51 protein-coding genes and 1 riboswitch (2 of these 52 only partly in view) are annotated in these 56,690 nt (G+C 62.0%); of the genes, 21 read left to right on the forward strand and 30 right to left on the reverse strand.

Annotated elements, in window-relative coordinates; translation table 11 throughout:
* From BLX89_RS10725 to BLX89_RS10750, 6 genes are all read left to right on the forward strand, one after another.
* Positions 1–749, forward strand: the 3' portion of a protein-coding gene (locus tag BLX89_RS10725; RefSeq protein ID WP_075290889.1) for a type II and III secretion system protein family protein. The gene continues 808 nt to the left of window position 1, outside the view; the window shows 749 of its 1,557 coding nt (coding positions 809–1,557); its start codon lies beyond the left edge, outside the window; it ends in the stop codon at positions 747–749.
* A gap of 12 nt (positions 750–761) precedes the next feature.
* Positions 762–1,517 (forward strand): CpaD family pilus assembly protein, encoded by a 756-nt coding sequence (locus BLX89_RS10730; protein WP_083637419.1) that lies wholly within the window; start codon positions 762–764, stop codon positions 1,515–1,517.
* A 29-nt stretch (positions 1,518–1,546) separates the two neighbouring features.
* The gene (locus tag BLX89_RS10735) at positions 1,547–2,836 is read left to right on the forward strand and encodes a CpaE/TadZ family protein (RefSeq protein WP_075290890.1); all 1,290 of its coding nucleotides are present in this window, start codon (positions 1,547–1,549) and stop codon (positions 2,834–2,836) included.
* A gap of 86 nt (positions 2,837–2,922) precedes the next feature.
* The gene (locus BLX89_RS10740) at positions 2,923–4,386 is read left to right on the forward strand and encodes a TadA family conjugal transfer-associated ATPase (RefSeq protein WP_075290891.1); all 1,464 of its coding nucleotides are present in this window, start codon (positions 2,923–2,925) and stop codon (positions 4,384–4,386) included.
* Between the two features lie 8 nt (positions 4,387–4,394).
* Positions 4,395–5,405, forward strand: coding sequence for a type II secretion system F family protein (locus BLX89_RS10745; RefSeq protein WP_075291100.1), 1,011 nt, complete (start codon positions 4,395–4,397; stop codon positions 5,403–5,405).
* Between the two features lie 18 nt (positions 5,406–5,423).
* Complete coding sequence (locus BLX89_RS10750) at positions 5,424–6,407, forward strand: type II secretion system F family protein (RefSeq protein ID WP_075290892.1); 984 nt, start codon at positions 5,424–5,426, stop codon at positions 6,405–6,407.
* Between the two features lie 82 nt (positions 6,408–6,489).
* On the opposite strand, the gene BLX89_RS10755 is transcribed toward BLX89_RS10750, so the two are convergent.
* Complete coding sequence (locus BLX89_RS10755; RefSeq protein ID WP_075290893.1) at positions 6,490–7,308, reverse strand: tetratricopeptide repeat protein; 819 nt, start codon at positions 7,306–7,308, stop codon at positions 6,490–6,492.
* 142 nt (positions 7,309–7,450) lie between these two features.
* On the opposite strand from BLX89_RS10755, the gene BLX89_RS10760 reads away from it, so the two are divergent.
* Complete coding sequence (locus BLX89_RS10760) at positions 7,451–8,842, forward strand: leucyl aminopeptidase family protein (RefSeq protein ID WP_075290894.1); 1,392 nt, start codon at positions 7,451–7,453, stop codon at positions 8,840–8,842.
* Between the two features lie 56 nt (positions 8,843–8,898).
* Here BLX89_RS10760 and dnaA read toward each other — a convergent pair whose 3' ends face one another.
* From dnaA to mutM, 3 genes are all read right to left on the reverse strand, one after another.
* Entirely contained in the window at positions 8,899–10,476 is a 1,578-nt protein-coding gene (gene dnaA, locus BLX89_RS10765; RefSeq protein ID WP_245292814.1) for a chromosomal replication initiator protein DnaA, read from the reverse strand.
* 950 nt (positions 10,477–11,426) lie between these two features.
* Positions 11,427–11,693, reverse strand: coding sequence for a 30S ribosomal protein S20 (gene rpsT / locus BLX89_RS10770; protein WP_075290895.1), 267 nt, complete (start codon positions 11,691–11,693; stop codon positions 11,427–11,429).
* Between the two features lie 180 nt (positions 11,694–11,873).
* On the reverse strand, positions 11,874–12,764 hold the full coding sequence (mutM, locus tag BLX89_RS10775; protein WP_075290896.1) for a bifunctional DNA-formamidopyrimidine glycosylase/DNA-(apurinic or apyrimidinic site) lyase: 891 nt from the start codon (positions 12,762–12,764) through the stop codon (positions 11,874–11,876).
* Between the two features lie 165 nt (positions 12,765–12,929).
* Between mutM and ubiE the strand changes: the two genes are divergently transcribed.
* The 5 genes from ubiE (at position 12,930) to BLX89_RS10800 (ending at position 20,423) form a co-directional block, all read left to right on the forward strand.
* On the forward strand, positions 12,930–13,706 hold the full coding sequence (gene ubiE, locus BLX89_RS10780) for a bifunctional demethylmenaquinone methyltransferase/2-methoxy-6-polyprenyl-1,4-benzoquinol methylase UbiE (RefSeq protein WP_075290897.1): 777 nt from the start codon (positions 12,930–12,932) through the stop codon (positions 13,704–13,706).
* A 51-nt stretch (positions 13,707–13,757) separates the two neighbouring features.
* Positions 13,758–15,332, forward strand: a complete 1,575-nt coding sequence (ubiB, locus tag BLX89_RS10785) for a 2-polyprenylphenol 6-hydroxylase (RefSeq protein ID WP_075290898.1) — start codon at positions 13,758–13,760, stop codon at positions 15,330–15,332.
* Between the two features lie 188 nt (positions 15,333–15,520).
* Positions 15,521–16,759, forward strand: coding sequence for an efflux RND transporter periplasmic adaptor subunit (locus tag BLX89_RS10790; RefSeq protein WP_075290899.1), 1,239 nt, complete (start codon positions 15,521–15,523; stop codon positions 16,757–16,759).
* A gap of 8 nt (positions 16,760–16,767) precedes the next feature.
* A complete protein-coding gene (locus tag BLX89_RS10795; protein WP_075290900.1) occupies positions 16,768–18,714 on the forward strand; it encodes a MacB family efflux pump subunit in 1,947 nt (648 codons plus the stop codon).
* 170 nt (positions 18,715–18,884) lie between these two features.
* A complete protein-coding gene (locus BLX89_RS10800) occupies positions 18,885–20,423 on the forward strand; it encodes a YifB family Mg chelatase-like AAA ATPase (RefSeq protein ID WP_075291102.1) in 1,539 nt (512 codons plus the stop codon).
* Between the two features lie 184 nt (positions 20,424–20,607).
* On the opposite strand, the gene cysK is transcribed toward BLX89_RS10800, so the two are convergent.
* Both cysK and BLX89_RS10810 read right to left on the reverse strand, forming a co-directional pair.
* Positions 20,608–21,576 carry a cysteine synthase A gene (gene cysK / locus BLX89_RS10805; protein ID WP_075290901.1) on the reverse strand — a complete coding sequence of 323 codons (969 nt, stop codon included), beginning with the start codon at positions 21,574–21,576 and terminating at the stop codon, positions 20,608–20,610.
* Between the two features lie 130 nt (positions 21,577–21,706).
* On the reverse strand, positions 21,707–22,324 hold the full coding sequence (locus BLX89_RS10810; protein ID WP_075290902.1) for a LysE family translocator: 618 nt from the start codon (positions 22,322–22,324) through the stop codon (positions 21,707–21,709).
* A 278-nt stretch (positions 22,325–22,602) separates the two neighbouring features.
* Between BLX89_RS10810 and BLX89_RS10815 the strand changes: the two genes are divergently transcribed.
* Positions 22,603–23,115, forward strand: a complete 513-nt coding sequence (locus BLX89_RS10815; RefSeq protein WP_075290903.1) for a Dps family protein — start codon at positions 22,603–22,605, stop codon at positions 23,113–23,115.
* A gap of 3 nt (positions 23,116–23,118) precedes the next feature.
* Here the strand turns inward: BLX89_RS10815 and BLX89_RS10820 are convergent, their stop codons facing one another.
* The gene (locus BLX89_RS10820) at positions 23,119–24,015 is read right to left on the reverse strand and encodes a DMT family transporter (RefSeq protein ID WP_075290904.1); all 897 of its coding nucleotides are present in this window, start codon (positions 24,013–24,015) and stop codon (positions 23,119–23,121) included.
* Between the two features lie 132 nt (positions 24,016–24,147).
* Here BLX89_RS10820 and BLX89_RS10825 point away from each other — a divergent pair, with 132 nt between their 5' ends.
* Entirely contained in the window at positions 24,148–24,588 is a 441-nt protein-coding gene (locus BLX89_RS10825) for an Lrp/AsnC family transcriptional regulator (RefSeq protein WP_075290905.1), read from the forward strand.
* A 44-nt stretch (positions 24,589–24,632) separates the two neighbouring features.
* Here the strand turns inward: BLX89_RS10825 and BLX89_RS10830 are convergent, their stop codons facing one another.
* Positions 24,633–25,508, reverse strand: coding sequence for a GNAT family N-acetyltransferase (locus tag BLX89_RS10830; protein WP_075290906.1), 876 nt, complete (start codon positions 25,506–25,508; stop codon positions 24,633–24,635).
* Positions 25,508–25,978 carry a dUTP diphosphatase gene (gene dut / locus BLX89_RS10835; RefSeq protein ID WP_075290907.1) on the reverse strand — a complete coding sequence of 157 codons (471 nt, stop codon included), beginning with the start codon at positions 25,976–25,978 and terminating at the stop codon, positions 25,508–25,510. The genes BLX89_RS10830 and dut overlap by 1 nt, the downstream gene beginning before the upstream one ends.
* 90 nt (positions 25,979–26,068) lie before the next feature.
* Between dut and BLX89_RS10840 the strand changes: the two genes are divergently transcribed.
* The 4 genes from BLX89_RS10840 (at position 26,069) to thiD (ending at position 30,155) form a co-directional block, all read left to right on the forward strand.
* Positions 26,069–27,652: a peptide chain release factor 3 gene (locus BLX89_RS10840; RefSeq protein WP_075290908.1), complete on the forward strand. Its 1,584-nt coding sequence runs from the start codon at positions 26,069–26,071 to the stop codon at positions 27,650–27,652.
* A gap of 127 nt (positions 27,653–27,779) precedes the next feature.
* Positions 27,780–27,876, forward strand: a riboswitch (TPP riboswitch).
* 49 nt (positions 27,877–27,925) lie between these two features.
* Complete coding sequence (thiM, locus tag BLX89_RS10845) at positions 27,926–28,723, forward strand: hydroxyethylthiazole kinase (protein ID WP_075290909.1); 798 nt, start codon at positions 27,926–27,928, stop codon at positions 28,721–28,723.
* Positions 28,720–29,355, forward strand: coding sequence for a thiamine phosphate synthase (gene thiE, locus BLX89_RS10850; protein WP_075290910.1), 636 nt, complete (start codon positions 28,720–28,722; stop codon positions 29,353–29,355). The genes thiM and thiE overlap by 4 nt, the downstream gene beginning before the upstream one ends.
* The gene (gene thiD, locus BLX89_RS10855; protein ID WP_075290911.1) at positions 29,352–30,155 is read left to right on the forward strand and encodes a bifunctional hydroxymethylpyrimidine kinase/phosphomethylpyrimidine kinase; all 804 of its coding nucleotides are present in this window, start codon (positions 29,352–29,354) and stop codon (positions 30,153–30,155) included. Before thiE ends, thiD begins: the two co-directional genes overlap by 4 nt.
* A gap of 62 nt (positions 30,156–30,217) precedes the next feature.
* On the opposite strand, the gene BLX89_RS10860 is transcribed toward thiD, so the two are convergent.
* From BLX89_RS10860 to BLX89_RS24235, 10 genes are all read right to left on the reverse strand, one after another.
* A complete protein-coding gene (locus BLX89_RS10860; protein WP_075290912.1) occupies positions 30,218–30,892 on the reverse strand; it encodes an HAD family hydrolase in 675 nt (224 codons plus the stop codon).
* Positions 30,893–31,018: 126 nt separating this feature from the next.
* Positions 31,019–31,630 (reverse strand): LysE family translocator, encoded by a 612-nt coding sequence (locus BLX89_RS10865; RefSeq protein WP_075290913.1) that lies wholly within the window; start codon positions 31,628–31,630, stop codon positions 31,019–31,021.
* Between the two features lie 76 nt (positions 31,631–31,706).
* Positions 31,707–32,522: an AraC family transcriptional regulator gene (locus BLX89_RS10870; RefSeq protein WP_075290914.1), complete on the reverse strand. Its 816-nt coding sequence runs from the start codon at positions 32,520–32,522 to the stop codon at positions 31,707–31,709.
* Positions 32,519–32,923 carry a GFA family protein gene (locus tag BLX89_RS10875; protein WP_075290915.1) on the reverse strand — a complete coding sequence of 135 codons (405 nt, stop codon included), beginning with the start codon at positions 32,921–32,923 and terminating at the stop codon, positions 32,519–32,521. The genes BLX89_RS10870 and BLX89_RS10875 overlap by 4 nt, the downstream gene beginning before the upstream one ends.
* Positions 32,924–32,955: 32 nt before the next feature.
* Positions 32,956–33,756, reverse strand: a complete 801-nt coding sequence (gene iolB / locus BLX89_RS10880) for a 5-deoxy-glucuronate isomerase (protein WP_075290916.1) — start codon at positions 33,754–33,756, stop codon at positions 32,956–32,958.
* A 242-nt stretch (positions 33,757–33,998) separates the two neighbouring features.
* On the reverse strand, positions 33,999–34,916 hold the full coding sequence (gene iolE, locus BLX89_RS10885; protein WP_075290917.1) for a myo-inosose-2 dehydratase: 918 nt from the start codon (positions 34,914–34,916) through the stop codon (positions 33,999–34,001).
* A gap of 25 nt (positions 34,917–34,941) precedes the next feature.
* Positions 34,942–36,795 (reverse strand): 3D-(3,5/4)-trihydroxycyclohexane-1,2-dione acylhydrolase (decyclizing), encoded by a 1,854-nt coding sequence (iolD, locus tag BLX89_RS10890; RefSeq protein WP_075290918.1) that lies wholly within the window; start codon positions 36,793–36,795, stop codon positions 34,942–34,944.
* Between the two features lie 162 nt (positions 36,796–36,957).
* Positions 36,958–38,889 carry a bifunctional 5-dehydro-2-deoxygluconokinase/5-dehydro-2-deoxyphosphogluconate aldolase gene (locus BLX89_RS10895; protein WP_075290919.1) on the reverse strand — a complete coding sequence of 644 codons (1,932 nt, stop codon included), beginning with the start codon at positions 38,887–38,889 and terminating at the stop codon, positions 36,958–36,960.
* A gap of 93 nt (positions 38,890–38,982) precedes the next feature.
* The gene (locus tag BLX89_RS10900) at positions 38,983–39,822 is read right to left on the reverse strand and encodes a MurR/RpiR family transcriptional regulator (protein WP_075290920.1); all 840 of its coding nucleotides are present in this window, start codon (positions 39,820–39,822) and stop codon (positions 38,983–38,985) included.
* Between the two features lie 61 nt (positions 39,823–39,883).
* Positions 39,884–40,078, reverse strand: coding sequence for a hypothetical protein (locus BLX89_RS24235; RefSeq protein WP_143523580.1), 195 nt, complete (start codon positions 40,076–40,078; stop codon positions 39,884–39,886).
* Between the two features lie 12 nt (positions 40,079–40,090).
* Between BLX89_RS24235 and BLX89_RS10905 the strand changes: the two genes are divergently transcribed.
* Positions 40,091–40,933: a class II glutamine amidotransferase gene (locus BLX89_RS10905; RefSeq protein ID WP_075290921.1), complete on the forward strand. Its 843-nt coding sequence runs from the start codon at positions 40,091–40,093 to the stop codon at positions 40,931–40,933.
* Here BLX89_RS10905 and coaBC read toward each other — a convergent pair.
* From coaBC to BLX89_RS10935, 6 genes are all read right to left on the reverse strand, one after another.
* Positions 40,919–42,124 carry a bifunctional phosphopantothenoylcysteine decarboxylase/phosphopantothenate--cysteine ligase CoaBC gene (coaBC, locus tag BLX89_RS10910; protein ID WP_075290922.1) on the reverse strand — a complete coding sequence of 402 codons (1,206 nt, stop codon included), beginning with the start codon at positions 42,122–42,124 and terminating at the stop codon, positions 40,919–40,921. The genes BLX89_RS10905 and coaBC overlap by 15 nt on opposite strands.
* Before the next feature lie 73 nt (positions 42,125–42,197).
* Entirely contained in the window at positions 42,198–43,850 is a 1,653-nt protein-coding gene (locus BLX89_RS10915; protein WP_075290923.1) for an alpha/beta hydrolase, read from the reverse strand.
* A 239-nt stretch (positions 43,851–44,089) separates the two neighbouring features.
* On the reverse strand, positions 44,090–45,037 hold the full coding sequence (gshB, locus tag BLX89_RS10920; protein ID WP_075290924.1) for a glutathione synthase: 948 nt from the start codon (positions 45,035–45,037) through the stop codon (positions 44,090–44,092).
* 589 nt (positions 45,038–45,626) lie between these two features.
* Positions 45,627–46,922, reverse strand: coding sequence for an MFS transporter (locus BLX89_RS10925; protein ID WP_075290925.1), 1,296 nt, complete (start codon positions 46,920–46,922; stop codon positions 45,627–45,629).
* Positions 46,923–47,010: 88 nt separating this feature from the next.
* On the reverse strand, positions 47,011–47,412 hold the full coding sequence (locus BLX89_RS10930) for a MarR family winged helix-turn-helix transcriptional regulator (RefSeq protein WP_075290926.1): 402 nt from the start codon (positions 47,410–47,412) through the stop codon (positions 47,011–47,013).
* A 218-nt stretch (positions 47,413–47,630) separates the two neighbouring features.
* On the reverse strand, positions 47,631–48,224 hold the full coding sequence (locus BLX89_RS10935) for a class I SAM-dependent methyltransferase (protein ID WP_075290927.1): 594 nt from the start codon (positions 48,222–48,224) through the stop codon (positions 47,631–47,633).
* A gap of 232 nt (positions 48,225–48,456) precedes the next feature.
* Here BLX89_RS10935 and BLX89_RS10940 point away from each other — a divergent pair, with 232 nt between their 5' ends.
* Both BLX89_RS10940 and BLX89_RS10945 read left to right on the forward strand, forming a co-directional pair.
* Positions 48,457–49,317, forward strand: a complete 861-nt coding sequence (locus BLX89_RS10940; protein ID WP_075290928.1) for an alpha/beta hydrolase — start codon at positions 48,457–48,459, stop codon at positions 49,315–49,317.
* A 240-nt stretch (positions 49,318–49,557) separates the two neighbouring features.
* A complete protein-coding gene (locus BLX89_RS10945; RefSeq protein WP_245292805.1) occupies positions 49,558–51,618 on the forward strand; it encodes a TonB-dependent siderophore receptor in 2,061 nt (686 codons plus the stop codon).
* A 274-nt stretch (positions 51,619–51,892) separates the two neighbouring features.
* Here BLX89_RS10945 and BLX89_RS10950 read toward each other — a convergent pair whose 3' ends face one another.
* The 5 genes from BLX89_RS10950 to BLX89_RS10970 all read right to left on the reverse strand — a co-directional run.
* A complete protein-coding gene (locus BLX89_RS10950) occupies positions 51,893–53,008 on the reverse strand; it encodes a sn-glycerol-3-phosphate import ATP-binding protein UgpC (protein WP_075290930.1) in 1,116 nt (371 codons plus the stop codon).
* 10 nt (positions 53,009–53,018) lie between these two features.
* Positions 53,019–53,861: a sn-glycerol-3-phosphate ABC transporter permease UgpE gene (gene ugpE, locus BLX89_RS10955; RefSeq protein WP_075290931.1), complete on the reverse strand. Its 843-nt coding sequence runs from the start codon at positions 53,859–53,861 to the stop codon at positions 53,019–53,021.
* Between the two features lie 10 nt (positions 53,862–53,871).
* Positions 53,872–54,696, reverse strand: a complete 825-nt coding sequence (locus BLX89_RS10960) for an ABC transporter permease subunit (RefSeq protein ID WP_075291103.1) — start codon at positions 54,694–54,696, stop codon at positions 53,872–53,874.
* A gap of 431 nt (positions 54,697–55,127) precedes the next feature.
* Entirely contained in the window at positions 55,128–56,426 is a 1,299-nt protein-coding gene (locus tag BLX89_RS10965) for an extracellular solute-binding protein (protein WP_075290932.1), read from the reverse strand.
* 106 nt (positions 56,427–56,532) lie between these two features.
* Positions 56,533–56,690, reverse strand: the final stretch of a protein-coding gene (locus BLX89_RS10970; RefSeq protein WP_075290933.1) for a YraN family protein. It continues 211 nt past the right edge of the window; only the last 158 of its 369 coding nucleotides appear in the window; its start codon lies beyond the right edge, outside the window; it ends in the stop codon at positions 56,533–56,535.

A 56,690-nucleotide genomic window follows, 5' to 3' on the forward strand; every position in this document is an offset into this window, starting at 1 on the left:
TGATCGGCGGCTCCATTGGCACCGGGTCCATGGATTTCAAAAGCTACATCAATGCGATGGAGCAGGCGGGCGTTATGAGAACGCTTGCGGAACCCAGTCTCACAGCCATTTCCGGAAAAGAGGCAAAGTTCTTTGTCGGCGGCGAATACCGCCTGCCAAGTGGGCAGGAGGTGAGCGAAGATGAAGAAAACGGACGGACACTCACGCGCGAGACGAGCGATGTCGAATACGGCGTCGAGCTGAATTTCAAACCGGTCGTGCTGGGGCCTGGGCGCATTGCCCTTGATATAGAAACGAACGTATCGGAACCGACCTTCGAAGGATCCAGCGTCAGCGGCAATACTTACACCGATATCCCCGGCCAGACCTATATGTCGATCCGCAAGCGCGAAGCTTCGACCAGCGTCGAGCTTCCCTCCGGCGGCTCGATCGTCATCGGCGGTCTGATCCAAGACAATATCCGTCAGGCAATGTCCGGCCTGCCCGGCGTATCGAAAATCCCGATCTTCGGGACGCTCTTCCGCAGCAAGGATTTTATCCGCAACGAGACCGAACTGGTGATCATCGCGACGCCGTATCTCGTCAAGCCGGTTGGCCGCAACGCGCTCCAGCGTCCGGATGACAATTTCAACCCGACGGGTGACCTCTCCGGTTATTTCCTCGGCACGGTCAATCGCATCTACGGCAGTGCCCAGGCGCAGGCTCCAGCCGGCCAGTATCACGGCAATGTCGGCTTCATCTACAAATAGGCGGGACCGGACATGATCGACACGCTCTCCACGCACCGTCCCTTGAAAAGGCTTTCCGCCATGCGGTCCACCGATTTCTTCGATACCAGCCGGTCCCTGCGCCTTCTTGCACTGGGCGTGCTGCTCGCTGCCGGAACAAGTCTTGCCGGCTGCGCAAGGGACAACACCACAACCGGTTCGCTGCCCGACGACTACCGCACCCGTCATCCCATCGTGATTGCCGAATCCGAGCACGCCATCGACGTGCCGATCGCGTCCGGCGACCGGCACCTGACAATCAGCGCCCGCGAAGTCATTCGCGGCTTCGCTCAAAGCTACAAGGGCACGTCGACCGGCGTGGTCGAGATCATGCTGCCGTCCGGCTCGGCCAACGCTGCCGCCGCCGATTCGATGCGCCGTGAAATCCGCGCGGCTCTGGTCCAGGCCGGCGTACCGGCAAAGCGGCTCTTGGAAACCCACTATCAGGCTGGCGGTCCCAACGATGCGGCTCCTGTCCGGCTGCGCTACACCGCGATCACCGCGCAAACAGGCCCATGCGGGCAGTGGCCGAGTGACCTTGCCGTCAACACGATCCAGAACAAGAACTACGAGAATTTCGGCTGCGCCAGCCAGGCCAATCTGGCGGCTCAGATCGCCAATCCGATGGACCTGCTCGGACCGCGTGAAATGTCGCCGATCGACGCCGTGCAGCGCGGCGAGGTCCTTAATGACTATCGCGGCATCGACACGACGGTCGACACCGGTGGCACGACGATCAACTTCAACTGACGAACCGCACGGCTTGACGGGATAAGACCATGAGCGCGATTGACTACAAGATCGAGACGGGAGCGGAGGAGGCGAATATCGCCGCCGATCAGTTCCGTGCGGGTGATATCGAGCATCTGCGGCCGCTGCCCCGCATCTCGGTGCATGCCTTCTGCGAAACGCCGGCGCTGCAGAAGGTGATGGAACGTTGCGGTCAGGATCGCCGCATGGCGAAGGTCAATCTGCGCATCAACAGCGGCTCGATCACGGCTGCCGCCAACATGTTCTCCACCATGGCGACGCCGAACCTGATCATTCTGGAGACCGCCACCGAGCCGCGCCACCTGATGGAAGAGCTGGCACCGCTGGCCGCGGTTTGCGATCCGTCGACCAAGGTCGTCCTTATCGGTCGCTATAACGACATTCCGCTCTACCGCGACCTGATCCGCAACGGCATCTCCGAATATATGGTTGCGCCTGTCTCCATGCCGGACGTGCTGGCGACGATCGCCGGCATCTTTGTCGATCCCGAAGCCGAGCCGCTTGGTCGCACCATCGCCTTCATCGGCGCCAAGGGTGGCGTCGGCTCTTCGACGCTGGCGCATAACTGCGCCTGGGGCATCTCCAACCTGTTTTCGACCGAAGTCGTGCTCGCCGACCTCGATCTGCCCTATGGAACGGCCAATATCAACTTCGATCAGGACCCGCCGAGCGGCATCGCCGAGGCCGTCTTTGCCCCGGAACGCCTGGACGAAGTCTTCCTCGACCGCCTGCTGACCAAGTGCTCGGAGCGCCTCTCGCTTCTGGCCGCACCATCGATGCTCGATCGCGCCTATGACTTCGATCCGATGGCGTTCCAGCCGTTGACGGAACTGCTTCAGCGCAATGCCCCGGTGTCGGTGCTCGATGTGCCCCACCAGTGGTCGGAATGGACGCGCAATGTGCTTGCCGAGGCCGACGAGGTTGTGGTGACTGCGGTGCCGGATCTCGCCAACCTGCGCAATGCCAAGAACCTGTTCGATTGCCTGAAGAAGCTGCGGCCCAACGACAAGATGCCGCATCTGGTTCTCAATCAGGTCGGCATGCCGAAGCGCCCCGAAATCACGCCCGGCGACTTCTGCGAATCGCTCGAAATCGAACCGGTCGCGATCATTCAGTTCGACGCCGTCCTGTTCGGCAATGCCGCCAACAGCGGCCGCATGATCGCCGAAATCGACAAGAAGGCACCGGTTGCCGAAACCTTGTCGCAGCTTGCGCATCTCGTGACGGGCCGCGCCGAAGTGAAGAAACCGAAGAAGGGCGGTCTCGGCAAGATGCTGGGCCTGCTCGGTCGCAAGTAGCCGACGACGGATGATCCGGCAGCAGGGGAATGCCTCGCGAACAATGATAAGCGCGGGAAATTTGGAACGTAAAGCGGGTTGAAAGCATGTTTGGGAAACGCGGAAACGAAGGCTTTGGCAAGAGTGGCTCGAACGCCGCTCCGCCGCCGGTTGCTGTGTCTGCATCGGTCGCCGTGGCCGAAAAGCCAACGGCGGCGCCCGTGCTTGCCGAGCCTTCTGCCGTAGCTCGCCCGCAGCCGGCACCGGCTCCGGCCCGCCGCCGTCCGGCCCGCACGGAGGATTACTACGACACCAAGAGCCAGGTCTTCTCCGCGCTCATCGACACGATCGACCTTTCCCAGCTCGCCAAGCTCGACAATGAGAGCGCGCGCGAGGAAATCCGCGATATCGTCAACGACATCATCACCATCAAGAACTTCGCGATGTCGATCTCCGAGCAGGAAGAACTGCTTGAGGATATCTGCAACGACGTTCTGGGTTATGGTCCGCTGGAACCGCTGCTCGCCCGCGACGACATCGCCGACATCATGGTCAACGGCGCCGGCCAGACCTTCATCGAAGTCGGCGGCAAGACCATCGAATCGGAAGTCCGCTTCCGCGACAATGCGCAGCTGCTCTCGATTTGCCAGCGCATTGTCAGCCAGGTGGGCCGCCGCGTCGATGAATCCTCGCCCATCTGCGACGCCCGCCTTCCCGATGGCTCGCGTGTCAACGTCATTGCCCCGCCGCTTGCCATCGATGGCACCGCGCTCACCATTCGTAAGTTCAAGAAGGACAAGCTGAAGCTCGACCAGCTCGTCAAGTTCGGCGCCATCACGCCGGAAGGCGCGGTCCTTCTCCAGATCATCGGCCGCGTGCGCTGCAACGTCGTCATCTCCGGCGGTACCGGCTCCGGTAAAACCACGCTTCTCAACTGCCTCACCGGTTTCATCGATGCCGACGAGCGCGTCATCACCTGCGAGGACACGGCCGAACTACAACTGCAGCAGCCGCATGTGGTGCGCCTCGAAACCCGCCCGCCGAACATCGAAGGCGAGGGCGAGATCACCATGCGCGATCTCATCAAGAACTGCCTGCGTATGCGCCCCGAACGCATCATCGTCGGCGAAGTGCGCGGACCGGAGGTCTTCGACCTGCTTCAGGCGATGAACACCGGCCACGACGGCTCGATGGGCACCATCCACGCCAATACCCCGCGCGAATGCTTGTCGCGTATGGAATCGATGATCGCCATGGGCGGCTATACGCTGCCTGCCAAGACCGTGCGCGAAATCATCGCAGGCTCCATCGACGTCATCATTCAGGCCGCCCGCCTTCGCGACGGTTCGCGCCGCATCACCCACATCAGCGAGGTGATCGGCATGGAAGGTGACGTGATCATCACCCAGGACCTGATGCGCTACGAAATCGAGGGCGAAGACGCCAACGGCCGCATCATCGGCCGTCACAAGTCGACCGGCATCGGCCGCCCGAACTTCTGGGACCGCGCCCGTTACTTCAACGAAGACAAGCGCCTGGCGGCAACGCTCGACGCCATGGAAAAGGATTGATCGGCTTCATGTTCGGGATCGACATCACCGTTTTGGCGATCGCGGCGCTTGCGGCCCTGTCCATGGGCGGAGCCGCCTATGGCTTGATGTTCTCGCGGATCGAAACCGAGAAGAAAGCCGAAAGCCGCGTCCGCAAGGTGGCGGCGAGCGAAACCGACCGCGTCAAGGTCAAGGCTGCCCGCGACCGCATGACGGAAATGTCGAAACGGCGAAAGTCCGTGCAGGATTCGCTGAAGGACCTGGAAAAGAAACAGCAGGAAAAAACCGCCAAGGCGGCGCCGACGATGAAGATGCGGCTGGTGCAGGCTGGCCTCGCGATCACCGTTCCGCGGTTCTACATGATGAGCGTCGCGTTTGGCCTCGTGCTGGGCATTCTGGTGTTCGTCGCCGGCGCGGGCCCTCTCATCGCGCTTGGCATAACCCTGATTGCGGCCGCCGGTCTGCCGCGCTGGGTCGTCAATTTCCTCATCAAGCGGCGCTGCAAGCAGTTCCTCAACGAGTTTCCGAACGCGCTCGACGTGATGGTCCGCTCCATCAAGTCCGGCCTGCCGCTCAACGATGCCGTCCGGCTGATCGCAAATGACGGCCAGGAGCCGGTCAAGACCGAATTCAAGCGGATTATCGAATCGCAGCAAGTGGGTATGAATATTCCGGAAGCATGCGGGCGCATGATCAACAACATCCCGCTGCCGGAGGTGAATTTCTTCGCCATCGTCATCGCCATCCAGGCGCAGGCCGGCGGCAACCTCTCCGAAGCGCTCGGCAATCTTGGCAAGGTGCTGCGCGAGCGCAAGAAGATGAAGGCCAAGGTGCAGGCGCTCTCCATGGAGGCGAAGGCGTCTGCGGCGATCATCGGGGCCTTGCCCTTCATCGTTGCCGGTCTCGTCTACATGACCTCTCCGGATTACATGCTGATCCTCTTCACCGATCCGCGCGGCCATCTCATCATGGGCATCTCCGGCTTCTGGATGAGCATCGGCATCTGGGTCATGCGCAACATGATCAATTTTGACATCTGATACGGAAGAAGGTTCGGCATGAGCGAAGGTCTGATCGGCACCCTGACGAACCCGAACGTGATCGTGGCCGTGCTGGTTTCGGTCGCGGTGCTCGCGACATTCTACTCGCTGGCTGTTCCCTTCTTCGAGAAGGGCGATCTGGACAAGCGCATGAAAAGCGTGGCGAGCGAACGTGAACAAATCCGTGCCCGCGAGCGCGCCCGCCTGAACGCGGAAGGCGGCGGCAAGGCATCGCTGCGCACCAAGAACAACACATCCGTCCGCCAGATCGTCGAGCGGCTCAACCTGCGCAAGGCGCTCGTCGACGACAAGACCGTCAACCGGCTGAAATCCGCCGGTTATCGCTCCCAGAACGCGCTCAACACGTTCCTTTTTGCACGTTTCTGCCTGCCCTTCATCTTCCTCGCAGTGGGTGCCTTCTACATTTTCGGCCTGGGTTACCTCGGGACCAAACCGCTGCCGATGCGCATCCTTGCGGTCGTCGGCACAGCCTATCTCGGCTTTTATGCACCCAACATCTTCATCTCAAACGCCGTCACCAAACGACAGCACTCGATCCGCCGCGCCTGGCCGGATGCGCTTGACCTGCTGCTGATCTGCGTGGAATCGGGTATCTCGATGGAGCTTGCCATGCGCCGCGTGGCCGATGAAATCGCCGCGCAATCCACCGCGCTCGCCGAAGAACTTGTTCTGACCACCGCCGAACTCTCCTTCCTTCCCGACCGGCGCGTCGCGCTGGAGAATCTTGGCGTCCGCACCGGGCTTGACGAGGTGAAATCGGTCATGCAGGCCCTCATCCAGGCCGACCGCTACGGTACGCCGGTTGCCCAGGCGCTGCGCGTTCTGGCGCAGGAAAGCCGCGACCAGCGCATGAACGAGGCCGAGAAAAAGGCTGCCGCCCTGCCGCCGAAACTCACCGTGCCGATGATCCTGTTCTTCCTGCCGGTGCTGGTTGCCGTCATTCTCGGCCCGGCCGGCATCCAGGTCTCCGACAAGTTTTAGGCTCTCCTAACGCTTCAAAACTGAAAATGCCCCGCGCATGACATGCGACAGGGCATTTTTTGCAAGCGTCCGGGTGTGAATCTCAGTTCGTGCCGTTGTCCGGCTCCGCCTTGTCGCTCTTTGCCAGCTTCTGCCAGTTGTTCTGCTGGGCCAGCATGGCGCGGAGATAGGCGACGTTCGCTTCCGCCTGGTCCGGGGAAAGCTCGCGGCTGGCGATTTCCTCTGCTTCCTGGAAGCGCCCCTGCAGTCCGACAGCAAGGGCGAGGTTCTGGCGCACGCCGCTGTCGGCTCCGGGCTGGCTGGCGGCCGAGCGCAGATAGGTTTCGGCCGTCTTGAGGTCCTTTGCCAGCAGGTAAGACATGCCGAGATTGGAAAGAACGGAAGGCTCGTTCGGCTGGATGTCGAGCGCATCGCGATATCGCGCGCGGGCTTCGCCGGAGCGGCCAAGCTGATCGAGGATCGCACCTTCGGCGGATTTCAGCTTCCAGTCCGGGCGGTCCGGCGTCTGGGCGCGGGTGATCGTCGAGAGCGCCTGCTCCAGCTGGCCCGCGGCGGCCTGCGACTTGCCGTAGGCGGCCAGCACATCCCGATCGTTGGGGAACTTGATCGCGACCTGTTGCATCACGGCCAGCGCCTGCTCATTGCGGCCGGTCATGCGCAGCGCATTGGCGTAGTTGAGACCCGTGTTGCGGTCGTTGGGGTTGCGCTCATAGGCCTTGCCGATGCTGTCGGCGGCCTGCGCGAGTTGCGCTGCGCTCATGGAGGAGGAGACCGCCGTTGAGGCGGGCACGGAGCCGGTCGTCAGCTCCTTCTTCTGGCCGGCACAGCCGCCGAGGGCCGCCGCGACGAGAATGACGGAAAGACCGGATGTCATCCGGAACGAACGAAACTGTCTGGCCATCGCCAATGCCCCCATGCCGTAAATTCACGCACCGGACACGAGCAACAAAAACGGCGCAATCTTCGCTCCAGCAATAGTCTGTTAACCCTAATAGAGTGTTAATCACGACCTCGGCGACTTGTGCCGCTTCAAGGATTTTTGCATGGCCCCCTTCCAGTTCATCGAACGCGCGTCTCCTTTCAACACCAGCGGCGGCAAGACGCTGCCGATCTTTGCGGTGACGCCAGCCCATGTGGAACTTGGCGCCATTGATCCGATCGCGCTCGACTGGGCGCGCAAGGCCGGCTTCAAGGCGGAGCCGGGCGCCGTGCTGCTCATCCCGTCGGAAGACGGTCATCTAGGCGGCGCATTGTTCGGCCTCGGCGCCAATCCGTCCGAGGCGCCGTTCCTGACCGGCAAGCTGGCGCGCACGCTTCCGGCCGGCAAATGGCATGTGGAGACGGCGCCGCTGACCGCCAATCGTCTCGCACTGGGTTACGGCCTGGGCTCCTACCGCTTCGATCGGTACAAATCGTCTGCGTCGGAAGCCCCGACGCTGATGATCCCCACCGATGCCGATGCCGTCGATATCAAGCGGCAGCTCGCCGGTGTCTTCCTCGCACGCGATCTCATCAACACGCCGACCAACGACATGGGTCCGGATGCCCTGGAAAAAGCCTTCCGCGCCCTTGCCGACCACTACAAGGCGACGGTCACGGCCGTTCATGGCGACGACCTTCTCGCCAAAAATTTTCCGCTCATCCATACCGTCGGTCGCGCCAGCGCCGAAGCGCCACGGCTGCTCGAAATGCGCTGGGGCAAGAAGGGCCACCGCAAGGTGACGCTGGTCGGCAAGGGGGTCTGCTTCGATACCGGCGGTCTCGATATCAAGCCTGCCTCCTCGATGCTTCTGATGAAGAAGGATATGGGCGGCGCCGCCAATGTCATGGGTCTGGCGCTGATGATCATGGATGCCAAGCTGAAGGTTGATCTGCGGGTTCTGGTGCCGGTGGTTGAAAACTCGATCTCGGCCAATGCCTTCCGCCCGGGCGACATCTATCGCAGCCGCAAGGGGCTGACGGTCCAGATCGACAACACCGACGCGGAGGGACGTCTGATCCTCGCCGATGCACTGGCCTTGGCCGATGAGGAGGATGCCGATCTCATCATCGACATGGCGACGCTGACAGGGGCTGCCCGGGTGGCGCTGGGGCCGGACTTGCCCCCGTTCTATACAGACGACGAAAATCTCGCCCACGATCTGACGGAGGCGAGCCTGACGGTCGATGACCCGCTCTGGCGCATGCCGCTCTACAAGGGTTACGAGAAGGATATCAACGCCCGCATCGCCGACCTGACCAATGCACCGTCAGGCGGCATGGCCGGCTCGATCACGGCGGCATTGTTTCTCAAGCGCTTTGTCACGAAGGCGAAAAGCTGGGTGCATCTGGATATCTTCGGCTGGGCGCCGGTCGAGCGCCCGCATTCGCCGCTGGGCGGAGAGGCGCAGGCAATCCGCGCGCTGTATCATCTGATCGCAGCAGGTAAAAAATAGGGCAGGGCGGCAGGGCCGCCTCTGCCCTTCGCAGAGGAGTAGGTGGCGGTCCCGCCTTATTCGTTGATCAGCCGCTTCAGAAGCTCGATCTCATGGCTGAGCTTGGTGTCGCCGGAGATCAGGTCCTCGATCTTGCGCACGGCATGCAGCACGGTCGTATGGTCGCGTCCGCCGAAACGACGGCCGATTTCCGGGAAGGAGCGCGGCGTCAGCGTCTTGGCCAGATACATGGCGATCTGGCGCGGCTTGACGATGACGCGGGTGCGGCGGTTGGAGACCAGCTCCTGGCGCGACACGTTGTAATGCTTGGCGACGACGCGCTGGATGTCCTCGATGCGAACCCGGCGAGGCTCGCCGGCATTGACGAGATGGCCAAGCAGTTCGTCGACACGCTCGATCGACAGCTGCGGCTCGAAGGAACGGCGGAAGAGCAGCTGGTTGAAGGCCCCTTCCAGTTCGCGGCCGCTGGCGGTGATGTTGCGGGCGACGTGGCTCAGGATATCGGCGGGGATATCGAGCGATGCATCTTCCTGACGCGCGGCTTCAAGCCGGCGCTTGAGGATTTCCAGGCGCATCTCGTAGTCCGGACCATCCATTTCGATGGCCACGCCGCCCTGAAGGCGCGAGCGCACGCGCGGATCGAGCGATTCCAGTTCCCACGGCGCGCGGTCGGCGGCAACGACAACCTGCTTAGCGCTGTCGAGCAGCATGTTGAGCAGATGGCAGAATTCGTGCTGGATCGACTTGCCCTGCAGGAACTGCATATCGTCAATCACGAGAAGGTCGATATTGCGCAGGGTTTCCTTGAGCGACAGCGCATCATTGTCGCGGATCGCGGTCGCGAAACGCCACATGAAATACTCGGCCGTCAGATAGACGACGCGCGAGGTGCGCGGGCTCTGGATCGCGGCATTGGCGATCGCCTGCAGGAGATGTGTCTTGCCGAGGCCGACGGTGGAGTGAATGAACAGCGGATTGAAGCGCACGGCGCCGGCGCCGGCTTCGGCGATCGTCTTTGCGGCAGCAAGAGCCACGCGGTTGGACGAGCCTTCCACGAAGCTGTCGAACGTATAGCGCTGGTCAAGCGGCGAACCGAAAAGCGGCCCGGAGTGAGATGGCGCAGGCTTCTGCACGCCGCCGATGGCGGCCGTCGCATGCTGGGCGATGCTCTGGGGCGAAGCGCGCCGGTTCTGCGCGGGAACTGCAACATCGACCTGAGGGCTGGACGCAGCCTCTTCGGCCGAGCCCGGCCTTGCGCCGCGGGTTGCGGTGCGCACCAGAATTTCGACCTTGAGAATTTCCGCATCTTCCTGCTGGAAAAGGCTGGTGATGAGGTCGAGATAGCGGTTGTTGATCCACGACTTAAGGAATGTCGTCGGAACAGACAGGCGCACCACGCTCTTGGAAACCGAATGCAGCTTCAGCCGGCCGAACCAGCTGGCATAGACATCGGGACCGACCTGGGCCTTCAAACGCGCACTGACCCGATCGAAAAGCGCGCTCTGCCGCATGTCGTTTTTCTCTCCCGCTGCATCAGGCTGCTTGGACGCAATCTGAAATGCATTCTCCCCGTCTTCGAACACACCCGCCGCCGTCACAGAATTTGTAAGCATATCGCCGCCTTCCAATATCATTCCATGGGGTCGCCATTGCTGCCGGCCCCGACCATCCATGCCCATGGTTACGGCTCCTTTGTCCAAGGCATGCCGTTCCACAAACGTTATCCGCTGGCTGGGGGAGCCTCATTCTCCCTTTTGCCGCGGTTTTCGCACGAATGCGCCAGCTTCAAGTCAAACGCATGTCCCCCGTGCGGGTTCAATCTCATATCGGCACCCTCTGCGGTGCCATTCCTCCCAAAACTCCTCTTTACCTCAACAATCGCCCTCGTCGCGACCGTCAATTCTCCCTGCGAAGGCAGTCGCTATATCGCGCCGCTCCGCTCACTGCCGGATCGGTATCATGCTGCCTCACACGACACCGGACAGTCTGCTATGGTGGCGTCAGCAACCATAGGATGCAAAAAATCGCTCTGGGACGCCAAAGCGACCAGTGACAATCTCTTCACCTGAATGATGGAACGTTGTGGAACCACCCCGTTTGCAGAGGACTAGGCGAAATTTCGCCGGCTCTTAAAAAACCGGCTCTTTCGTCTCGTTTACGGGTATGTCCCGCGCCCTCTGTCCAGAACATTTAGGCAGGATCGTATCCCCAAATCAATCGCGATTTTTAGGGTCCGGGGGCGGTTGCCGGTTGACTCTTTATGCGTGTGCTGACAGCGGCGGCAGGGGGCGAATAAGAATCGCTTTTGAATCAAGGGCTTTGAAAAAGGTGCTGGAAATGAGCCGGCGAAAAACAAAAAAAATAAAAAATCTCTTGACTCGTCACAGGGGTTAACGGCCCCGGCCAGGCGGTGGATGAGTCTTGAGGTCCTCCGGCAAGCCCTTGTTTTTTCTTCATAAATTATGTCATCGCGGAGACATGATGACATTTCTGCGTATTAACCATGACAGGTGTCATAGGCCTGAATCCGAATAGCCCGGTCACGGATGACCGGGCTATTCAAAGTGGAAATTCGTGAGCCGGATTAGGCCGTCAGAGCCTTGACGCGGCTGGCAAGACGCGAAACCTTGCGGGATGCCGTATTGGCATGCAGGACGCCCTTGGTGGCGGCGCGCTGCAGTTCCGGCTGGGCTGCTTTCAGGGCTGCCTGAGCAACGGCTGCATCACCCGAAGCGATGGCTTCTTCGACCTTGCGGATAAAGCCGCGAACGCGCGAACGGCGGGACTTGTTGACTTCCGTACGGGCGGCGATTTTGCGGGTCGCTTTTTTCGCCGAAGTTGTATTGGCCATTTGGTGTCTCTCTTCGAAATCTGACAAAAACTTCCGCTTCGCCGTGCCGGGTCACTGCGACCTGTCATCCAAGCAATTCGGGAGCAATATCGGAAAACCTTGGAGCGGCTTTCCAAACTGAGGGCGGCATATAACCGGAAACGCCCCCGTCGTCAACGCGCTAATTGCAGCCCTGCCATCTCATTTCTGGCAGGACGGGCAGTAGAACGTTGAGCGCCCCGCCTGCACGATCCGCGTCACGGTCCCCTTGCAGTCCGGCGTGCGACAGGGCTCGCCCTCCCGGTCATAAACGGAAAAGGAGTGCTGGAAGTAACCAAGCGTACCGTCGGTCTGGATATGGTCGCGCAGCGAAGAGCCGCCGGCAGCGATCGCGTCTGCAATGACGGCGCGGATCGCTTCCGTCAGGGCCGTCAACTTTTTCGTCGGCTTGCCCTTGGCATCGACCACGGCACCCGCAGGCTTCAGGGGCGTGAGATGGGAGCGCCACAGCGCCTCGCAGACATAGATGTTGCCCAGCCCCGCAATATTGCGCTGGTCGAGCAGGGCAGCCTTCAGCGGCTGCGCCTTGCCCTTGAAGCGTTTCGCGAGATAGGCGGCGTCCAGCACATTGCCGGTCGGTTCCTCGCCAAGACTTTTGAAGAACGCATGGGCCGACAGAGCATCCCGCGCGATGATATCCATGAAGCCGAAGCGGCGCGGGTCGTTATAGATGACGCGGGCCGGGCCATTTTCCGTCAGGAGATGAAAGATCACGTGGTCGTGTTTCTCATCCTTGCTGCGCTCGTGGTGGAAGCTTCCAGGTGTCTCGGAAGCGGCGCCCGCTTCGATGCGGAAGGAGCCGGACATGCCGAGATGGGCAACGACGACATCACCGCCCTCAAGCTCGATCAGCAGATATTTGGCGCGGCGCGACAGCGCTGCAATGCGCTTGCCTTCAAGGCTTGCGGAAAAGCCGTTTGGAAACGGAAAGCGCAAGTCTGGTCTGCGAAGCTCGGCGCGTACGATGATGGCGCCTTCCATCGTCGGCGCCAGTCCGCGTTTCACCGTCTCGACTTCGGGAAGCTCCGGCATCCCCTCTCCTTCATTTGGGCTGCGATCATTTGTCGATTTCCTTGGCCGTGCACATATCTTATAGGGATGGCGCGGGATAATGCCGCCTTTGGGCAGTCCTGAGCAGAGATAGCGTCTCGATTTCGAATTCGCTATGGTCGTGGTGAAGAGTAGGAGACTGGCACGATGACAGGTGAACGAACATCCGCCGATGGCGGCATGGAAACCTCCTACGGCTTTCGCCAGGTGAACAAGGGCGAAAAGCAGGCCCTCGTCAACGATGTCTTCCACAAGGTCGCCAAGCGCTACGATATCATGAACGACGTGATGTCCGTCGGCCTGCACCGCGCCTGGAAGGATGCGATGATATCTGCGCTCAATCCGAGCCGCAGCGAGGATTACAGGACGCTCGACGTTGCCGGCGGCACCGGCGATATCGCCTTCCGCATCATCGAAGCCTCCGACCGCAAGGCCCATTCGACGGTTCTCGACATCAACGGCTCGATGCTCGCCGTCGGCGCCGAGCGGGCGAAGAAGAAGGGCCTGTCGGACAATCTCACCTTCGTCGAGGCCAATGCCGAGGAACTGCCGTTCGAGGCCAATTCCTTCGACGCCTACACGGTCGCCTTCGGTATCCGCAACGTGCCGCGCATCGATGTGGCGCTGTCGGAGGCCTACCGCGTGCTGAAGCGTGGCGGCCGGCTGCTGGTGCTCGAATTCTCCGAGGTCGAGATGCCGCTGCTCGACAAGGTCTATGATGCCTGGTCCTTCAACGCGATTCCGCAATTCGGCAAGATGATCACCGGCGATGGCGAGCCCTACCAGTATCTGGTGGAATCGATCCGCAAGTTCCCGAACCAGAGCGATTTTGCCGCCATGATCAAGGCGGCCGGTTTCTCGCGGGTGACCTATACCAATTACACCGGCGGCATTGCCTGCCTGCATTCCGCCTGGAAAATCTGAAACCATGGCATTTTCCGCTCCGTTCGACCGACACTCCGCCGGCAAAGCCTCATGAGCACGCCCGGAGCCTATCTGCGTCTGATTCGCATCGGCTGGGTGCTGGTGCGCGAAGGCGTCGTCTCAGCCCTGCCGCCGGAAAACCTGCCGGCGTTCGCGCGCTTCGGTCAGTCCGTTGCCGGGCTCTTCTCGCGTCGCCGCGCGCTCAATGAAGAGCGCAGCGATCGTCTCGCCCGCGCCATCGAGCGTCTCGGTCCCTCCTATGTGAAGATCGGCCAGTTTCTGGCGACCCGGCCGGATGTGGTCGGTGCCGAATTCGCCAACGACCTGACCTTCCTGCAGGATCGCATGGCGACCTTCCCGATCGAGGAGGCGCGCGCCGCGATCGAAGGCTCGCTTGGCCGCTCGGTCTCCGAACTTTACGCCCATCTGGACGCGCCGATCGCCGCGGCTTCTGTTGCGCAGGTGCATCCCGCCGGCATTCTCGTAGATGGTGTCGAGCGCAAGGTGGCGGTCAAGGTTATCCGCCCCGGCATCCGCCAGCGCTTCGCCAATGACCTCGAGGCCATGTATCTCGTCTCGCGCATGCAGGAGCGTCTCCTGCCGCACACGCGGCGGCTTCGCCCCGTCGAGGTGACGAAGACGCTGGAGCAGACGACCAAGATCGAGATGGACCTGCGGCTGGAAGCAGCCGCCCTTTCGGAGATCGCTGAAAATTCCAGGAACGATCCCGGTTTCCGTGTGCCCAAAGTCGATTGGGAGCGCACCGGCCGTGATGTCGTGACCATGGAATGGATCGACGGCATCAAGATGTCGGATGTCCAGGGCCTGATCGATGCCGGCCATGACCTGAACGCGCTCGCCGATACGCTGATCCAGTCCTTCCTGCGCCACACCCTGCGCGACGGCTTCTTCCACGCCGACATGCACCAGGGCAACCTCTTCGTCGATCCGGCCGGCATGATCGTCGCCGTCGATTTCGGTATCGTCGGCCGGCTCGGCAAGAAGGAGCGGCGGTTCCTTGCCGAAATCCTCTACGGTTTCATCACCCGCGATTATCGCCGCGTGGCGGATGTGCATTTCGAGGCCGGCTACGTGCCGTCCCATCATGATGTCGCCAGCTTCGCCCAGGCGATCCGGGCGATCGGCGAGCCGATCCATGGCCAGCCGGCCGAAACCATCTCCATGGCAAAGCTTTTGACGCTGCTTTTCGAGGTCACCGAGCTTTTCGATATGGAAACCCGGCCCGAACTGGTGATGCTGCAGAAGACCATGGTCGTCGTCGAAGGTGTGGCGCGCACCCTCAATCCGCGCTTTAATATGTGGAAGGCGTCGGAGCCTGTGGTTGGCGGATGGATCCGCGACAATCTCGGGCCCAAGCGCATCGTCTCGGACGTCCGCGAAGGCCTTCATGCGGCCTTGCGTCTTGCCGAAGCTGCACCCGAGATCGCCGCAAAGACGGAAAAGTTTTCGCGTGAGATCACCGATATGGCGGAAAGCGGCCTGCGCTTCGACGCGCAGACGGCCGAGGCCATCGGCCGCTCGGAAGCCCGCCACAGTCGGCTGGGCCGTCTGGCGCTGTGGGTGATCGCGGCAACGCTCGTCTATATCGCGTTTAAACTGGTTTGAGGCATTTATCGTCCCTTCTCCTCGCAGGCGGGGAGGAGGGAAGCGTTTCCGAAACAATCAGAAACGAAAAAGCCGAAACATTACAAAGATTTCATCCGCTCAGACTTCATTCAGGCACTTTTGGCTATTACGTGAGGGATAGTTGAACGCAGCGCAGGCTGCGCCCTTGGGTGAGGATGTGCTGAAAAATGGCGGATGTTTCCCGGAAAATCGATGCGGAACCAGCGGTTGAGATCGCGCCTGCACCGGTGCCGCGTCGTCCGCGCCGCCGCTCGCGGCGTTGGCTTCTGCTTCCCGTTCTCGTGGTCCTTGGCGCGGCAGGCTGGTACGGCTGGAGCCAGTATAACGGCGAGACCACCGTTGCGGCCGTCGTCACGGAAAATCCGATCCGCGGCTCCATTGAAAACAGCGTCACGGCCTCAGGCCTTTTGAGTCCCATCAAGGATGTCGATGTCGGCGCGCAGGTGTCAGGTCAGCTGAAGAGCCTCAAGGTCGAGATCGGCGACACGGTCGAGGAAGGTCAGCTCATCGCTGAAATGGACAGCGCCTCGATCGAGACCCAGATCGAGATCGCAGAGGCGGAACTTGCCAATCTCGAAGCCCAGATGCTCGACAAGAAGGCGCAGGTGGTGCTCGGAGCTGCCAATCTCAAGCGCCAGCAGAACCTCGTTGCCAGCAACAGCGCGGCGCAATCGGCGCTCGATGAAGCCGTGGCCAATCTGGCGACCGCAGAGGCGAATGTCGCCTCGCTTGAAGCGCAGATCCGCAAGCAGGAAGCAAGCCTCAAGGACGCCCGCATCAGCCTCGGCTATACCAAAATCTACACCCCGATGGCCGGCACGATCGTCGAGACCGCCGCCAAGGAAGGCCAGACGCTGAACGCCAACCAGTCGACCCCGACGATCGTCACCGTTGCGGATCTCTCGACCATGACGGTGGAGGCGGAAGTTTCCGAAGCCGATGTCGGCAAGCTGAAAATCGGCATGGATGCCTATTTCACCCTGCTCGGCCAGCCCGGCAAGCGTTACGAAGGCAAGCTTCGCCAGATCAAACCGACGCCATCGACCGAAAACAACGTCGTTCTCTATTACGCCCTCTTCGATGTGCCGAACCCCGAAGGCACGCTGATGATGAACATGACTGCCCAGGTTTTCTTCGTCGAGGCGCGCGCCGAAAACGTGCTGACCGTCCCGGTCGCCGCAATCCACACCGGTGCCGATGGCAAGAGCCGCGAAGTGACGGTCGTGACCGGCTCCGGCGCCCAGGAGACCCGTGTCGTCGAAACCGGCGTGCAGAGCCGGGTTCGCGTCGAGATCAAGAGCGGGCTTGATGAGAACGATCGCGTGGTCGTGGGCACTGGCTCTCGTGACGGCACCTCCAGCAGTGGCTCGCGGCGCAACATGCGCGGCATGCCGCCGATGTTCTGAGGTCAATCATGGCTCCCATCATCTCGCTGAAGGATATCCGCAAGACGTTCGTCAATGGCGATGTTGCCGTCGAAGTTCTGCGCGGCGTGTCGCTCGATATCCGCGCCGGCGAGTTTGTTGCCATCGTGGGCGCTTCCGGCTCCGGCAAATCGACGCTGATGAATATTCTCGGCTGCCTCGATACCCCGACCGGCGGGCAATATCTGCTGGAAGGCGAGGATGTTTCCGATCTCGATGCGGACGAGCTTGCGGCACGCCGGCGTCAACTCTTCGGCTTCGTCTTCCAGAGCTACAACCTCGTGCCGACCGCCACGGCGCAGGAAAATGTCGAAATCCCTGCGATCTATGCCGGCATGCTGGGTGCTGCCCGCCGCGCCCGCGCCGAAGCGCTGCTGACGTCGCTGAACCTCGGCGAGCGTCTCGACCACCTGCCGAACCAGCTTTCGGGCGGCCAGCAGCAGCGTGTGTCGATCGCCCGCGCCTTGATGAACGGCGGCCAGATCATTCTGGCCGACGAGCCGACCGGCGCGCTGGACAGCCAGAGCGGCCGCGATGTGATGGCGACGCTCCGGAAAATGAACGAGGACGGCCACACCGTCATCATCATCACCCACGCGCCCGAGCTTGCCGAGGCGGCCGATCGGGTGATCGAGATCAGCGATGGCCGGATCACAGCCGACCGGATGACCGGCAATGTCCGTCGCATCGCTCGCAACACGGTCAGACCCGCCACCGCCGCAAAGGGTGCGGCCGCCTTCACGACGGACCTTGCCGAGGCTGTGCGCATGTCCTTTCGCGCTCTGAGATCAAACCTGTTCCGCACCATCCTGACCCTTCTGGGCATCGTCATCGGCGTCAGTTCCGTCGTGGCGATGCTGGCGATCGGCACGGGCGCGCAGGATCAGGTTTTGAGCCGCATTTCCGCGATGGGCTCCGACCTTCTCGTCGTGCGTCCGAACATGGCGAATTTCCGTGGCGGGGAGGGCGGAAGCATCGTGTCGCTGATCCCTGCGGATGCCGATGCCATTCTGGAATTGCCCAATATCAGCTTCGCCGTGCCGGAAATGCAGAGCACGCTGACGGTGCGCGCGGGAAACAAGGACACCCAGACGACCGTCAACGGCACGATCCCGCAATTCACCACCGCAAAATCCTGGCAGGTGGAGGAGGGCGCCTTCATCGAGCAGGCGGATATGGACAGCTATGCCAGCGTCGCGGTGCTCGGCCGCACGGTGGCCGATACTCTGTTTCCCGATGGTAGCGATCCGCTCGGCCAGTATATCCTCATCAAGAACATCCCCTTCCAGGTCATCGGCGTGATGGCCAAGAAGGGCGCGACGGCCGGCGGCAACGACCAGGACGACGCCGTGCTGGTGCCGCTGTCGACCGGCAACCTCCGGCTTTTCGGCGCAAGAAACGTGCGCTCGATCACCGTTCAGGTGAAGGATGACAGCCTCATCAACGTCACGCAGGACCAAATCCAGGCTCTGCTGGATCAACGTCATAACCGGCAGGATACCCAGATCACCAATCTCGCCGCGATCCGCGAAACCTTTACCGAAACGTCGAACATCCTGAAGATATTCCTGGGCTCCATCGCCGCCATCTCCCTGCTGGTCGGCGGCATCGGGGTAATGAACATCATGCTGGTTTCGGTGACCGAGCGCACCCGCGAGATCGGCATCCGGATGGCAACGGGCGCACGCGCACGCGATATCCTCACCCAGTTCATCGTCGAGGCGCTCGTCGTTTCGGCACTCGGTGGCCTGATCGGCGTGGCGCTGGGTCTGGGCATCGGCGCACTTGCGCAGGCTCTTGGCGTGGCGGTCAGCTTTTCGGCAGGCCCTGTTATCCTTGCCTTCGCAAGCGCGTTCCTCACGGGCCTCGTCTTCGGCTACTTGCCTGCGCACAATGCATCGCGCCTGCAGCCGGCCGTGGCGCTTGCCTCGGTGTAGGTTCCCCTGTTCCTTCAGCACAACCGTACACAACTTTTATGATCGTCATGCGGGAATTTGTTCGATAATTGTTCTTGTTTTATTCCGTGTTCCGTGCAAGATTTTCCCGCACAACCTGATGGGAATACCAACGCCGGGCGCTATTTGCCCTGGATGAAAAGGGCATGGGCATGGTCGCGCGGGTCAGTACGGTTGCATTTCAGGGGATTGAAGGCGTTCCTGTCGATGTGCAGGTCATGGTTGCGCCGGGCCAGATCGGCATGCAAATCGTCGGCCTTCCGGACAAGGCCGTCGCCGAAAGTCGCGAGCGGGTGCGCGCAGCCCTGCATGCTTCAGGTCTGTCTCTGCCGCCAAAGCGCATCACCGTCAATCTTGCCCCTGCCGATCTCCCGAAAGAGGGAAGCCATTTCGATCTTGCCATTGCTCTCGGCCTGATGGCGGCCCTCGGCGCCATCCCCGCCGATGCCCTTGCGTCTTACGTCGTCATTGGCGAACTCAATCTTGACGGCACGATCGCGGCTGTGGCCGGGGCGCTTCCTGCCGCCATCGGCGCCAATGCACTCGACAAGGGCCTGATCTGCCCTGCTGAAAGCGGCCCCGAAGCCGCCTGGGCGGGAAGCGAGATCGACATTCTCGCACCGCGAAGCCTGATCGCGCTCGCCAACCATTTCCGCGGCACTCAGGTCCTCTCGCGGCCCGAGCCTGCCATCCGCGCCACTGCCGCCAACATGCCGGATCTCGCCGATATCAAGGGCCAGGAAAGCGCCAGACGGGCGCTCGAAGTCGCGGCCGCCGGAAACCACAATCTCCTGATGGTTGGCCCGCCCGGTTCCGGAAAATCCATGCTCGCCGCACGCTTGCCCTCGATTCTGCCGCCGCTCTCGCCGGCTGAGCTTCTCGAGGTCTCGATGATCCACTCCATCGCCGGCCAGCTTTCCGGCGGCAAGCTTTCGGATCGACGCCCTTTCCGCACGCCCCACCACTCCGCCACCATGGCCGCGATGATCGGCGGTGGCCTGCGTGCCCGCCCCGGTGAAGCCTCGCTTGCCCATCATGGCGTTCTGTTCCTGGATGAGTTTCCGGAGTTTACCCCGCAGGTGCTCGATGCCCTTCGCCAGCCGCTCGAAACGGCGGAATGCGTCATCGCCCGCGCCAATCATCGCGTCTCCTATCCCGCCGCCATCCAGCTTGTCGCCGCCATGAACCCCTGCCGATGCGGCATGGCGGGCGAGCCCGGCCACAGCTGCGCCCGCGGCCCGCGCTGCGTCGCTGATTATCAGGCCCGCATTTCCGGCCCGCTTCTCGATCGCATCGATATCCGCATCGATGTCCCCGCCGTGACCGCCAGCGATCTCATTCGCCCCGGAACGGCTGAGTGCAGCGCCAGCATCGCGGCCCGCGTGGCCCGCGCCCGCGAGTTGCAGCAGGACCGTTTCCTCGCGGCCGGCCTCTCCGGCATCACCACCAATGCCCGCTGCACGACAACGATGATCGAAACCATGGCCGCGCCGGATGCCGGCGGTTTGCAATTGCTGCGGGATGCTGCCGAAAAAATGCGCTTCTCGGCCCGAGGCTATCACCGCGTCCTGAAAGTTGCCCGCACGCTGGCCGATCTCGATGAAAAGCCGACCGTCGGCCGCATCCACATCGCTGAGGCAATTTCCTACCGTATGCCCAGCGAAAGGCTGGCGACAACGGCGGTGGCCTAAAGCGTGTCGCGATCTTTCAGATTCGCTCGTCCGCTTTAGGTTTTTGTTTTTACGCATGTCGTTTCGCGCAGGGAAAGCCAGAAGCCGGCCCGCAATCGCCCATCTGAAAAGAAAACGCCGCACAACAGAGGAAGCGCGGCGTCGGAAAGTAAGAAACGAGAAATTCCCGTCTTGGGCCAGCCAGTTACGCTCCGAGCCCTTCGAAGAGCACGGTCGAGAGATAGCGTTCGGCGAAGGAGGGAATGATCACGACAATCGTCTTGCCCTCGTTTTCCGGCCGCTGGCCAATCTCGATGGCCGCTGTCAGCGCAGCACCGGAAGAGATGCCGACCGGCACGCCTTCGAGCCGCGCCACATGACGCGCCGCGTCGATCGCTTCCGCGCTGCTGACGGTGACGATCTCGTCATAGATTCCGGTGTCGAGGATGGCGGGCGCAAAGCCCGCGCCGATGCCTTGGATCTTGTGCGGCCCCGGCACGCCGCCGGAGAGCACCGGTGATTCCTCGGGCTCCACGGCAATCACCTTGATCGACGGCTTCTTCGCCTTCAGCACTTGGCCCGCGCCGGTGATGGTGCCGCCCGTGCCGATGCCGGAGACGAGAATGTCAATCGCGCCATCCGTATCGTTCCAGATTTCCTCCGCCGTCGTCTTACGATGGATTTCCGGGTTGGCGGGGTTTTCGAACTGCTGGGGAATGATCGCGTCATCAAGACCCTCGGCCAGCTCCTGCGCCTTGGCGATCGCGCCCTTCATGCCCTTGGCGCCTTCGGTCAGCACCAGTTCAGCGCCGAGCAGCGCCAGCATCTTGCGACGCTCGATCGACATGGTCTCGGGCATCGTCAGGATCAGCTTGTAACCCTTGGCGGCGGCCGCAAAGGCGAGCGCGATGCCCGTGTTGCCCGACGTCGGCTCGACAAGCGTCGTCTTTCCGGGCGTGATCTTGCCCTGCGCTTCCAAGGACTCGATCATCGCCACGCCGATGCGGTCCTTCACGGACGCGATCGGGTTGAAGAATTCGAGCTTTGCCAGAAGATGGGCCTTCACGCCCTTCTCCTTCGCCAGCTTGTCCAGCCGAACGATCGGCGTGTCGCCAATCGTCTCGGTGATGGAGGAATAGATGCGGCCGCGGCCGGGCTTACGCTGATCGGACATGCTCGTCTCCCATGATGTTATCGGTCAAAGATAAGATCGCTAAGCAATAAAGACGAGGGCGCAACTAGGTCACCCCGCAACGTTCACGAAAAATACCGCTCGGCGACGCGCGATGGCGCGAATGATTTTCTCAGGCCGCGCGGGTCGCGATGTAGACGGCGGTCGAGCCCAGAATGCCGGCCGCGATACGGTTCAGCGAACGCAGCGCCTTCGGCTCTTTCAGAAGCAAGCGCGCCCGCGAGGCGAGCAGGATGTAAGGGATCAAAACCGCCATCAAAACGACGAAGGTTGCCCCCACCAGCACCAGATAGCTGTCGAGCCCGATCGCATTGAGATCGATCAGTGTCGGCACGAGCGCAACGTAGAACAGCATCGTCTTCGGGTTGCCGAGTGTGATCAGCAGGCCGGACAGAAAGGACATGCCCATGCTACCGCTTTTCTTCGCCTTGATATCCTGCGGTAAGAGCCCGGCGGTCCAGAGCTTGTAGGCGATATAGACGAGATAAAGCGCGCCCAGAACCTTGATCACCAGAAAGGCGGTGGTGAATGTCTGCGCCACGAAGGCAAGACCGAGGATAACCGCCGTCAGATAGACAAGATCGCCCAGAATGAGCCCGAGCCCCATGAAGAAGGTCTCGCGGAAGCCGGAACCCAGAGCCCGCGCCACGATCGCCGTCATGCCCGGCCCGGGAATGGCTGCGGCAATGAACAACGCGCTGCAATAGGCCAAGAAGACGCCCAGGGTCATGGTGTTTCGCTCCGGTTTGTTTTGTCGGTTTTTACGCTGTTGCAGCGTTGCTTACAAGCAGCGGGGCAAAATCGAGATCGCCCTGCAACCGCTTGAAAAGGAGGAGCTACGGCTCCTGCTCCGTCACAATATTCCTTTGAAAATATTGCATGATGCCCGCGAGAAAAAACGGCAACGAACGCTATATGAAACAAGACAACACAGTCCGATCAGGACATCCTTGGCTTGCTTTTCAGTTTCCAGCCCCCCGTTCACGTGTGTACCCAAAGGAGAAAATCATGTCCTCTGCCGAAAAACGCCGTCTTGCCCCGCTCACCACCCCGTCCGATCTCGCGTCGAATGCCATCACCGATATTTCCGCGGCGTTGACAACGCTGCTCGCCGATATGTTTGCGCTTTACCTGAAGACAAAGAATTTTCACTGGCATATGTCCGGCCCGCATTTCCGCGATTATCACCTTCTCCTGGACGAGCAGGCAGAACAGATTTTTGCGACCACGGACGATCTCGCCGAACGCGCCCGCAAGATCGGCGGCACGACGCTGCGCTCGCTCGGCCACGCCGCGCGCCTGCAGCGTATCCCGGACAATGACGCTGATTATGTGACGCCGGGAGATATGCTGGCCGAGCTTTGCGAGGACAACAAGCACCTCGTCTCGCTGCTGCGCGAAACCCATGATCTCTGCGATGAACACGGCGACGTCGCCACCGCGAGCCTCTTGGAAAACTGGATCGACGAAGCCGAGCGCCGCACATGGTTCCTGTTCGAAACCACCCGACAGGCGAAATAGGGCTCAGCCGGCTCCTGCTGCCCCACGACGGCGCAGGAGCCGCCCCGGCCGCCAGCCAAGCGTGACACCGGCCGCCGCCAGCAGAATGACCGCCGATCCCACCATCCGCACCGGTTGCAGTTGATGACCAAGGGCGAAGCGATCGACGAGGATTGCGACCACCGGATAGAGAAACGACAGCGCCCCAGTAAGGTGAGTCGGCAGCTTCTGGATCGCGCCGTAAAGCAGCACATACATCAGCCCGGTATGCACGCCGCCGAGCAGTAGCAGGTTGGACCAGACGGCCACCGATGTCTGAAGCTCCGACAGATTGGCAAGGGGCGCCAGCATGACCGTTCCGGTGATTACCTGGATCAGCGCAATCAGATGCGGCGGCGTGCCCTTGAGCTTCTTCGCGGCAAGGGCTGCCAGCGAATAGAAGAAAGCCGCTCCCAGCGCGAGCAGTATCCCGAAAATATAATCATCTCCGCCCCCACTCTTGCCCTCCACGATCGCCAGCATGCCGAGAAAGGAGAGGCCAAGCCAGAACAGCTTTTCACCCGTCACCTTCTCGCCGAGGAAAAGCACACCGAGCCCCAGCAACATGAAGGGCTGGGTGTTGTAGACCATGGTGGCGATTGAGATCGAGGCATGGTTGTAGGAGGAGAAAAGCAGCAGCCAGTTGAGAACGATGGCCACGCCGCCGGCAACCGCGATGGCAAACGTGCGCCTCGATAGCGCCCCCTTGCGAAACAGCCCGAGTGACCAGCAGATCAACGCCAGCACCACCGCGCCGATCGCGCAGCGCCAGAAGACGACATCGATCACCGGCAGGCCGGACATCACGACAAACCAGCCGATCGTCCCCGAGATCAGCATTGCCGCTATCATTTCGAGTTGTCCGCGCCGCTCGTTTGCCATGGTTTCTTCCTCTTTGACGTTGGAGACATCATAAGGCGAGCGGAACGACGTTTACATAAACAGGAAAAGGTGAAACCCTCACATCAACTTTAATTATAAGGCACATCGCCTAGATCACCTTCCGGAGCTCTCATGCTGGACGATCTTGACCGCAAGCTTCTCAACATCCTGTCCACCAACGCCCGCATCTCGCTGAAGGAGCTGGCGGCGGAAGCCGGACTGTCCTCGCCCAGCACGGCAGAGCGCCTGCGCAAGCTTGACAAGCGCGGCGTCATCACCGGCTATACGGTGGAAGTCGACCCCGCCGCGCTGGGTTACACGCTGCAGGCGGTGGTGCGGGTGCGCCCGATGCCGGGCATGCTGCACATCGTCGAAAAGCTGATCGTGGAAACGCCGGAATTCGTGGAATGCGACAAGGTGACCGGCGACGATTGCTTTATCGCCAAGCTGCTGGTCAAGAACATGGAGCAACTGGACACGATCCTCGACCGCATAGCCGAAAAAGCCCAGACCAACACCGCGATCGTCAAATCCAGCCCGATCAAACGCCGTTTGCCGCCGTTGCTGTCTTAGGTTCAGAGTTCAGGCCTTTGACGCGTGTGGAGATGGTGACCCTCTCAAAAACCTGCCATCGGCGACAGCGCAAACAGCCGTGGTAATGGAATATCGCCTCGCACCATGAGACCGGCATAGGATTTCCGCTCCACCGGTTCTCCGGCCCAATTCAGCCTGTCCGGTGGGAAGCAGATTGTAATTTCACTGACGGCAACACCCATCACCGCGAGGATTTGCGGAAGCGTCGGTATGTCGGCGGCCACGAGATCGAGGATTGAGACGCCCGTATCGTCAGCCTGCCACGCGACGACGAAATCAAGCGCGGCGCTGTAGCTCAGTCGGATTTCAGGATCGAAGACAGTATTGAGCAGAAACATCTCACTCTGCATTGCCACGGCAAAGCTTGCCGATACAGGCGTGCGGCGCTTCAACATCCGGCTGGTCAGAGCAACATCATCGGCTCTGTTGAGATCGAGCAGTCGACCAACGGTGATGTCGTGATCCAGGGCAGGCGCTTGCCCTTTGAAGTCATATTCCGTCACCGATCGAAACCCATGGTTTTCGTAAAGCGCCGGCTTATCGGTCAGCAGCAGTTCCAGTTCGCATCCCCCTGTCTTCGCCGCCGCGAATGCCCGCTGAATCAGATCACGATAAAGCCCGCGCCCACGCCATTCCGGCCGCACCGCGCCGGATTGATAACCGATAGCGCGGACGGGCTTTCCAGCAATCACGAGCGGCATGTAAAACAGGCTGAAATTGGCGACGCAGCGGCCGGTCTCGTCGAAATAGCCGAAAGCGCGGCTCGTCGGGTCAGGGCCGCCCAGCCGGTCGAGTTGGCCGACATTGATGCCGAAGGTGTCTTGCAACAGGTCGACCAGCGCCTGCCATGCTTCGGGATCGGCAAAGTAGTCCTGACGGTAAGCGAGCCCGTCCGGCATCACACGCCGGTGGAGCCGAAGCCGCCGGTGCCGCGCAGAGTGTCCGTTGTTTCGCTTGCCTCAAAGACCGTGACCTGCGTGACCGGGGCAATGACCATCTGGGCGATCCGCATGCCGCGCTCGATGACGAAAGGCTCCGCGCCGTGATTGATCAGCAGCACCTTCACCTCGCCGCGATAGTCGCTGTCGATCGTGCCAGGGCTGTTGAGGCAGGTGATGCCGTTCTTGAAGGCAAGGCCGGAGCGCGGGCGGATCTGCGCTTCATAGCCGACCGGGATTTCGAAGATGAAGCCCGTCGGGACAAGGGCGCGTTCGCCGGGCTGCAAGGTCATCGGAGCTTCCGCATCCACCGCCGCGCGCAGGTCCATGCCGGCGGCACCCGCGGTCTCGTAAGACGGCAGATCGAGGCCCTCGCCATGGGCGAGGCGGACGAGTTTCAGGGTCGGGCGGGTTTCCGTGTGCAAGGTCATTAGGCATTACTTTGCCCTCGAAGACGTGAGGTCAATTGCAATCGCGGCCCGGAATGGCTAGATAGCCCGCAATTCCACAGGATTCATGATATGGCCGAAAGCCTCGCAGAGGCGGTTTCCCGCCGCCGTACATTCGCGATCATCGCACACCCGGACGCCGGTAAAACCACGCTCACCGAAAAGCTGCTGCTGTTCGGCGGCGCCATCCAGCTCGCTGGTGAAGTCAAGGCCAAGAAGGATCGCATCCAGACGCGATCCGACTGGATGAAGATCGAGCGCGAGCGCGGCATCTCGGTCGTGACCTCGGTCATGACCTTCGAATATGACGGCAACGTCTTCAACATTCTCGATACGCCCGGTCACGAAGACTTCGCCGACGACACCTATCGCACGCTGACGGCGGTGGATGCGGCTGTCATGGTCATCGATGCCGCCAAGGGTATCGAGCCGCGCACGCTGAAGCTTTTCGAAGTTTGCCGCATGCGCGATATCCCGATCATCACCTTCATCAACAAGATGGACCGCGAAAGCCGCGATCCCTTCGAAATCCTCGATGAGGTCGAAGAAAAGCTTGCGCTGGATACGGCCCCGATAACCTGGCCGATCGGCCGCTCGAAAACCTTCTGCGGCTCCTATCATCTGGCTGACAACACCGTGCGCGGCTCGGATACGGAAGTCGTGCCGACCAAGGTCACCGGCCCGCAGGCGGTCGCCGACCGGCTGCCGGAAAACGAGCGTCAGGCCTTTATCGACGAAACGGAACTGGCGATGGAAGCCTGCCGCCCCTTCGATCGTCAGGCTTTCCTCGAAGGCCATATGACGCCGGTGTTCTTCGGCTCGGCGCTCCGGAATTTCGGCGTGCGCGACCTCATCAACGCGCTCGGCGCCTTTGCGCCGCCGCCGCGCGATCAGGTGGCCGACGTGCGCACCGTGCATGCAGCGGAAGACCGCATGACCGCCTTCGTCTTCAAAATCCAGGCGAATATGGACCCGAACCACCGCGACCGCATCGCCTTTGCCCGCATCTGCTCCGGCAAGCTGGAGCGCGGCATGAAGGCGCGGCTGGCGCGCACCGGCAAGCAGCTGGGCCTTACCGCGCCGCAGTTCTTCTTCGCCTCGCAGCGGCAGCTGGCGGACACGGCTTACGCAGGCGATGTCGTCGGCATTCCGAACCACGGCACGCTCAGGATCGGCGATACGCTGACCGAGGGCGAGGCGCTGGTGTTTCAGGGCGTGCCGAACTTCTCGCCGGAAATCCTCCGCCGCGTGCGGCTGGAAGATGCGATGAAGGCGAAGAAGCTGAAGGAAGCGCTGCAGCAGATGGCCGAAGAGGGCGTCGTGCAGCTGTTCCAGCCGGAAGACGGCTCGCCGGCCATCGTCGGCGTTGTCGGTGCGCTGCAGCTCGACGTGCTGAAGGAGCGGCTGCAGGCGGAATATGGCCTGCCGGTGTCCTTCGACATGGCCCGCTTTTCGGTCTGCCGCTGGATATCGTCCGATCAGCCGACGGAACTGGAAAAATTCCTGACCGTCAAGCGCGGCGATATCGCCCGCGATCTCGACGGCGATCCGGTGTTCCTGGCGCAGGACAGCTTCTCGCTGCGCTATGAGGCCGAGCGGTTCCCGGCCATTAAGATGGTCGCCATCAAGGAATATCACGTCGCTAAGGCGGCGTGATTTCTGCAACCTGAAAATCGGCACCAGAAACCGTCCCTATGGACGGTTTCTTCGTTTCTGACATTACACCACCCATACCCCTCAAAAATTTCCGCGTGACAGGCCTGGTCATCTCTGCCAGAACAGGGGTGAAAGACAGGGGCGTCTGGCGAAAGCCGGGCTGAGAAGCACCCTTTGAACCTGAACCAGATCATGCTGGCGGAGGGAGTCGTTTCGGCCTGTCGTATCTTTGCGCGAGCCCTCACGTCCGCCCCCGTCTTAAAAGGGGCCGAGATGACCGAGACCATTCCCGCAAGCCAGTTGCTCACCGAGATGCGCGCGCGCGCCCCACTCGTCCAGTGCATTACCAATTACGTTGCAATGAACATCGCCGCCAATGCCCTGCTGGCGGCAGGGGCGTCGCCGGCCATGGTGCATGCACCGGAAGAGGCCGGGGAATTCGCTGCCATCGCCGGCGCGCTGACGATCAACATCGGCACGCTCTCGACGGAGTGGATTGCCGGCATGCGGGCGGCCGCAAAGGCCGCGACTGCGGCAGGCAAACCATGGGTATTCGATCCGGTCGCGCATTTTGCCACCGGCTTTCGGCGGGAAGCGACGCAGGCGCTCCTGGAACTCAAACCGACGATCATCCGCGCCAATGCCTCCGAGATCATCGCGCTCGCCGGCGGCACGGGTGCGGGCAAGGGCGTCGACAGCGGCGACTCCGTCGAGTTTGCCGAACAGTCGGCCATGCTTCTTGCACAGCAGCATCAGGCCGTGGTTGCCGTGACCGGGGAAATCGATTTCGTAACCGATGGCTCACGCTCCGTGCATGTTCATGGTGGCTCGTCGCTGATGCCGAGGATCACGGCGCTGGGATGCTCGCTCACCTGCCTCGTCGGGGCCTTCGCGGCGGTCCGGCCCGATGCACCGTTCGATGCGACGGTTGCGGCGCTTGCGACCTTTGCCGTCGCCGGCAGGGACGCCGCCAAACTGGCCGAAGGGCCAGGCTCCTTCCAGTGGCGCTTCCTCGATGCCTTGGCCGCGCTTCAGCCGGCGGCGCTCGATGCGGCGGTGACACCGGCATGAAGGGCTTCGATCTCTCGCTCTATCTGGTGCTCGATCCCGATCTCTGCGCGTCCTACGGCATGGTGGAAACGGCGCGCGCCGCTGTCGAAGGCGGCGCGACGATGGTGCAGCTACGCGACAAGACAGGCGGCACGCAAAGGATGATCGAGACTGGACTGGCATTGAGGCAGGCGCTGGCCGGCACCGGCGCGCTGCTGATCGTCAATGACGATATCGAGGCGGCCGGCCGGATCGGTGCTGACGGGCTGCACATCGGACAGGACGATGGCGATCCGGTTGCGGCTAGGGCGCGTATCGGCAACGACATGATCCTTGGCGTTTCCGTGGAGACCGTGGAAGCCGCGCGTCGGCTTGATCCGGCTGTCGTCGATTATGCCGGTATCGGCCCGGTCTTTGCGACGCCGACAAAGCCGGATCACAAGCAGCCGGTCGGGCTCGATGGATTGGCTGATCTCGTCGCGGCAAGCCCGGTTCCGTCAGTTGCGATTGGCGGATTGAAGGGCGAGCATGTGGAAGCCGTGTTGAAGACGGGCGCCGATGGGCTCGCTGTCGTCTCGGCTATCTGCGGCACACCCGATCCGCGCGCGGCGGCGCGGGCGTTGGCTGTGCTGATCGAGGGGGTGCGGCGATGATCCGCAATGTGCTTTCCATCGCCGGTTCCGATCCTTCCGGCGGCGCCGGCATCCAGGCCGATCTCAAGGCCTTTGCCGCCCGCGGGGTCTATGGCATGGCGGCCCTGACCGCCCTAACCGCGCAGAACACGCAAGGCGTGACCGGCGTTCAGGCGGTGGCACCCGCGTTTGTTGCGCAGCAAATCGCCACCGTCTTTGCCGATGTGCGTGTGGATGCGGTGAAGATCGGCATGATCGCCAATGCCGTCATTGCGCAAGCCGTGGCCGACGTTCTGGCCGGGCATCGCGATATCCCGATCGTGCTCGATCCTGTGATGATCGCCAAGGGCGGCGCGCCCCTGCTTGCCAATGACGCCGTCGAGGTACTTGTCCGGCGGTTGCTGCCGCTGGCAACGGTGATCACGCCCAATCTACCCGAGGCCGCCGCGCTGCTCGGCGAAGCCCCGGCAACGGATCGCGACGGCATGGCCGCGCAGGCCGGCCGGCTCATAACCTTGGGGCCAAAGGCCGTTCTCGTCAAAGGCGGCCATCTCGACCAAGGCGACAGCCCCGATGTGCTCGTGACGGGCCATGATATCCGCTGGTTCGAGGGTGCGCGCATTGCGACCGCGAACACTCACGGCACCGGCTGCACGCTTTCAAGCGCGCTTGCAGCGGAACTCGCCAAGGGTGCGGAGATCGGTGACGCCGTGGCGGTTGCCAAGGACTATCTGCGCGGAGCGATTGCGGCGGCGGGCGATCTTACCGTCGGCACCGGCCATGGGCCGGTGCAGCATTTTCATGCACTCTGGAAGAGCTAGAGCATTTGTTTTACGCATTCCGGACGCAAAACCGCGGCGCACTTTTGCTGGAAATGCTCTGATCAGCGATTATCCGTCAGATAAAGCTTACCGTCTTCATCTGTGGCGGCCACAATGCCTTGGTAACCATCGATGCCGGGATGGGAAGTTTCGAGCGGATGCGTGTGGGTCGTGGTGATGACCATCACGTCCGACCCCGCCGCTTCGCCCGCGAGAACGCCGGCCGCAACATCTTCGAACACCAGGCATTCCGCGGGATCGAAGCCAACGCGCTTGGCGCCGAGCAGGTAGCATTCCGGGCTCGGTTTTCCGCGCGAAACGTCTTCAGCGGTGACGATAAATTTCGGCTCCGGCAGACCGGCCGCCGCCATGCGCGCCTTGGCAAGCCGGATCGGCGAGGAGGTGACGATCGCCCAGCGATCGGCCGGCAGGCTTTTCACGAAATCGATGGCGCCGGGGATCGGCATGACGCCAGCGATGTCGTCGATCTCATCCTGCGTCACCCGCGCGGCTTCGGCCACCGGATCGACGCCGGGCAGCCCGAGCTGGCGAATGGTATCCACGCCCCGCTTGCCGTGCATGGTCGGCAGGAAGGTCGCGACATCCAGCCCGTGGCGTTCGGCCCAGCGGCTCCAGACGCGCTCGGCGGCCGCGATCGAGTTCAGCAAGGTGCCGTCCATATCGAACAGGAAGGCGGAATATTTCTTGCCGAAAACCGGCGATGTGGCGGAAGACACTTGGGGCTTGCTCCTTGATGATCAGCGCGTGGCCTTCGAATACGAAGTTTTGCGCGAAGGATCAAACGGATATCGCCCCTTGGCGGGTCTATTGATGGGCTTTCGACGCGTTGCAGCCAACATGTATCACCGTCCCCCAAGCGCCAGTCGCAGGCCCATCAGACCGAAGGCGGCGGCAAAGGACCGGCGCAGCCAGAGGGTAACGGTCGGTCGGGCCACGATCCGGCTGCGGGCCGCCGCTGCAAAGAGGCCGTAAATGACGAAGACGATGAAGGTGAGCGCCATGAAGACGAGGGCCAGGCCAAGCATCGCCATGGTCTGGTTGGCGGCATCGACCGCCACGAACTGCGGCAGGAAGGCGAGGAAGAACAAGGACAGTTTTGGGTTCAGGATGTTGAGCAGGAACCCGGTGGCAATGGTGCGGGTGGCCGAGAGATGCGGGGCGTTTTCCTTGACCTGCAGGCTTTGCGTATCCCTGGCCACCAGCCAGGCCATGTACAACAGGTAAGCGACGCCGAGATATTTGACGATCTCGAAGGCAAGCGCGCTGGTGTGAAGCAGCGCCGCGAGGCCGACGATGCTCGCGGCGAGGTGCGGGAGGATGCCGAGCGTGCAGCCCAGGGCAGCAAGAATACTGCCGCGTATGCCGCCATTCAGACCGCAGGCGAGTGTGTAGAGCACGCCGGTGCCCGGCAGCAGGATGACAATCAGGGACGTGAAGATATAGTCGAGGCTCATGGCAGGCTCCGGGATCGAGAAAGAAACTCATTGAAGCGGAGACAGGCCCTGCGGGTCTTGAACGGAATTGCAGGGCTCAAAGGGAGGCGGCTAATGCGCCGGGGCTGAAGCCGAAGAACCGGGCGAAGAGACGGGTCATGTGGCTCTGGTCGGAGAAGCCGCTGGTCGCCGCGGCTTCGGCAAGCGGCGTGCCCTCGCGGATCAGGCGTCGCGCCATGCTGAGGCGGCGCTGGATGATATAGGCATGTGGCGTTAGGCCTGTCGCTTGGGTGAAAGCACGCAGGATCTGATAGCGGCTGAGGCCGCTCGCCTCGGCGAGATCGGCCAGGGAAACCGCGACGGCCGGATCGTCGTCGATCAGGGCGCGGGCGTGGCGGACGGAGGCGGGCACGCCGGGGGTGGCGGCGCGGCGTAACAGCAGGGTGGCGCAGGTTTCGAGCAGCCATTCTTCTGCGGCCATGATGTAGGTTTCGTCCGCCGCGGCAAGCCGGCCCGTGATGATCCCGTAAACCCGGGCGAAATCGGAAGCGATGGCGGTATTGCGGATGACGGGGTCGGAAAACTCCGCTTCCGAAAACTTCTGATCACTGACATCGCGACAGGCCTCGCTCACCAGATCGGTTTCGAGATAAAGCATATGCCAGGCGCGGCCGTGGTCGCCGATCGGCAGACCGTCGTGGATTTCACCGGGATTGACCGTGATGACATCGCCGGCGCCGGCCTCGACCGGGCCTCGACCGCTGGCCGAGCGCTGGGCGCCGCGGCGAATGAGGCCAATGCCGAAGGTTTCATGCATGTGGCGCGGAAAGCTCTGGCCCGTATCGGCCTCCACCGCTTCCGTGCCCCGCAGCAGGCTGCGTGCGACAATCGTTTTGGTCGGGACCGCGCTCATTCGCCCGGGCTTCCCGGCAAGCCTTCGATCGAAGCGCTCCAGGGCAGAGCCGAGGCGCACCATTTCTGCTTTGTCGGCGCAAGATCGCGCCGCTGGTTGACTGTTCCGAGGCGAATGCCGATTTCGGCTGCGTCCTCGCCCGTACCCGTCGTATAGACCGGCGCGCCGCAATTGGGGCAGAACATCTGGTAGCGCCGGCGGCCATTGTCGCCATGCTTCACGTAGATCTTCGGCGCGCCGCCGGTGAGGTCGAACTCCGTGAGAGCGCAACTGACCGTGACGCGATAGGCGCTGCCCGTCAGCTGCTGGCAATCGGTGCAATGGCAGATGGAGACGTTTTCCGGGTTGATTTCCGCCTCGTAGGTGATCAGCCCGCAATGGCATTGTCCGTCGATCTTCATGACCTCACCTCCATTGACGGGAAGATAGCGCGTCAGACCCCGGTGAAAAGCCAGGCATGCTCTGGGGCATTGTGAAATTTCCAGATGCGTGACGGGCCGGCCATGACGTTGAGATAATAGAGATCGTAACCATGGATGGCAGCCACGGGGTGATACCCCTTCGGCACCAGCGTCACATCGCCATCCTCCACCGCCATGGTCTCGTCCAGCGAGCGGTCGTCGGTATAGACGCGCTGCATGGCAAAGCCTTGAGACGGGTTGAGCCGGTGGTAATAAGTCTCTTCAAGGAAACTCTGGGCCGGCAGGTCGTCCTCGTCGTGCCGGTGCGGCGGGTAGGAGGATGTATGCCCGCCGGGGGTGATAACTTCCACCACGAGAAGCGAATGGGCGGAGTTGTCGTCTTCCGGCATGATGTTGGTGACATAGCGGGTATTTGTCGCCTTGCCGCGGGTCATCTGCGGGTGGGTGCCGGGACGGATCACCTTGGCTTCATATCCTTCCCCACCCGGCGCGGAGCAGATGGCAAGCTCGAGCGCTGTAGTCGCCTTGACCTGCCAGCTGCTGCCCTTTGGCACATAGACCGCATAGGGCTGGCCTTCGAAGGGTGTCATGCGCTCGCCGAGTTCGCCGAAATCCTCGCCATCGACCGAAACCTCCGCTTTGCCGGAGACGAGCACGAGGCAGACTTCCTTGTCCCCCGTCTCGCCGCTGGAGCTTTCGCCCGTTGCTAGACGATCGAGCGCGAAGCCGACATAGGTCCAGCCGGCATTTTCCGGCGTGATATCGTGCACGCGGCCGGTGTTGCCCTTGGGTTTCACGAGCAGGTTTGGCATGGTGGTCTCCTGTCAATGTTTTCAGGCGGGGGATTACCCCCTCACCAAGTGCGCCCAGCGTTCGACTACGTCTTACGCGGGCTTACTATCCTCTCCCACAAGGGGAGAGGTGGGGTACCACGATCACTGCTCCGCATATAGGGCAGGGGCGGTGCGGCGGGTTTTCCTCTCCCCTTGTGGGAGAGGATATGAAGGCCGGGTGAGCGTTCGCGAACCCTTGGCCGAAGTTGGTGAGGGGATACTCAGCCCTTCGGAAAACCTTCCGTTTCCACCGTGTAGCCGGCAGCCGTCATGACGCGCATCAGTTCGGTATAGCCGATCTCCGCCATCTTCTGCGGCGGCGATTTGCGCGGGTCCTGTTCGGCCTCGACCACGAACCAGCCCTCATAGCCATAATCCGCAAAGCGCTGGACGATGGCGCCGAAATCGAGCGAGCCGTCACCCGGCACTGTGAACGCGCCCAGCGCCACCGCATCGAGGAAGGATTGTCTGCTGCGATCCAGATTATAAACAACCGACTGGCGGATGTCCTTCACATGCACATGGTTGATGCGGGCATGGTGATTGTCGATGGCGCGCAGGACATCGCCGCCAGCGAAGGCGAGATGCCCGGCATCGAGCAGCAGCGGGATGCCTTCTCCGGAGTTCTTCATGAAGGCATCGAGCTCCGGCTCGGTTTCGACCACAGCGGCCATGTGGTGGTGGTAGGAGAGCGGCATGCCCTGCTCGGCGCACCATTCGCCGAATTCGGTGACGCGCCGCGCATAGGCCTTCATCTCGTCATCGCCCAGCCGCGGCTTGGTGGCGAGCGGCCTGGAGCGGTCGCCCTGGATCGAGCGGCCGACTTCGCCATAGACGATGCAGGGCGCGTTGACGGCCTTGAACAGCTCGATCATCGGCGCGATGCGATCCTTGTTGGCCGAGAGTTCCTCATCGACCAGAGTGCCGGAGAACCAGCCGCCGCAGAGCGTCACGTCCGCCGCGCGCAGGATCGGCAGCATCTCGCCGGGATTGTTGGGGAATCGGCGGCCCTGCTCCATGCCGGTGAAGCCGGCGCTGCGGGACTGGCGCAGGCATTCCTCGAGCGACACGTCGTCGCTGAGTTCGGGAAGGTCGTCGTTCCACCAGGCGATGGGCGACATGCCGAGTTTGGCTTTCATGTAAATTCTCCTTGGTGATCGGGCGTCAGCCGAAGCGTTGGGCAAGCAGCGCCTTTTCGTAAGCCTTGCGCGCCTCGTTGACCGAAGAGCGCTCGGAGACTTCCGGCACGGCGACATCCCACCAGTGGCCGCCTTCATCCGTGGTGATCAGCGGATCGGTGTCGATGACGATGACGGTGGTGCGGGTCTCGCTGGCCGTTTCCTTGAGCGCGGTTTCCAGTTCGCCGATGGACGAGACCTTACGGCTCACAGCACCCATCGCAGCCGCATGGGCGGCGAAATCGATGCCGGGCAGCGTGACGTGGTGGGTGTCCTTCAACAGATTGTTGAAGTTCGCGCCGCCGGTCGCCATCTGCAGGCGGTTGATGCAGCCATAGCCTGCGTTGTCGAGCAGCACGATCGTCAGCTTCGCGCCGAGCATGATCGAGGAGGCGATTTCGGCATTCAGCATCATGTAGCTGCCGTCACCGACCATGACGATGACGTCGCTCTCCGGCTTGGCCAACTTGACGCCGAGGCCGCCGGCGATCTCGTAGCCCATGGTCGAGAAACCATATTCCATATGGTAGCTGCCCGGGCCTTCCGCCTGCCAGAGCTTGTGCAACTCGCCCGGCAGGCCTCCGGCGGCGCAGACCAGCGTGGTTGATGCGCTGGAGCGGGCGCGCTGAACGGCGCCGATGACCTGCGCGTCGGAGGGGAGCGCGGAATTGGTTGTTGCGGTCGCCTTGTCGGCGGCCTTCAGCCACTCGGTCTTCAGCGCCTTCGCCTTGTCGGTCCAGGCGGCGTCGGCCTTGTGATGGCCGAGACCAGCGCTCAGCGCGTCCAGACCTTCGCGGGCATCGGCAACGAGCGGCAGGCTTTCATGTTTGGCGGCATCGAAGGGCTGCACATTGAGACCGACGATCTTCAGGTCGTCGTTCTTGAACAGACCCCAAGAGCCGGTGGTAAAATCCTGCAGGCGGGAGCCGACGGCGAGCACCACGTCCGCGGTCTCGGTCAGTACATTTGAGGCCGAGGTGCCGGTGACACCGACGGAGCCCATGTTGAGCGGATGGCTGTGCGGCAGGGATGATTTTCCGGCCTGGGTTTCGACGACGGGAATTCCGTGCTTTTCGGCAAAGGCTGCAAGGGCTGAGCTTGCCTCGGCATAAAGCACGCCGCCGCCAGCGATGATGACCGGGTTCTTGGCGGCCTTGAGCGCTGCGATGGCGGAAGCGAGTTCGTCGGCATCCGGGCGAATGCGGCGGGGCAGCCAGACTTTTTCGTCGAAGAAGTTTTCGGGGTAATCGTAAGCTTCGGCCTGCACATCCTGGCAGAGCGAGAGCGTGACCGGTCCGCAATCGGCGGGATCGGTCAGTACCTGCATGGCGCGGCGCAGCGCCGGGATGATCTGTTCTGGGCGAGTGATGCGGTCGAAATAGCGGGAGACCGGGCGGAAGCAGTCATTGGCTGAGATCGTGCCATCGCCAAACCCTTCAACCTGCTGCAGCACCGGATCGGGGCGGCGGTTGGCAAAGACGTCGCCGGGCAGGAGCAGCACCGGCAGGCGGTTCACATGGGCGAGCGCGGCTGATGTCACCATGTTGAGGGCACCCGGACCGATGGAGGTGGTGCAGGCCATGAAGCGGCGGCGGAAGCTGGCTTTCGCGAAGGCGATTGCGGCATTGGCCATGCCCTGCTCGTTCTGGCCGCGATAGGTGGGCAGCGTCTCCTTGATCGCATGCAGCGCCTCGCCGACACCGGCGACATTGCCGTGGCCGAAAATGGCAAAGACGCCGCCGAAGATTGGCAGCTTCTCGCCATCGATGATCGTCATCTGCCGCGTCAGGAACCGCGCCACGGCTTGCGCCATGGTCAGGCGGATGGTTTTCGGGGCCATTGTCTTCTCCTCCCTGTTCTGTCGTCCCCTCTCCCCGTTCACGGGGAGAGGGCTAGGGTGAGGGGCAATGCCTCCTCACTCGTAATGTCTCGGTGTATGCCCCTCATCCGGCCTGTCGGCCACCTTCTCCCCGCACGCGGGGAGAAGGGACAAGCGGCGGCCTCACGCCGCTTTCGTCTCTCCCAGCCCCTGCCACAGCTCGACCAGCGCACCAAAGCGGCTTGCCATATCGGCGATCGCGGCTTCGTCATCGATCGATCCCGAAAGCCACGCCTTGGCGGCATCGGCAAAGATGGTGCGCCCCACAGCGAAACCCTTGACGGTGCGGGCGCCCTTGGCAGCGGCGAAACCTTCTTTCAACGCCTCATAAGGCGCTTCCAAACCGAGCAGCACCACGCCACGGCAGAGCGGGTCGCGGGTTTCGATCACCGTGTCGATGGCCGCCCAGGCGGCGCGGCTGGCCTGAGGCTCAAGCTTCCACCAATCCGGCTTCAGGCCTTCGTCGTAAAGCTCGGTCAGCGCACGAGCGGCCGTATCATCAGTCAGCGGGCCGTGTTTGCTGGCGATGATCTCGATCAGGATTTCGCGGCCGACCTTGCGGGCGGCTTCGAAGGCCGAACGCAGCTTGGCGATCTGGGTTGCCTTCAGTTCAGCGGGATCGTCGGGGTGGTAGAAGCTCAGGACCTTGATGCAGTGATCGATGGGCCAGTCGATCAGACGGCTGCCGAGATCCTGGCTGAATTCGAATTGCAGCGGCCGGGAGCCGGGAAGCTCGATCGGCTTGCCGATCCAGAAGTCGCGGTTCTTCGCGGCGGCAAACAGGGCTTCGCGACCGTATTTGTCATCGATCAGCATGCCGAAGCCGGGACGCCCGGCGGCGATGCGCTCGGCGGCCCGGACAGCCAGAACCTTGAAGGCGGGGATGCGGGCAAGCTTTTCAGCATCGCCGGCAGCCAGATCTTCCAGCTGGATGCGGTGATCGATGGCGAGTGCCATCAGGTCAGGAATTTCGCGGCGGCGGGTGGTCGCCCAGTGAACGTGGTTGATCGCCTCGTCCTTGCGCAGCGCCTTTTCCGTGCTGCCGTTTTCGAGGAAGAACTGGAGTTCCGTCCAAGTCGGGATTTCAGGCGCGCAGAGCAGGCGGGAAACGGCGAAAGCACCGCAGGCATTGGCCCAGGTGGCAGACGTCGCATGGGGCTCGCCGCGCAGCCAGCCGCGCAGGAAGCCGGACATGAAGGCATCGCCGGCGCCGAGAACGTTGTAGACCTCGATCGGAAAGCCCTTGCCGACGATGCCCTGTTCCAGATCGTCCGGCACCGGGCCGTCATAGACGATGCAGCCCATGGGGCCGCGCTTCAAGACGATGGTGGCCGACGAATTGGCGCGGATGGTTTTCAGCGCCGAGAGCAGGTCCCCTTCGCCCGAGGCGATCAGCACTTCCTCTTCGGTGCCGACGATGAGGTCGCAATCGGCAAGCACCGTCTTCAGGTGAGCGGAGACGCGCTCGGAGGCGATATAGCGGTTGTCGCCGGCATCGTGGCCGGCAAGACCCCAGAGGTTCGGACGGTAATCAATATCGAACACGACCTTGCCGCCATTGGCCTTGGCGATGCGGATCGCCTTGCGCTGGGCGGCGTCGGTATGCGGCTTGGAGAAATGCGTGCCGGTGACGAGGATGGCGCGGGAGGAGCGGATGAAGTCCTCATTGATATCGTCTTCGCACAGCGCATTGTCGGCGCAGTTGTCGCGGTAGAAGAGCAGCGGGAAGGAATGGTCGCTTTCGACGGAGAGGATGGCGAGCGCCGTCAACCGTTCGGGATCGGTGACAATACCGGCGGTCTCAACACCCTCACGCGTCAGCTGTTCGCGAATGAAGCGGCCCATCTGCTCCTTGCCGACGCGGGTGACGAGCGCAGACTTCAGGCCAAGGCGCGCGGTGCCGACGGAGATATTCGTCGGGCAGCCGCCAACGGACTTGGCGAAGCTTGCGACATCCTCCAGCCGCGTGCCGATCTGCTGACCGTAGAGATCAACGGAGGCGCGGCCGATGGTGATGATATCAAGTGGCTTCGATGTGTCGTTCGTCTCACTCATATCTTCCTCCCGGCAGTCTTTATTGGCGCTGAGGCCTTAACGGGATGAAACATAGGTTCCGACATTAAGTCAATATGGAATTTTCATTCCATTTCATTTCACCGCGTTCTGCTGGCGCTTTTCCGCGACCGCGACCGTCAGCGCCATGGCGAACGCCATGCTGGCGGAGAGCGAGCGGAAACCGGTATGATCGGCTTCAGCCAGTTCGAACCAGACGGTAGAGCACTCGGCCAGCGGCGAAAAGACGGAATCGGTGAGCGACACGACGGGGATATCCTTGCCGGAAACGGCCAGCGCCTGGCTGATGGTTTCCGCCGCATAGGGCGCAAAGCTGACAGCAAAGGCGGCATCGCTTTCGCCCGCGAAAGCCAGCATGTCATCATCGATGCCGGCGGCGGTGCCGACCAGCTGGCAGCGGATTTTCAACTTGCCGAAGGCATACGCCATATAGCTGGTGATCGGATAGGCACGGCGCTTGGCGATGAGATAGATGGTGGCGGCATTGGCGAGAATGCTGACCGCCCTGTCGAAGCGCACGGGATCGATGGCCGACGTCAGCGCATTGAGAGATTTGTGACCCGCAGCGATGAAGCCATTGAGGATCGCGCCGCTTTCCAGCTCGTCATTTCCCTTTTCCGCAAGTGCGCGCAAACGCTCGTCATAGCCCGGTGCGCGTTCCCGCAGGCGGGCGCGAAAAATCTGCTGCAGGCTGGAAAAACCCTCGAAGCCAAAATGCTGCGCGAAACGCACCAGCGTCGATGGCTGGACATCGGCAGACACGGCAATGCTGGCGGCGGTGCCGAAGGCGATTTCATCAGGATTATCGAGCGCATAGGCCGCCACCTGCTTCAGCCGCTTGGGCAGTACGGCCTTACGCTGGAGGATCGCCGTCTTCAGCGCCTCGAAATCCTGCGGAACCTGCTCGTTGCTCATCGTTTCCCCTTGCCTGAGATGTAAGGGTTTTAGCGGATCGCGAGGAAAGAGAACAGAATATTCATTCCATTTCCAAGAATGTTTTTTCCAGATGCGTGTTTCCGGCGGAACCGGCGTTTGCCGCAAAATCGGCTATCTCTGCCTTATCGCTAACACCAAGCCCGTTCGTTAACGCATTTTTACGGTTTTGCGTTGAATGATCGGTTGAAATCATGGTTAACCAACCGTCAATGGCAGCGTGCTTCGTTGCCGACATGGAGTGCAGATCATGTGCCGCTGGGCAGCCTATCGCGGGGAACCGCTCTATCTCGAGGAACTGGTGACATCGCCGGCCCATTCGCTGATCGAGCAATCCCACTGCGCCACCCGCGCCAAGACGGCCACCAATGGCGATGGCTTCGGCATCGCCTGGTATGGCGATCATCCCGAACCCGGCCGCTACCGCGATATCCTGCCGGCCTGGTCGGACTGCAACCTGAAGAGTATTGCCCGGCAGATCCGCTCTCCGCTTTTCCTTGCCCATGTCCGCGCCGCGACCGGCGGCGGCACGCGGCGCGACAACTGCCACCCCTTCGTGCACGGCCGCTGGTCCTTCATGCACAACGGCCAGATCGGCGATTTCGAGCAGCTGCGCCGGCCGATGGAGGCGATGCTCGACAACGATCTCTATGCGGCACGCACCGGCACGACGGATAGCGAACTGCTCTTTCTGCTCGCCCTGCAATTCGGACTGGAGCACGACCCGCTCGGCGCGATGGCGGAGACATTGGCCTTTGTCGAGCGGCTTTCCGAGCATCTGGAACTGCGCACTCTGGTGCGTTTCACCGCTGCCTTCTCCGATGGCCACGATCTCTATGCCGTGCGCTACGCCTCCGACTGGCGGGCGCCGACGCTGTATGCGGCGCCGATGGGACCGAGCGGGGGCTATTGCCTCGTGTCGGAGCCGCTGAACGACGACGACAACGCGTGGGTCGAAATTCCGGACGGTACGGCTGTTATCGTCGGGGAAAACGGTGTCGATGTGCGGCTGTTCGGCACGGGAGGGCAGAATGCCAGCCCACAGACGCAGCATGCCGTCTCCAACCATCGCGCCTTCTCACGCAAAATGTGAGGCGATCAGCCGGGCGATCCTTTCCGCCACGACCTGCTTACCCATCTCCGGCCAATCCTCGTCGCCGGCCTTGCCGATCACCTTCACCCGGTTGCGATCGCCGCCCATGATGCCGGTTTCCGGCGAAACGTCATTGGCGATGATGTAATCGGCGCCCTTGCGCTCCAGCTTGGAGCGACCGTTTTCCGCGACATTCTGGGTTTCCGCCGCGAAACCCACGACGAGAGTTGGTCGCTGCGGATGGCGGCCGATGGTCTTCAGGATATCCGGGTTTTCCGCGAGGATAAGCGGCGGCGGGGCTTCGCCGGGCTGCTTCTTGATCTTGTTGCCGGCGGCGGAGGCCACGCGCCAGTCGGCGACAGCGGCGACCATCACGGCGATATCGGCCGGTAGGTTTGCAAGAACCGCGTCGCGCATGTCCTCGGCCCGCTCGACATGGATGGTCGTCACCCCCTTCGGATCGGGGATTGTGACGGGGCCGGAGACCAGCGTAACCTCGGCACCGAGCCGGGCCAGTTCAGCGGCAATGGCGTGGCCCTGCTTGCCGGAGGAGCGATTGGCGATGTAGCGCACGGGGTCGATCGGCTCATGGGTCGGGCCGGAGGTGACGATGGCCTTCTTGCCGGCAAGCGGCTTGTCGCCTGTATCGAGCAACGCTTCGACGGCGGCGACGATCTCCAGCGGCTCGGCCATGCGGCCTTCGCCCTTCTCTCCGCTTTCGGCCATCTCGCCGGAGGTAGGGCCGATGAAATGGATGCCGTCGCCCACAAGCGTCTGATGGTTGCGTTGCGTGGCGGGATGCGTCCACATCTTGGGGTTCATGGCGGGTGCTGCCAGCACGGGCTTATCGGTCGCGAGCAGGATGGTGGAGGCCAGATCATCGGCGTGACCGTTCGCCATCTTGGCCATTAGATCAGCCGTCGCCGGCGCGATCAGGATGAGATCGCAATCGCGGGCAAGGCGGATATGGCCGACATCCTGTTCGTCTTCGCGGGAAAAGAGCTCCGTGAACACCTTGTCTGCGGCGAGCGCCCCGACCGCGAGCGGCGTTACGAAGGCCTGCGCGCCCGCCGTCATCACCGGCCGAACGGAGGCGCCGCGCTCCCTGAGACGCCGGATGAGGTCGAGGCTCTTATAGGCCGCGATACCGCCAGAGATGATGAGGAGAATGCGTTTTCGCTGAAGGATCATGGTTCTATCCGATATGGCAGGCCGTCGGGCCGGACCCTAGTGCATGGCCTTTCAAGAGGCAACGCTGCCGATCTCACTGGTATTTTTCCCGCTGAGAAATGAAATGCTCGCGCAGCCGGGCAATCTCCGCCGGCGCCATCGCCGGAGCGGTCACGGCTGCCCAGCCGTCGAGATAATTTTCCGGCGCATAGACATGGCCGTAGCCCATGGGCGTGGTGGTGGCGAGCGCGATATCGAGGCCGAGCTGCAACGCGGTGATGACGGGATACCAGCGCAGCTCCGGCGAGACATCCGGTCCGCGCGGCGCCTTCATCCAGTCCGGCTCGCGATAGAAGGCGTTTTCCTTGAAGAAGACGATGGGGTCGCTGGCATATTGCAGATAGACGATGCGCATCGGGCCCCAGACGGCACCGGGGATATCGAGCGCATTCTTCTGCGCCGTGAAGCGGATGACCGAGCTGTCGCCGAAGCGGGGCAGCCATGCGGGCGTACCCTTCACGCGATTGGCCGTTGCCGAAATCCAGCCGGCGCTGGGGAAGGGCGGGCCTGCCCAGAAGGCACCCTGCGGCGCATCGCCGATGACATCGATCAACTGCATCGAGCGGGCGGAATTCAACGAGCCGAGGCTGAGGCCATGCAGATAGAGACGCGGCCGCTGATCCTTCGGCAGCGTCGTCCAGTGGCCATAGACGGCGCGGAACAATGCGGTGCCGCTTTCCTGTCCGTAATTTGGCTCCACCAGCAAGGAGAGCCAGCTGGCGAGATAGGAATATTGCAACCCGACGCTCGCGACATCGCCATCGTGGAGATACTCGACCGGATCCATGGCGGCGGGATCCATCCAGCCGGTGCCGGTCGGCATGGCGACGATCAGGATCGAGCGTTCGAAGGCGCCGACGCGCTTCATTTCCTCAAGCGCAAGGGCGGCCCGTTCCTCCGCCGTATCCGCCGCATCGAGGCCGACATAGACGCGGATGGGCTCCTTGGCTTCTTTCCCGGTAAAGGCGGCGATATCCTTTGCCGAAGGACCGGAGGAGACGAATTCGCGGCCACGAAAACCGAGATCCTGCCAGGCGACGAGGGAGGCGGCGCTGCCGCTCTTCAAGGGATCGGTCGAGGCTGCGACATCGGCATCGATCAGGCTGTCGAGTTCCCGGAAGGACGAGTCGGCGATGCGCAGCCCGGCTTTCAGCAATATCCCATCGGCGATGGTCCAGACGAGAATGAGAACGGCGAGCGCGCTGAAGACGCGCGAAATCGGCCGCGTGCTGTAGGGCTCCACCCTGGCCGAGAGAAAGCGGAAGGCCTTGAGGCAGAGCCGTGAAACGAAAAGCACGATCAGGAACACCAGCACCGTGACGAGCACGAGCGACATGGGCTCGACGCTTTCCACCGGCGGCATATCCATCAGCGTGCGGATGGAATTTTGCCAGTTGCGAGCATTCCAGAACGACAGGAGCACAAGGAAAAGCGCGCCAGCGCAGGCGAGATCGCCGCTAATGCGAACGCGTCGGCCTTGCGGGATCGGCAATTCCAGATAACGCCAGAACCAGAGGCCGAGAATGCCGAAGCCATAGCCCAAGGCCAGCAGCAATCCGGAAAGCGCGCCTTGCATCAGATAGGGGCGTGGGATCAGGCTCGGCGTAACCGACGCGGCGAGAAACAGCAGGCCGATGAAAAGACCGGTTCTCGACAGGGCCAGTCTGTCTTTCAGGGCTTTCGCCATATCGCCTTTCCCCAAAAACACGCCGCACGCTGCGATTGCCGCCAGAATGAAGCCTTCCGGCTGCTGCCTGTCAATATTCTGGCATTGCCGAGGGGGACGGGGATGATGCGGCTCTTCCCTTACCCGGTCGGTGAGAAGGGAGCGCGTGCTGCGCTGATCTTGCCCGATCAGAAGCGTGTTGCGGTGTCGATGCTTTTGCCCCTCACCCTGGCCCTCCCCGGGGGAGAGGGGACGCCAAATCAGGCGCGCTTGCGCTCGATGGCATCCCAAAGCAAGGAGGCGACATCGGCACCGCCGAATTTTTTCACTTCGCGGATGCCGGTGGGCGAGGTGACGTTGATCTCGGTCATGACGTCGCCGATCACGTCGATGCCGACGAAGAGGAAGCCGCGTTCGCGAAGGGCGGGGCCGATGCGGGCGCAGATTTCGCGTTCGCGGGTCGTGAGTTCGGTCGGCATGGGGGTGCCGCCGGCGTGCATGTTCGAGCGGGCATCATGCTCGGCCGGCACGCGGTTGATGGCGCCGACGGGTTCGCCATCGACGAGCAGGATACGCTTGTCGCCCTTGCGCACCGCCGGCAGATATTCCTGGGCGATGAAGGGTTCGCGGAACATCTGGCCGAACATTTCCAAAAGCGAGGACATGTTGCGGTCGTCGCGGGGCGAATGGAAGACACCGGCGCCGCCATTGCCGTAGAGCGGCTTCAGGATGATATCGCCCATCTCGGCGCGGAACGAGGCGATTTCCGCCGGGTCCCGGGTGATCAGCGTTTTCGGCATCAGGTCCGGAAATTCGGTGACGAAGATCTTTTCCGGCGAGTTGCGGACCCAGGCGGGGTGGTTGACGACAAGCGTCTTCGGGTGGATGCGCTCCAGCAGATGGGTGGAGGTGATGTAGGCCATGTCGAAGGGCGGGTCCTGGCGCAGCAGCACCACGTCCATGGTCGAGAGGTCGACGCGCTCGGCGTCGCCCAGCGTGTAGTGATCGCCCTTGATGTCGCGCAGTTCCATCGGCTGGACGGTGGCGTAGACCCGGCCGTCGCGCAGCGAAAGCTGGTTGGGCGTATAATGGAACAGCTTGTAGCCGCGGGCCTGCGCCTCAAGGCTCATGGCGAAAGTGCTGTCGCCCGCGATGGTGATGCCGGAGACATGGTCCATCTGGACCGCGACAGTGGTGATCTTCGCCATGGGTCGTTTCCTGTTGAGCGTCGTTATCGAGCGTTCTATAGCAAATCGCAACGGCGGAAACATAAAGAATTCTGCAGGCTTGACCATGAAAACGCAGGTTCGCGTTCACGCGGCGCAAGGCGTCCGTGGTTTGAAGGGTATGAACTCGGCCGGGGCACATCGGGTGCCTGGTTGAGTTGTAGTAAGTGACACGCGATGTGCCCCGTCTCGGTGATTTTTACCTGCAACTCCGCTTCCTCTGCGCGGATTACCGGCACCTTTGACAGGGTGGCGCTGACGGATGACCCGCCGCGGCACGAAAGGCATATCTTGCGAGATGCCAGTCGCCGGTCCGCATTTGTGCCGCACAGGCACGCCCCGCTCTCTTTCAAACGGGAGGGAAAGCATTTTCTGCAGGCCCCCTTGGATGTGCCTGCGTTTCAAACACAGACCAAAGGCACCGGCCCCGCCTCGCCGGCAACGCTTTCCGGTGTATCCGATAGCGGGACGAGAGGAGTGTGGCACGGGTGAAAAGGGCGGGGATTGGCGGGGACAAGTTTTTCGGCTTTTTTTGAAAGGGACGGCGTACTCCGTCCCTGACTAGAAATGCCTATGCCGCCTGCGGCACGGCCGTTGCCGAGCCGGGCTTCTTCAGCAGCATCACCGCAAGTGCCGCAAGGATGCACATGAGGCCGGCGATCTGCAGGGCGGGCATGTACGTGTTGTAGTCGCTCTTGAAATAACCGGCGCCGAAAGCGGCGGTAGCGGCGCCGAGCTGGTGGCCGGCGAAGACCCAGCCGAAGACGAGGCCGGCTTTTTCGCGGCCGAAGTTTTCCGCAGCGAGCTTGACCGTCGGCGGGACGGTTGCGACCCAGTCGAGGCCGTAGAAGATGGCGAAGAGCGACAATTCCACGAAGCTGAAGCCCGACAGCGACAGGTAGATCAGCGACATGCCGCGCAAGCCGTAAAACCAGAACAGCAGGACGCGGCTGTCATAACGATCGGACAGCCAGCCGGCGGCGATGGTGCCGAAGAAATCGAAGATGCCGATGACCGCGAGCGTACCGGCGGCGGTGACCGCGGCCATGCCGAAATCGCCGCAGATCGAGATCCAGTGGGTCTGGATCAAGCCATTGGTCGAGAGGCCGCAGACGAAGAAGGTGCCGAACAGAACCCAGAAGACGGGATTGCCCGAGACGCTCTTCAGGATGACCAGCGGGGAAATCAGGGTGGCGAAGAGGTTGTGATCCTGCTCTGGCGGCTTGATGACGGCCGTTTCGCCATACGCCGGCAGGCCGACATCGGCGGGGTGATCGCGCATGAGCAGCAGGACGAGGACCATGGCGGTGGCGATGACGGCGACGGCAAGGGCAAGCGCAATGCGCCAGCCATAGGCTTCCGTCAGGGCGGCGAGGATCGGCAGGAATATCAGCTGGCCAGTGGCGTTGCTGGCGGTCATCAGGCCGACGACGAGGCCGCGGCGATGCGAAAACCAGCGGGCGGCGACGGTGGCGCCGAGCACCAGCGCCGTCATGCCTGTGCCGACGCCGATCACCACGCCCCAGAGCAGGAGCAACTGCCAGACTTCGGTCATAAACAGCGAGATGACGATGCCGCCCATGATCATCGCGAGCGCGGTTGCGACCACTTGGCGGATGCCGAAATGGTTCATAAAGGCAGCCGCGAAGGGGCCGAGCAGGCCGAACAGTACGAGGCGCACGGCCATGGCGGAGGAGATATCGGCGATATCCCAGCCGAACTCCTCATGCAGCGGCTGGATCATCACGCCGGCCGATCCCATGGCGCCAGCGGTCGCCAGCATGGTGAGAAAAGTGGTGGCGGCCACGACCCAGCCGTAATGAATGTTTCGTCGCGCCATCCAGCCGGCGACCTGTGTCGATATCATTTCCCGTCTCCTGAGAGAGCCGCCCTGGCGGCATGCGGTTATCGGTATATGCCCGCATATGCGGGCATATACCCGTTTTAATCAATATTTAGAGAGCTGCGAGCAGCTCCCGCAACTGTTCCGTCTTCTCCGGCCCGAGCCGGGCTTCGATCTGATCCTGAACGCCATCCCAGAGGGGAGCGCCCTGATCGAGAATCTCATGTCCCCGAGGCGTAATCGTCAGCATGGCTTCCCGCTGATCGTCGCCATGGCCGATGGCGATGAGCCGCATGCGCTCCAGCACCTTGGCATTGCGGCCGACGGTTGAGCGATCGAGCTCGACGCGGTGGGCAAGCTCCGTCAGGGACACCGGCTCCAGCTTGCGGATATTTCGCAGAAGGCTGAACTGGCCGATGTTGACGCCCAGCGGCGCCAGCGCCTCGTCGTAGTAAGACGAGACCTTGCGGCTTGCTCTGCGCAACAGGATGCAGTGGCATGAGGTGGTTGACATGATCGCGGGTATATACCCGTTTCTGATTAATCGCAAGTGCCCCTGAGTTTCACGCTTGATGTAGCGGAGCAGGTCTTCGGGTTGCCTGGCCCGGCGGGGCCGGCTACGGATGGCGAACGGCTGTCCGCAGCGTGCGCCGTCGCGTATCGGTTTTTGCGGACGCAATCTAAGGCTGCTGGGGTATCCGGCGGTCGATCAATTGCTGCTCTTGCAAGAGTTCATTTCATTCTGAAGCGTTTGCGCAGCTTCATTTCGACTTTCTCCCGCAGAACAATCAGGTTGTGACGCCATTTCGGAAGAGAGGCGCTCCAGGTTTTGATCCCGACCCGTCCATTGTTCATCGGGAAAGCCTGCGCGGAGGGCCAGTATTGCCGCAACCGCTCCAGCCACCAGTCTTCATCATGTTGGGAAACATGCGCATTGCGACCGTCCGACAAGGTCGCAATTGCGGGCCTCGTGTCGATGACATGCAGGGCATCGGGCGCTAGACGGGCCATCTCGCTGAGAACCGAATGCATCTCCTCTTCCGGAATGTGTTCGAGGACATCAAAACTCACGACGACGGAGAATGTCCGGTTTGGCAGGGCCGACCTTTCGGGTATGGCGGGATCGAAGGATACAACGTCGTCGATGCCAGCCTTCTTGCCGAGCCGTTGAGCAATGGGGCTGCGGCCGGCGCCATAATCGATGAGCGACTTCGGGCCAAATGCCAGCAAATGAGGCAGGACCCTCGGCAAGTGCTTTCCGCCAAAACCATAAGCGCCGGATGAATGGAAATGCACGTAATTGGCGATCAGATTGCGTTCGACCATTGGAAGGAGATGCCCAAGAATTTTTTTCCGAATGCTTCCACGATAGAAGGTTGTGCCGGGGTTTGGAAGAGGCTGCTAAAGTATACACTGCATGGTCGCCTGCTCCACGAAAAGAGCGTGATCCCGATGGATCATCGTCCTGCGGATCATCCGGAATCGATCGTTGCCGGGTCTTGTTACGATACGGAGCTATCCGCTACAGCGGGCGGGTCTCAACGCCATCGAGGTTTGCATGACGACCAATCCCTATTTCATGCCCGGCACCTGCTTTTTCGATATCAATCCTTCCAAAAGTGGCGAGCCCCATCGGATATTTCTGTCTATCCCGAAGGGCGAGCCGCCGGCCGAGGGATGGCCGCTGCTGGTGCTGACGGATGGCAATGCCACCTTTCCTTTTGCGGTCGCCAGCCTGATGACGCAGGCGTTTTACCCCACTGGCACCAATGTCGGCTGGGGTGTTATCGCGGCGATTGGCTATCCGACGGACGAGCCTTACGATGCGTTCCGGCGCGCCTGGGATTTGGGGCCTCCGCCGGTGAAGACCTATCCGCCTTATTTCGAAGGCGGGCCCCCGGTTCGTATCGGCGGGACGGGCGAGCTTCTCGACATGATCACGGACGATCTGTTGCCGAAGATATCTGAGATGACGATGCTGGATCCGGCGCGGCGGACCTTGTTCGGGCATTCGTTCGGCGGGCTTTTCACGCTCTATGGCCTTTTCGAGCGACCTGAGCTGTTTTCCAACTGGGTCGCGGCGAGCCCGACGATCTATTGGGAAGGGTCGGAGATCCTGAACAACGAGGCGGGGCGCAAGCCGCTGCCGGCGCCGGCCTATGTGCATATGTCCGCCGGCGAATACGAGGGTGACGATCTCGCGCCGTTCCAGACGCTGAACGACGATGCCGAAAAGCGGCTGGAAAAGAAAAAACAGGAACAGACTGTGCGGCTGGCGCAGGAAATGACGACGCGGCTGAACGGGACGGCAGACGGGCTGAGGGCGCAGTTCGAGATCTACCCGGGTGAGACGCATATGTCTGTGCTGGGGGCGGCGGTGAACCGGGCGGTGGGGATTGCGTTTGCGGTGCGGCGCTGACGTAACTTTCTCGGGGCAACTTTTGCATCTGCTGGTGAAACCCTTGCGAACGCTCGATTATTAAGTTGACTCATTTTGTCTTGTTTGAGTAATTGCCCCTGATGAAATGTCGTTGAGGCCACCGGGTTGGCTGGACACAGTGCAGGGGAAACGAAACTGAATATGGATCGACAGCACGTTGTGCGGGCGCGGACAGCGCGCTTGATTGCGGGCAGCGCTTTGGTGACGGTATGTTTCGCCATGGCAGGCACCGGTTGGGCGCAGGACGCCTCGACCGAGGAGGCGACGCCGCTGGAGCCGATCGTTGCCATCGGGAAAACCAGCCGTGCTGTCGGCCCTGACGAAACGATCGTCGCGACCGATACCGCGACGGGCAGCAAGACCGATACGCCGGTCATCGACCTTCCCGCTTCCGTCTCCGTTATTACGCAAAAGGAACTGGAAACGCGCCATGTCGAAAGCGTCCAGCAGGCCGTCTCCTACACGGCCGGCGTTTTCGCCGACGAGTTCGGCAATGACGACCGCTACGACTATGTTCGTATCCGCGGCTTCGACCAGACGGTGCTCGGCATGTATCGCGATGGCCTGGCGGCGCGTATCCCAGCCTACTTCACAGCCAGCCGTCTCGAGCCCTATGGCCTCCAGCGCGTTGAGGTCCTGAAGGGCTCGACCTCGACGCTCTTTGGTCTCAACGGTCCCGGCGGGCTGGTGAACTCGATCACCAAGCGTCCGCAGGATGAAAAGCACGGCGAAATCTACACCTCGCTCGGCGAGGGCACGAAGGAAGTCGGCACCGATTTCGGCGGCCCGATCGATGCTGACGGCGTTTACAGCTACCGTTTCACGGCGCTGGGCAAGGAAGGCGATCTCGGCTGGGACTATTCCAACGATGACCGCGTCTATATTGCGCCGGCCTTCACCATCCAGCCCGATGACGGCACCTCGCTCACCATCCTGATGGACCATTATAAGCGCGACGGAACGGGCGCCCGCGGCTTCCCGAGCGGCGCGAACCTCGATATCGACACCTTCCTCGGCGAACCGGACTTCAACCGCTTCAACACCGAACAGTCCGATATCGGCTACCAGTTCGAGCATGAGTTCAACGAAAACCTGACATTCCGCTCGAATGCGCGCTACACGCATATGGATCTCGACTACGCCGAAGTCTACGGCGCCTCGCTCGATCCGACGGCGAACCGCACGGCGTTTTCGGTCGATGGCCGCTCCAACCGCTACACCATGGACAACCAGCTGCAATACGACACCGGTTGGGACGGAGGCGAGAGCAAGACGCTCGTCGGTGTTGACTACGCCAACGACAACACCCGCGAAACCATTCTCTTCGGTACGGCTGGACCGCTGGACATCAACAATCCCGTCTATTGCGGACTGTCCTGCATCAACCTCGGTCCCTATGTGAACTGGCGGGTCAAACAGGAAGCCCTGGGCATCTACGCTCAGGAGCAGCTGACCTTCGACGATCGCTGGATCATCACCGCCGGCGGACGCTGGGATCGGGTCAACACGACCGCGGACTATCTCGATACGAACACGCAGGATGACGATACCGCCACTGCCTTCACCAAGCGTATCGGCCTGACCTACAAGTTCACCCCGAATTTCGCCGGCTACGCCAACTATTCCACCAGCTTCCAGCCGCTGGTGACGCCGAGCGCCAATGGTTACGCCGTCGATGGTTCGCTGAAGCCGCAGCTGGGCCAGCAGTATGAAGTCGGCGTCAAGTATCAGCCGGACGGGTTCGATGGGCTGTTTACGGCGGCGCTGTTCGACCTGACCCAGACCAACGTTCCGAGCTACGTGACGCCGCTGATCCAGCAGCAGATCGGTGAAGTTCGCGTTCGTGGTCTTGAGCTTGAGGGCAAGGCGGCGATCAACAGCAACCTGAACCTGACGCTCGCCTATTCCTACTGGGACGGCGAAATCCTTGAAGACGGGATTGGCGGCAATGTCGGCAACCGGCCGTCGCGCGTTCCGCGTCACCTCGCTTCCGCCTGGCTCGATTACACGATCCCCGGCGAAGGGCAGCGCGGGGATCTGACGATCGGCGGGGGTGTGCGCTACATCGGCCAGACCTATGGCGACGATGCCAACACGGCTTCGGTTCCCGGCTATACGACGGTGGATGCGGCCGTCAGCTACAAGGTCACCAAGGACGTCACGCTGGCGGTGAACGCCACCAACCTGTTCGACCGCAAATATGTCGCGACCTCCTACTACGGAACGGAATATTACGGCGACCGCCGCAAGGTTCTCGGGACGCTGAAATATTCCTGGTAACGGCGGGTTCGCGCGTTTCCTTCTCCCCGTAAAACGGGGAGAAGGTGCCCGAAGGGCGGATGAGGGGCGGAAGTGTCGTCGCTCTCAAGGATGACAGTTTGCCCCTCACCCCAGCCCTCCCCCCGCAGGCGGGGAGAGGGGGCGATCGAGCACCGCGCACAGCCTTGTTCCCCCGCGCACAAAGTGGCGGGGCATCTCGATAGAAATGCAAACAAATCTCTTCCCGCTTGGGGAGAGGTTTTATGGTTTCAATGGCGTCCGGAAGGCCAGCCGATCAGCTGATGGCTGGTTCCAGTGCCGCGACCTGCTCGCGAATGACAGAGGACGTGTCGGTCAAGCGCGTCAGCCGCTTGCCTGTCGTCGTGTCGAAGAAATGCAGGCGGGACGGGGCTATGGTGAGGGCGATGGTTTCGCCGAGGTCGATTTCGGGCGATAGGGCAGCGGTGAGTGGCTTGCCGTCCACCGTGCCGTGGACGAGGCGTTGGGCGCCCAGTTCTTCGACGTAATCGATCTTCAGGGTGAGGGATTGTTCACCCGCCTGCGCAACGCGCAGGTCTTCGGCGCGCAGGCCGACGGTGAGGTCGGTGGGGAGCGCCGCGAGGCGGTCGGCTTCCAGTGTCTGCGAACCGAAATGCAGGCGGTTACCTTCGCGGTTGGCGCGCAAGAGGTTCATGGCGGGGGAGCCGATGAAGCTGGCAACGAAGGTGGAGGCGGGGGTGTGGTAGACGTCGAGGGGGCGGCCGATCTGTTCGATCTCGCCGCCGTTGAGGACCACGAGGCGGTCGGCGAGCGTCATGGCTTCGAGCTGGTCGTGGGTGACGTAGAGCGAGGTGGTGCCGAGGCGTTTTTGCAGTTGCTTGATTTCGCCGCGCATGGAGACGCGCAGTTTGGCGTCGAGGTTCGACAGGGGTTCGTCGAAGAGGAAGGCGGCGGGTTTGCGCACGATGGCGCGGCCCATGGCGACGCGCTGGCGCTGGCCGCCGGAAAGCGCGCGGGGCTTGCGGTCGAGGTATTGTTCGAGCTGCAGCATGCGGGCGGCTTCCGCGACGCGGGCGTCGATCTCGGCCTTGGGCGTGCCGCGGTTCTTGAGGCCGTAGGCGAGGTTGTCGTAGACAGTCATGTGCGGGTAGAGCGCGTAGTTCTGGAAGACCATGGCGATATCGCGTTCGGCCGGCTCGACGTCATTGACGATGCGGTCGGCGATTTCGACGGTGCCTTTGGAGATGGTTTCCAAGCCCGCGACCATGCGCAGCAGCGTGGACTTGCCGCAGCCGGAGGGGCCGACGAGCACGATGAATTCGCCATCGGCGATATCGATCGATACGGATTTCACCGCTTCGACGCCGCCGGCATAGATCTTCGAAACATTGGTGATGTTGATCGCTGACATGGCGTATCTCCTACTTGTCGCTTTCGGTGAGACCCTTGATGAACCAGCGCTGGAAGATCATGACGATCATCACCGGCGGCAGCATGGCGAGGATCGCCAGGGCAAAGGCCTCGTTGTAATCGGGGATGTTGGAGCCGACCCAGACGAGCAGGATCTGCTTGATGCCGCGGACCAGCGTGAAGAAGCTCTCATCCGTGGTCATCAGCGTCGGCCACAGATACTGATTCCAGCCATAGACGAACATGATGATGAAGATCGCGGCCATCATGGTCTTCGACAGCGGCACGATGACACCGATGAAGAACTTGAACGGGCCGGCGCCATCGATGCGGGCGGCTTCGAGCAGTTCGTCGGGGATCGATTTGAAGAACTGGCGGAAATAGAAGGTGCCGGTAGCGGACGCCAGCAGCGGGACGATCAGGCCGGTATAGGTGTTCGTCAGGTTCAGCGCGGTCATCACCTCGTAGGAGGGGAGGATGCGGACTTCGAGCGGCAGAAGCAGGGTCGTGAAGATCATCCAGAAGAGGATCGTCGCGAAGCGGAAGCGGAAATAGACGAGCGCATAGGCCGCCAGCATCGAAAGCGCGATCTTGCCGACGGCAAAGCCGATGCCTAGGATAAGGGAGTTCATCATCATCCGAAGACCGGTGATCTTGCCGGTGAAGCCGCCTTCCTTGGTCAGCACCTTGGTGTAGGTATCGACGAAGTGGCCGCCGGGCAGGATGGACAGGCCGTTGCGGTGGATATCCGCGGCCTCATGGCTGGAGGTCATCAGGGCAACGACCAGCGGGCCGACCATGATGAAGACGCCCATCAGCAGGATGACATGATCGAAGATTTTGACGCGCTGCATGGGGGCGACCTCAAGTGTAGTGGACACGCCGCTCGATGAAGCGGAACTGGAAGATGGTGAGCACGAAGACGATGATCATCAGGATGACGGACTGGGCAGACGAGCCGCCGAGATCGTTGCCGCGGAAACCGTCCATATAGACCTTGTAGACGAGGGTGATCGGGTTGTTGGCGGCCTTGTCCTTCACCATCACGTCGATGATGCCGAAGGTATCGAAGAGGGCGTAGGTGGTGTTGATGATCAGGAGGAAGAAGGCAGTCGGGGCAAGCAGCGGCAGGATCACGGTCCAGAAACGGCGGAAACCGGAGCGGCAGTCCATCAGCGCCGCCTCGCGCACGGAGACCGGAATGCCCTGCAGGCCGGAGAGGAAGAAGATGAAATTGTAGGGGATCTGCTTCCAGACGGAGACGATGATCATCGCGGCCGCGGTGTCGGTGTAGTTGAGGCCGACCTTCATGTCCCAGCCGAACAGACCGACGAATTTGACCAGCGGGCCGATGTGCTGGTCGAACATCATCATGCCCATGAGGCCGGCGACCGGCGGGGCGATGGCGTAGACCCAGATGAGCAGCGTCTTGTAGGTGGCATTGCCGCGGATGATGCCGTCTGCCTTGACGGCAAGCAGCAGGCCGATGGCGAGCGAAAAGAAGGTGACGAGCGCCGTAAAGACGGCGGTGAAGCGGGCGATGCCGAGATATTCCGTCGATTTCAGGACATCGGTGTAGTTGCTCATGCCGACGAAGGTGGAGCCGAAGCCGAAGGGGTCCTCGAGATAGAAGGACGACTGGATCGCCTGCACCGAGGGCCAATAGAAGAAGATGAAGATGATCGCCATCTGCGGAGCGAGGAAGAGATAAGGCAGGTAGGGCGAGGAAAACTGCACGCGCTTGGCGAAATCCGGCTCCGAGGGGGTGGAGCGGAAACGACGGAAAAAGCCGCCGGCGGTGGGGAGCGCGGGGCTTGTCGGGGAGAGCGATGGTGCGTGTGTCATGGGGTTGGCCCTTGGGAGTGTCTTGGGTGCGGAGGGCTTTGCCCCTCACCCCGGCCCTCTCCCCGCTTGCGGGGAGAGGGGATGATCGCGTGTTGGCTGCTTCTCGGGCCATCATGGGATGGCGGGAGGTGCGGCATATCCCTTCTCCCCGCGTGCGGGGAGAAGGTGGCCGACAGGCCGGATGAGGGGCAGAGGCAATCTCGGAGATTGCCGCGCCACCCCCCTCTGTCAGCTCTGGTGACATCTCCCCCGAAAGGGGGGAGAAGGGAGGGAGATCAGCCAGCGGTCTTCGCAAAACGGGCGAGAAGTTCGTTGCCTTCCTTCTCGATCGTGTCGAAGGCGTCCTTGACGGAGACTTCGTTTGCGAAGATGCGGCCGTATTCGCGTTCCATGATTTCGCGGATCTGCGGGTAGAAGCCGAGGCGGTAACCCTTGGACCACTCGCCCGACGGCAGCATCAGCTGCTTGATGCCGACTTCGGCGACCGGGGTCTTCTCATAGTAGCCTTCAGCCTTGGCAAGCTCGTAGGCCGCCTTGGTGATGGCGACGTAGCCGGTGGCCTGGTGGTAGAACTTCTGGATTTCCGGCGAGGTCAGGAACTGGAAGAAGTCGGCAACGCACTTGTTTTCTTCATCCGACTTGCCGGCCATTGCAAAGAGGGCAGCGCCGCCGATGAAGGACGAGGTGCCGGCGCCCTGGATCGAACCCCAATAGGGCAGGAAGTTTGCCGAGAACAGCATCTGGGCGGTCTTGGTCAGGCCGCCGAAGGAGCCGGAGGAGCCGATCCAGAGGGCCGCCTTGTTTTCCTCGAACATCTTCTGGTTATCGTTCCAGCCGGCGCCGTAATAGGCGAAATAGCCTTCATCGGCCCAGGCCTTCAGCTTTTCGAACATCATGACGAGGTTCGGGTCGGTGACCTTCAGCTGGGTGTCGACGACGCTGTCGTAACCGTTGTTGTTGGTGGCGAACTGGATGTTGTTGCGCGAGAAGAAGTTCTCGGTGAACTGCCAGGTCAACTGCGACTGGACGAGCGGGATGTAGCCGGCTTCCTTGAGCTTCGGGGCGATGGCTTCGAACTCTTCCCAGGTCTTCGGGGCTTCGACGCCGGCCTTCTTCAGGGCCTCGTCGTTGATGTACATGATCGGGGCCGAAGAGTTGAACGGCATGCCGACGAACTTGCCTTCGCTGTCGGCGTAGAAATAGCGCACGCCATCGATGAAGGCGTTGCGGTCGAAGGTGTAGCCTGCCTTGGTGATCAGGTCTTCAGCCGGGATGACGGCGCCCTTGGCGTTGATGATGGTGGCGGCACCCGCATCGAAGACCTGCAGGATGTTCGGCTGTTCACCCGAGCGGAAGGCGGCGATGCCGGAAGCGAGCGCTTCCTCATAGGTGCCCTTGGAAACCGGGGTCAGCGCGCAGGTCGTCTGGGCGGCGTTGAACTTCTGGGCAACCTCATTGATGACTTCGCCGTTGCGGCCGGCCATGCCGTGCCACCAGGTGATGTTGGTCGCGGCAAACGAGGAGGTTGCGGAAAATGCCAGCGCGAGGCCGGTCATCGTGATGTTCTTGATCATGGGGCAGTTCCTTTCACCAGGGTTAAGGTGAGGAACCCGCTAAAGACCTTTCATGACGCTAGGATAACGCTTTGATGTCGGTTCTGTAACATCGATGCACGCGTGTTCAAAAAGCATCGATGAGATGAACAGGCCAGCGCCAGGGGCTGACGGAGATGATGTCATAACGAATGGAAAGCCTTGTGGCGTCGGGTTGCCGGGCGAGCCAGAGATTGCTTGCCGCACGGATGCGGCGCTGGCTGAGCGGCGAGACGGCGGTCACGG

Origin of the sequence: Pararhizobium arenae (assembly GCF_001931685.1) — a bacterium.
GTDB lineage: Bacteria > Pseudomonadota > Alphaproteobacteria > Rhizobiales > Rhizobiaceae > Pararhizobium > Pararhizobium arenae.

Bases quoted from the DNA above. Each gene is read 5' to 3' on its own strand.
- BLX89_RS10730 (WP_083637419.1), top strand. From the start codon at position 762: ATGATCGACACGCTCTCCACGCACCGTCCCTTGAAAAGGCTTTCCGCC.
- BLX89_RS10735 (WP_075290890.1), top strand. From the start codon at position 1,547: ATGAGCGCGATTGACTACAAGATCGAGACGGGAGCGGAGGAGGCGAAT.
- BLX89_RS10740 (WP_075290891.1), top strand. From the start codon at position 2,923: ATGTTTGGGAAACGCGGAAACGAAGGCTTTGGCAAGAGTGGCTCGAAC.
- BLX89_RS10745 (WP_075291100.1), top strand. From the start codon at position 4,395: ATGTTCGGGATCGACATCACCGTTTTGGCGATCGCGGCGCTTGCGGCC.
- BLX89_RS10750 (WP_075290892.1), top strand. From the start codon at position 5,424: ATGAGCGAAGGTCTGATCGGCACCCTGACGAACCCGAACGTGATCGTG.
- BLX89_RS10755 (WP_075290893.1), bottom strand. From the start codon at position 7,308: ATGGCCAGACAGTTTCGTTCGTTCCGGATGACATCCGGTCTTTCCGTC.
- BLX89_RS10760 (WP_075290894.1), top strand. From the start codon at position 7,451: ATGGCCCCCTTCCAGTTCATCGAACGCGCGTCTCCTTTCAACACCAGC.
- dnaA (WP_245292814.1), bottom strand. From the start codon at position 10,476: ATGATATTGGAAGGCGGCGATATGCTTACAAATTCTGTGACGGCGGCG.
- rpsT (WP_075290895.1), bottom strand. From the start codon at position 11,693: ATGGCCAATACAACTTCGGCGAAAAAAGCGACCCGCAAAATCGCCGCC.
- mutM (WP_075290896.1), bottom strand. From the start codon at position 12,764: ATGCCGGAGCTTCCCGAAGTCGAGACGGTGAAACGCGGACTGGCGCCG.
- ubiE (WP_075290897.1), top strand. From the start codon at position 12,930: ATGACAGGTGAACGAACATCCGCCGATGGCGGCATGGAAACCTCCTAC.
- ubiB (WP_075290898.1), top strand. From the start codon at position 13,758: ATGAGCACGCCCGGAGCCTATCTGCGTCTGATTCGCATCGGCTGGGTG.
- BLX89_RS10790 (WP_075290899.1), top strand. From the start codon at position 15,521: ATGGCGGATGTTTCCCGGAAAATCGATGCGGAACCAGCGGTTGAGATC.
- BLX89_RS10795 (WP_075290900.1), top strand. From the start codon at position 16,768: ATGGCTCCCATCATCTCGCTGAAGGATATCCGCAAGACGTTCGTCAAT.
- BLX89_RS10800 (WP_075291102.1), top strand. From the start codon at position 18,885: ATGGTCGCGCGGGTCAGTACGGTTGCATTTCAGGGGATTGAAGGCGTT.
- cysK (WP_075290901.1), bottom strand. From the start codon at position 21,576: ATGTCCGATCAGCGTAAGCCCGGCCGCGGCCGCATCTATTCCTCCATC.
- BLX89_RS10810 (WP_075290902.1), bottom strand. From the start codon at position 22,324: ATGACCCTGGGCGTCTTCTTGGCCTATTGCAGCGCGTTGTTCATTGCC.
- BLX89_RS10815 (WP_075290903.1), top strand. From the start codon at position 22,603: ATGTCCTCTGCCGAAAAACGCCGTCTTGCCCCGCTCACCACCCCGTCC.
- BLX89_RS10820 (WP_075290904.1), bottom strand. From the start codon at position 24,015: ATGGCAAACGAGCGGCGCGGACAACTCGAAATGATAGCGGCAATGCTG.
- BLX89_RS10825 (WP_075290905.1), top strand. From the start codon at position 24,148: ATGCTGGACGATCTTGACCGCAAGCTTCTCAACATCCTGTCCACCAAC.
- BLX89_RS10830 (WP_075290906.1), bottom strand. From the start codon at position 25,508: ATGCCGGACGGGCTCGCTTACCGTCAGGACTACTTTGCCGATCCCGAA.
- dut (WP_075290907.1), bottom strand. From the start codon at position 25,978: ATGACCTTGCACACGGAAACCCGCCCGACCCTGAAACTCGTCCGCCTC.
- BLX89_RS10840 (WP_075290908.1), top strand. From the start codon at position 26,069: ATGGCCGAAAGCCTCGCAGAGGCGGTTTCCCGCCGCCGTACATTCGCG.
- thiM (WP_075290909.1), top strand. From the start codon at position 27,926: ATGACCGAGACCATTCCCGCAAGCCAGTTGCTCACCGAGATGCGCGCG.
- thiE (WP_075290910.1), top strand. From the start codon at position 28,720: ATGAAGGGCTTCGATCTCTCGCTCTATCTGGTGCTCGATCCCGATCTC.
- thiD (WP_075290911.1), top strand. From the start codon at position 29,352: ATGATCCGCAATGTGCTTTCCATCGCCGGTTCCGATCCTTCCGGCGGC.
- BLX89_RS10865 (WP_075290913.1), bottom strand. From the start codon at position 31,630: ATGAGCCTCGACTATATCTTCACGTCCCTGATTGTCATCCTGCTGCCG.
- BLX89_RS10870 (WP_075290914.1), bottom strand. From the start codon at position 32,522: ATGAGCGCGGTCCCGACCAAAACGATTGTCGCACGCAGCCTGCTGCGG.
- BLX89_RS10875 (WP_075290915.1), bottom strand. From the start codon at position 32,923: ATGAAGATCGACGGACAATGCCATTGCGGGCTGATCACCTACGAGGCG.
- iolB (WP_075290916.1), bottom strand. From the start codon at position 33,756: ATGCCAAACCTGCTCGTGAAACCCAAGGGCAACACCGGCCGCGTGCAC.
- iolE (WP_075290917.1), bottom strand. From the start codon at position 34,916: ATGAAAGCCAAACTCGGCATGTCGCCCATCGCCTGGTGGAACGACGAC.
- iolD (WP_075290918.1), bottom strand. From the start codon at position 36,795: ATGGCCCCGAAAACCATCCGCCTGACCATGGCGCAAGCCGTGGCGCGG.
- BLX89_RS10895 (WP_075290919.1), bottom strand. From the start codon at position 38,889: ATGAGTGAGACGAACGACACATCGAAGCCACTTGATATCATCACCATC.
- BLX89_RS10900 (WP_075290920.1), bottom strand. From the start codon at position 39,822: ATGAGCAACGAGCAGGTTCCGCAGGATTTCGAGGCGCTGAAGACGGCG.
- BLX89_RS24235 (WP_143523580.1), bottom strand. From the start codon at position 40,078: ATGTCGGCAACGAAGCACGCTGCCATTGACGGTTGGTTAACCATGATT.
- BLX89_RS10905 (WP_075290921.1), top strand. From the start codon at position 40,091: ATGTGCCGCTGGGCAGCCTATCGCGGGGAACCGCTCTATCTCGAGGAA.
- coaBC (WP_075290922.1), bottom strand. From the start codon at position 42,124: ATGATCCTTCAGCGAAAACGCATTCTCCTCATCATCTCTGGCGGTATC.
- BLX89_RS10915 (WP_075290923.1), bottom strand. From the start codon at position 43,850: ATGGCGAAAGCCCTGAAAGACAGACTGGCCCTGTCGAGAACCGGTCTT.
- gshB (WP_075290924.1), bottom strand. From the start codon at position 45,037: ATGGCGAAGATCACCACTGTCGCGGTCCAGATGGACCATGTCTCCGGC.
- BLX89_RS10925 (WP_075290925.1), bottom strand. From the start codon at position 46,922: ATGATATCGACACAGGTCGCCGGCTGGATGGCGCGACGAAACATTCAT.
- BLX89_RS10930 (WP_075290926.1), bottom strand. From the start codon at position 47,412: ATGTCAACCACCTCATGCCACTGCATCCTGTTGCGCAGAGCAAGCCGC.
- BLX89_RS10935 (WP_075290927.1), bottom strand. From the start codon at position 48,224: ATGGTCGAACGCAATCTGATCGCCAATTACGTGCATTTCCATTCATCC.
- BLX89_RS10940 (WP_075290928.1), top strand. From the start codon at position 48,457: ATGACGACCAATCCCTATTTCATGCCCGGCACCTGCTTTTTCGATATC.
- BLX89_RS10945 (WP_245292805.1), top strand. From the start codon at position 49,558: ATGGCAGGCACCGGTTGGGCGCAGGACGCCTCGACCGAGGAGGCGACG.
- BLX89_RS10950 (WP_075290930.1), bottom strand. From the start codon at position 53,008: ATGTCAGCGATCAACATCACCAATGTTTCGAAGATCTATGCCGGCGGC.
- ugpE (WP_075290931.1), bottom strand. From the start codon at position 53,861: ATGCAGCGCGTCAAAATCTTCGATCATGTCATCCTGCTGATGGGCGTC.
- BLX89_RS10960 (WP_075291103.1), bottom strand. From the start codon at position 54,696: ATGGCGATCATCTTCATCTTCTTCTATTGGCCCTCGGTGCAGGCGATC.
- BLX89_RS10965 (WP_075290932.1), bottom strand. From the start codon at position 56,426: ATGATCAAGAACATCACGATGACCGGCCTCGCGCTGGCATTTTCCGCA.